Here is a 57,671-nt window from a genome sequence, read left to right as displayed (position 1 = left end):
GAAGAGATGATTTCTAAAACAAAAGCAAATTTAAAAGATTTGACAATAAGATTTTTAACAAATATAAAATATAATAAGAGAGGATAAGGTTATGTACATAAGATTTAATGAAACGGCCCTTATGGTGCTAACGACAGCGAAAGAAGAAGCTAATGATTTTGGTGTTAAGGCCGTAGGAACTGAGCATTTACTATTAGCTATGTTGAGTATGAACAATACATTGTCATGTAAAACACTTAATAAATATGGTGTCTATTATGACGATTTCAGAAAAAGCGTAGTAGACTTTTATGAAGCGGAATTAGAAGGTACTGATTTTTATCGTAATGTTCTAATGAAGATTGATTATACTAATGGTGCTGTTAGAACAATAGAAAAAAGTCAACAATTTGCAGATGATACATCTAGTTTTGTAGTTACAAGCGAACACTTACTATTATCTTTACTAAATGAGAAAACAGGAACTGCTGTTCGTTTACTAACTGACAAGCTAGGAGTTAATGTTGATGCGTTAATTACGGAATTATTTGAATTATTAAAACAAAGCCAAGGATTACTGTCTAAATTATTTGATGGATTTAAAAAATTAGAAGCACCAGAAGATAGTTCAGCAAAAACTAAAACTTTAAATTCATTAGCTAAAGATTTAACTAAGGATGCATTTAATAACAAATTAGATCCGGTTTTAGCTCGTGATAAAGAAATCACTCGAATGATAGAGATTTTAAATAGACGTACTAAGAATAACCCGGTATTAATTGGAGAACCTGGGGTAGGGAAAACAGCTATCGTTGAAGGTTTAGCTGAAAGAATAGTATCTCAAAATGTTCCTAGTAATTTACTAGGTAAGAGAGTTATGGTTCTAGATATGGGAACTTTACTTGCAGGTACTAAATATCGTGGTGAATTCGAAGAAAGATTAAAAAATATTATTACTGAAATAGAAGATGCAGGAGATATTATTTTATTCATCGATGAGATTCATACGATTATTGGTGCTGGAGGAACTGAAGGTAGTGCCGATGCATCAAACATCCTTAAGCCAGCTTTATCACGTGGTTTAATTCAATGTATAGGGGCGACAACTACTGAAGAATATAGAAAGTATTTTGAAAAAGATGCAGCTTTAGAACGTAGATTCCAACCGATTAAAGTTGAAGAACCTAGTACAGAAGATTCAATTAAAATTCTTGAAGGATTACGTCATAAGTATGAAGAACATCATAATGTGGAAATTTTAGATGAAGCTTTAGATGCAGCGGTTAAGTTAAGTACAACTTATATTACTGATAGATGTTTACCAGATAAAGCAATTGACCTTATTGATGAAGCTTGTTCTAAGGTTAAATTAAGATTTTATAAATCTCCAGAAAAATTAAAAGAATATGAAGATGAATTAAGTCGTTTAAATAAAGAAAAAGATAGAGCTGTAATTAATCAAGAATTTGAAATAGCAGCTAAAAAACGTGATGAGGTTAATCAAGTAATTAGTAAAATTGAACAATTTAAAATTTCTTGGCAAGATAGTTTATCAAAAGATAAAATTAAAATTAGTGCTGATCATGTAGCTGAAGTTCTTGCTGCTTGGACAGGAGTACCTGTTACTAAATTAACAGAAACTGAAAGTGAAAGACTTTTAAAATTAGAAGAAATTTTACACAAACGAGTTATTGGACAAGATGAAGCTGTAGTAAGTTTAGCTAAAGCAGTTAGAAGAGCAAGAAGTGGATTCAAAGCACCTAATAGACCGATAGGAAGTTTTATTTTCTTAGGACCTACAGGAGTAGGGAAAACAGAACTTGCGAAAAGTTTATCTGAAGCATTATTTAGTTCAGAAGATAATATGATACGTATTGACATGAGTGAGTATATGGAACCACATTCAATTAGTAGACTTGTAGGGGCTCCTCCAGGTTATGTAGGTTATGAAGAAGCGGGACAATTATCTGAACAAGTTCGTCAAAAACCATATTCTGTAGTACTATTTGATGAAATTGAAAAAGCTCATCCATCGATCTTTAATATTCTATTACAAGTATTGGATGATGGGCGCCTAACAGATGCATCAGGGCGCGTGGTAGATTTCAAAAATACCATCATCATCATGACTTCAAATGTTGGAGTAAGTGAATTAAGTGATCAGAAATTCGTAGGATTTGGTGGAAGTGAATCAATTAAAAATGATTACAAAAATGTTCAGAATACTATGATGGAAGCATTGAAAAAACAATATCGTCCAGAATTCTTAAATAGAATAGATGATATTATTGTCTTCAAAACTCTTGAAAAAGAAGAATTAGAAAAAATTTCTGAGTTATTAATTGATGGATTATCTAAGAGATTAGCAGATAGAGATATTACTATTAAACTTACGAAAAAAGCCATGGCTAAAATCGTTGAAGACGGTAGTATAAAAGAATACGGAGCTCGTCCATTAAAACGTAGTATTCAAAAAAATATTGAAGACTTATTAAGTGAAGAACTATTAAGAAATCCTGAATTAACTGGAACTATTAATATTGATTATAAAAATGATAATTTTGTTGTAAAGAAAACTAAGAGGTAATTATGGCAAAGGTAAATGTTAAATACGAATGTAATGCCTGTGGTTACCAAAGTTTAAAATATATGGGAAGATGTCCTAATTGTAAAAAATGGGCATCTATGGAAGAAGTAGTTGAAGCAAAAAAGGCTACTAAACATACAGAATTTGAAGTTAAAACAAATGACACAGAACGTGTAGAAGCTGGAAAACTAAAATCAGTTTCTACACAGGATGTACCTCGAACACTTACTGATAGTGGTGAATTAAATAGGGTTTTAGGTGGAGGAGTTGTAGGAGGATCACTAGTACTTTTAGGAGGAGATCCAGGTATTGGTAAGTCTACGTTACTTCTTCAAATATCAGCTTACTTAGCTAAAGAACACGATGTTCTTTATGTAACAGGAGAGGAGTCTGTTAGACAGGTTAAGATTAGAGCAGATAGATTAAAAAATAATACGGATGAATTGTTTGTTTATGCTCAAACTGATTTAAATTTAATTTATCAAGTTGTAAAAAAAATAAAACCTCAGTTTTTAGTTATCGATTCAATTCAAACAATTTATAACCCTAATCTAGAAAATTCTCCGGGAAGTATTACACAAGTAAGAGAATGTACACAACAACTTATGAAGATTGCGAAGAGTTTAAACATAGCTATTTTTATAGTAGGACACGTTACTAAGGAAGGAACTATTGCGGGGCCTCGTATGCTTGAGCATATGGTTGATACAGTGCTATATTTTGAAGGAGAAGGGCAACATAGCTACAGAATACTTAGAGCTGTGAAAAATCGTTTTGGATCTACTAATGAGATTGGTATTTTTGAGATGAAACATAGTGGACTAGAAGATTTAGCTAATCCTTCACAGATGTTCCTTGAAGAACGAAGTAAAAATCTTGCTGGAGCAACTATTATTAGTACTATGGAAGGTAGTAGACCACTTCTAGTAGAAATTCAATCATTAACAACGCCAACTGCCTTTAATAACCCAAGAAGAATTTCAACAGGGTTAGAGTATAATAAATTGATTTTATTAATGGCTGTATTGGAAAAAAAGGCTGGTTATTTACTACAGCAACAAGATGTTTATGTGAAAGTATCAGGTGGAGTTAAGATTGATGATCCAGCGGTGGATTTAGGTGTAGTTATGGCTGTTGCATCAAGTTTTAAAGATATCGCTGTAAATATGAATGATTGCTTCATTGGTGAGGTAGGATTAACTGGAGAAGTTAGAAGAGTAAGTAGAATTGAACAAAGAATCAATGAGGCTAAAAAACATGGATTTAAACGTGTAATTGTCCCAATTGGAAATATGAAAAATTCTGATTTCCCAGATGGAATTGAAATAATACCGGTAAAAGATATTAGAGAATGTTTAGATATAGCTTTTAGCAATGTGTTTTAAATAATTTATTATAGGTGAATAGAGATTTAGTATATTTAATTCTCTATTCATCTAATTAGTATAAAAAAACTTAAATTATTTTGAAATTAATTATGTTAATTTTAAGTAGAATGTAGTAGAATAAATAGAAGAGATGTTTTATATGACTCTTTATACCATGATATAAAATTATTAAAGTATACTTAATAATTTTGTTTTACAATTAAATATTAAAAGGAGTGATTTTTATGTTGAAAAAAGTTTTAATTATTATTTCCTTTTTCTTAGGAATAACAGTAGGAACACTTTCAACTAGCGCATTGATATACTATAATATATTCACATCAATGAGCGAGACGATGTTAAGAATTATTGTTACCATTGGAACTACAGTAGTTTTTGTATTAATGTCTTTATTATTTTCAGATAGATTTGTAGCAATGTTAAAAAGAATCGAAGATCGTCTTACTAGAACACCAATACAAAAAATTGTTTTCACGACAATAGGATTAATTCTTGGATTACTGTTAGCTAGTTTACTTTCATCAGGGGTAGATGTTATAGCTGGTGCGGGAATAATGGGTAGAATTATTTCGGCTGTGATTTATATTGTTTTTGGATACTTAGGATTGGTACTAGGATATAGACGTGAAGGTGAATTTTTAAATATACTTACAGCGTTTAAATTTGGATCTAAACCAAAAGAAAAAGAAACTAAAGTGAAAACTAAGAAAGTGATAGCTAAGGTTGTTGACACAAGTGCCTTAATTGATTCACGTATTCAAGATGTTGCTAAAACTGGATTCTTAGAAGGAAAAATTATTGTTCCTGAGTTTGTATTAAAAGAATTGCAGTTAATCTCAGATTCGGAAGATCCATTAAAACGAGCTAAAGGAAGACTCGGATTAGATTGTGTTGAACATCTCCAAAAAATGAAAGAGATTGATCTTGAAATAGATAATAAATACAATTATAATGAGCATAAAGGTGTGGATAATTTATTAATAGATTATGCATTGAAATATAAATGTGCAATTATAACAACTGATTACAATCTTAATAAACTTGCTACTTTACAATCTATTAAGGTTCTAAATGTTAATGATTTAAGTAATGCTGTAAAACCTATGTTAACTACAGGTGAAAAATTAGAAGTTCAGGTTCTAAGAGAAGGTAAGGAAAATAATCAAGGTGTAGCATATACTGAAGACGGTACAATGATTGTTGTAGAAAATGGTAAACGTGCTGTAGGTAAAACTGTCGAAGTTGAGGTGCAAAGTGTACTACAAACATCTTCAGGAAGAATAATATTCACAAGAATTGTTTAATAAATTTGCTTTTTTTGAAAAAATGTGTTAATATAAATTGTATTGTATTAACGAATGATTATTTTAGGAGGAGAGTATGCACACTTTTTTAATGACAATAGCAATAGTGAGCAGTATTCTGTTAATTATAGTAGTATTACTACAAGAAAGTAAATCTGGAGGTTTATCTGGATTAACTGGTGGAGCAGAAGAACTGTTTGGAAAACAAAAAGTAAGAGGTGCTGAATTAGTTTTACAAAGAATTACAGTAGTGCTAGGACTAATATTTTTTATATCACTAGTGTGTCTTACTTGGTTAAAATTATAGACTAAACAATGATAAACCTAAAATGTAATTTCATTTTAGGTTTATTTTTATAATAATTATGTGTTATATAATCTAAAATTAAGGAGGATTATATGTTAGAGAAAATAGAAAAAATATTTAAAGAAGAAAAAGTTTTGAGTATAGAAGATTTAAAAGAAAAATTAAATATTGACTCTGCAAAAGAATTTGTTGAATTAGTAAAAAATGTAGGTAAACTTGAACGAAAATTAGCGATAACTCAATTACCGAATGAAAAGTTTTTTTATGTTAAAGAGGCCTTAGAAGTTGAAGGAATAATTAGATTACATCAAAAAGGTTTTGCCTTTGTTTATTCTGAAGATTTAGGAATAGAAATCTATATACCTAAAGGATTCACACAAAGTGCTATGACTGGAGATGTAGTACTAGTAAAAGTTGATAGTGTATATAAGGATAATCGTAATCTTGAAGGAATAGTTCAAAAAGTATTAGAAAGAAATACTAAATATACAGTTGGGACACTAACTAATGCTAAGTTTTTCTCATTTGTTAAAAGTGATGATAAAAATATTGTAAAATATATTAAGATAACAAATGCTAAAAACTTTAATTTAGTTGATGGAACTAAAGTATTGGTAGAAATTACTGATTATTCTAAGGTTAGCTTTGAAGATCATAAAGGAATTATCATTAAGTCAATAGGACATAAAGATGATCCTGGAGTGGATATTCTTTCAGTAATATACAAACATAGTATTCCGAATGAATTTCCTAAAGATGTAGTTGAACAGACTGAAGAAATTAGTGAAGAGATTAAAATTGAAGATAAATATAGAGATTGTACAAATGAAATGGTAGTTACAATCGATGGAGATGATGCGAAAGACCTAGATGATGCCGTTTCTGTTGTTAAAACTAAAAAAGGATATAGATTGAAAGTCTTTATTGCTGATGTTAGTAGGTATGTTACTGAAGATAGCCCATTAGATAAAGAAGCTGCAAATAGAGGATGCAGTGTTTATTTAGCGGATAGAGTTGTACCTATGTTACCAAGAAAATTATCTAATAATATTTGTTCGTTAAATCCACATGTATTGAGGTATACTATTTGTTGTGATATTGATTTTAATTCCAAAGGTTATCCTGAGAGTTATGATATCTATCCAGCGGTAATAAAATCTAAAGGTCGATTAACTTATAAAAAGGTTAATGAAGTCTATGCAGAAAATAAAGAAGTTATAGAAGAATACAAAGAATATGTGCCGATGTTAAATATAGCGCTAGAATTATCAAAAAAAATTCGTGAAAATAGAGAAACTAGAGGTGCAATTGATTTTGATAAACCGGAATCAAAAGTTGTTGTAGATGAGAATGGTGAAGTACTAGATATAGTTCTGAGAGAAAGAGGTATATCAGAACGCCTTATTGAAGATTTCATGTTAAGTGCAAATGAAGTTGTTGGAGAGCATTTCTTTTGGATGCAAGTACCATTCATTTATCGTATTCATGAAGAGCCAAAAGTTGAAAAACTTAGACAATTTTTTGATATTGCGGCTAGTCTAGGATATAGAACAAAAGGGAAAATTGACGAAATTGAACCTTATATTCTTGCTAATATGCTTAGAAAATTCAAGGGTGAAGTTGTAGAACAGATGCTTTCTACAATTTTATTAAGAACTATGAATCAGGCAAGATATTCTACAAATAATATAGGGCACTTTGCATTAGCGACAAAATATTATACTCACTTTACATCGCCTATAAGACGTTATCCAGACTTATTAGTACACAGAATGATAAGAACTTATCTATTTAATGGAGATGTATCAGATGAAACGATTGACAATTTCCTTACTAGACTTCCAGAATTAGCAGAAAGTTCTTCAGAATATGAAAAACGAGCTGTTGATTGTGAGCGTGAAGTTGATAGAATGAAAAAGTGTGAGTATATGCTGAAATATCAAGAACAAACGTTCAGAGGAATTATTTCTAGTGTTACTAATTTTGGAGTATTTATAACGTTAGAGAGAAGTAATATTGAAGGTTTAGTTCATATTAAAGCAATGAACGATGATTATTATACGTATGATCAAAAGAATATGATATTAATCGGAAGAAGAAAGAAAAAAGTATATCGACTTGGCGATGAGGTTATTGTTAAAGTCGCAAATGTTGATTTAGAAAATCAGGAGATAGATTTTAAAATATTAAAACATAAATCAATAATAAGTAATAAGTAGAGGAAGATATTATGAATAAAGAAATTAAAGTAATAGCTCAGAATAAAAAAGCAAATCATGATTATTTCATAGAAGAAACATATGAAGCAGGTTTAGTTTTAACTGGTACAGAAATAAAATCAATCCGTCGTGGAAGAATTAATTTAAAGGATTCTTATTGCCAAACAAGATTAGGTGAAATGTTTGTATATAATATGCATATTTCACATTTTGAAGAGGGAAATAGATTTAATCATGAACCATTAAGAGTAAGAAAATTATTACTAAAGAAAAAACAGATAGCTTCATTAACTAATATTCAAAATGAAATAGGAATGAGTATTGTACCGTTGAAACTTTATATAAAAAATGGCTATGCTAAGCTATTAATAGGGGTTGCTAAAGGTAAAAAGAATTATGATAAGCGTCATGTACTGAAGCAAAAAGAAGCCAATAAAGAAATTAATAGAGTATTAAAAGACAAACAAAAATATTAAAAAACTACGTATTATTTTATAAAAAATATAGAGAAACATATTGTGATAAAGTTTATTACAATATGTTTTTTTATTATATGAAGTATAAAATAAAAGAAAAATATTACTTTATGATCTGGATTCAAATAATTAATAATTGGTCAGAATCGAACTGTTATAAAAAAACTACGTAATATTTTTCAAAAAAATACATATTATTTTCTTTGGTATTAGTGGATTTTTTAAGAATGTTGTAAAAATAACTAAAAAAACGCTTTACATTTAAATGAAAGCGTGCTACAATATTTAATGTAAACAAGAAAATCGTTGACAAATTACCATCAAATACAAAATAGTTATTATATCTAAATAGCAAAAATTGAAACAGTAAAAAAACTGTTATATATCTGATTAATGAAGATAGAGAGAGATAGTCTTTAGAATAAACAGTTAAGAATTTTTACAATAATTGATTTTTAGTTAACATATTATTTGGTAGTTAAAAACAATAGATTTTCACAAACCAAACAAAATATATTTATACAAAGGAGAAGTGTATTTATGGAAAAATTCACTCAATTATTACAGCCGGTGGCTGATAATTTATATGTTTCTGCACTTGTTGCATTAATCCCGATTGTGTTTTACTTAGTAACACTAGCTGGATTCAAAGTTAAAGGGTGGTTAACAGGACTTTTAACTTTATTAGTAGCAATTGTAATTGCATGCCTATTCTTTAAAATGCCATTCCAATTCGCAGCGTTCTCAACAATTCACGGTATGGTATACGGAGTTATGCCTATAGGTTGGATTATCTTAACATCAGTGTTCTTATATAAAATGACAGTTAAAACTGGTCACTTCGATATTATCAGAGATAGTATTACTTCATTAACTGATGACCGTCGTATTCAAGCATTGATTATTGCCTTCTCATTCGGAGCTTTCTTAGAAGGAGCAGCAGGATTTGGAGCACCAGTAGCAATCACAGCTTCATTATTAGTTGGTTTAGGATTCAAACCACTTTATGCAGCAGGTGTTTGTATGATCGCTAACACTGCACCGGTTGCATTCGGAGCAGTTGGAGCACCGGTAACAGCTATGGATGGACTAGCAACTTATGCAAATGGATCACCAATCGCAGCAGCTGAAATTGCAGCAATGATTGGACGTCAATTACCATTAGTATCTATCTTTATTCCATTCTACTTAGTATTAATCATGGCTGGATTTAAGAAAACATTAGAAGTTTGGCCAGCATTATTAGTATCTGGTGGATCATTCGCAATCGCACAATTTGTAAGTTCTAACTTCATGGGAGAACAATTACCTGATATTCTTTCATCATTAGTATCATTAGTTTCAATCGTTGTTTTACTTCAATTCTGGAAACCAAAAACAACATGGAGATTTGCTGATGAAAAAGAAGTTGAAGGAAAAGACAATGTTAAAGCAAAACACAGCTTAAATGAGATTTTAGTAGCATGGTCACCATTCGTAGTATTAACAGTGTTTATCTTCTTATGGACTATGAAATCTTCTAAAGCATTCTTCAAAACACTTGCTTTAAACCCGAAAGTACCATTTATTCACAACAATATTATCAGCTCAGTATCTGGTAAAGAAATCGCTGCAGTATTCAAATTAGATATACTAGGATCTATTGGTACAGCAATCTTAGTAGCAGCATTAGTTTCTAAATTTATCATTAAAATTAGTTGGAAAGACGCATTTGAAACTTTCATTCAAACATTTAATGAAGTTAAAATTGCATTATTAACAATCGCATTCGTAGTAGGATTTGCATACATCATGAATGCATCAGGTATGTCAAATACTTTAGGATATGCATTAGCAGCAACTGGAGCAGCGTTTAAATTCTTCTCTCCAGCACTTGGATGGATTGGGGTATTCATCACTGGTTCTGATACATCAGCTAACTTATTATTTGCTAAACTACAACAAGTTACAGCGAGCCAAGTTGGAATGGATCCACTATTAGCAGTAGCAGCTAACGCATCTGGAGGGGTTGTAGGTAAAATGATTTCTCCACAATCTATCGCAGTTGCAGCAGCAGCGGTTGGATTAGTTGGTAAAGAACCTGATTTACTTAAATTTACAGTTAAACACAGTTTCATCCTATTAATCATTGTGTGTGCTATTATCGCACTTCAATCAACAGGAGTACTTGGATGGATGATTCCAGTACACCCATAATAAAAGAAATTTTAAAGGGAGATCGAGTTATACTCGGTCTTCTTTTTGTTTGTATATAAAATTATAGAAAAAAATTCTAAAATAAATCACTTTCATTAGTATATTTGTTTACAATGGAGGAAAATAGTGGTATTATTGATAAGTTAGATTAAATAAATTATATTTAATGATTTATTATGTTTTATAAAGTAAGAACAAGGAGAAAAAAATGTCAGTACAATTAAGAGATGATGTTAGAAATATTGCGATTATCGCTCACGTTGACCATGGTAAAACAACATTGGTTGATGAATTATTAAAACAATCAGGAATTTTCCGCTCTAATGAGCATGTTGAAGAGAGAGCGATGGACTCTAACGATTTAGAGAGAGAACGTGGTATTACAATCTTAGCGAAAAATACAGCTATTGATTATAAAGGTAAGAGAATTAACATTCTAGACACACCAGGACACGCAGACTTTGGTGGAGAAGTAGAGCGTATTATGAAAATGGTAGATGGTGTTCTTTTAGTAGTTGATGCTTATGAAGGAACAATGCCTCAAACACGTTTCGTTCTTAAAAAAGCTTTAGAACAAAACTTAAAACCAATCGTTGTAGTAAACAAAATTGATAAACCTTCAGCTCGTCCAGAAGAAGTTGTGGATGAAGTAATTGACTTATTTATTGAATTAGGTGCAAATGATGAACAACTAGAATTCCCAGTAGTCTATGCATCAGCTATCAATGGAACAGCTTCTTTAGAAAGTGATCCTAATGCTCAAGAAGAAAACATGCAATGTTTATATGAAACGGTAATCGATTATGTTCCAGCACCAAAAGACAATAGAGACGAACCTCTACAATTCCAAGTAGCATTATTAGACTATAATGACTATGTTGGTCGTATTGGTATTGGACGTGTATTCCGTGGAAGTATGAAAGTAGGGGAATCAGTATCTCTTATGAAGCTTGACGGAACAGTTAAAAACTTCCGTGTAACTAAAATTTTCGGTTACTTTGGATTAAAACGTGAAGAAATTCAAGAAGCACACGCAGGTGATATCGTTGCAGTAAGTGGTATGGATGATATCAACGTTGGGGAAACAGTTTGTCTAACTGATCACCAAGAAGCATTACCAGTACTTCACATTGATGAACCAACATTACAAATGACTTTCTTAGTTAACAACTCACCATTTGCTGGAAAAGAAGGGAAATTTGTTACAGCTCGTAAATTAGAAGATAGATTAATGCAACAATTAGAAACAGACGTTTCATTACGTGTAGAACCTAATACAAGTGATTCATGGGTAGTTAGTGGACGTGGAGAACTTCACTTATCAATTCTTATAGAAAACTTACGTCGGGAAGGTTACGAACTTCAAGTATCTAAACCGGAAGTAATTATTCGTAATATCGATGGTGTTGATTGCGAACCAGTTGAACGTGTTCAAGTTGATGTGCCAGATGAAAGTGTTGGGGCTGTTATTGAATCTCTTGGACAACGTAAAGGTGACATGGTAGACATGCAAGCTGATGGAAATGGACAAACTCGTCTTATCTTTAACGTTCCTGCTCGTGGACTTATTGGATACTCTACAGAGTTCATGTCTATGACTAAAGGATATGGTATTATTAACCACACATTCGATTCTTACCAACCAATGCAAAAAGGACGTGTTGGTGGACGTCGTAATGGTGTACTAGTAGCTTTAGAAAATGGTCAAGCTACAGCATACTCAATCTCAAGTTTAGAAGATCGTGGTACAGTATTTATTGAACCAGGTACTGATGTGTATGGTGGTATGATTGTTGGAGAAAACAGCCGTGAAAATGACTTAACAGTTAACATCACAAAAGCTAAAGCTCAAACAAACGTACGTTCTTCAACTAAGGACCAAACAGTAACACTTAAAAAAGCTCGTATCATGACTTTAGAAGAAAGTCTTGAGTACTTAAGTGATGATGAATACTTAGAGGTAACTCCAGAGTCAATTCGTCTACGTAAAAAAGAATTAGATAAAGCAGCTCGTGAAAAAGCAGCTCGTAAAGCTAAATATTCAGAAGAATAAAATTAAAGAAACTTTCGAAGTAGGAAACTATTTCGAAAGTTTTTTTATAAAGAAAAATTATTGTATATTTATAGGAACAATGTATTAATTTATAGGAATATAAATTAATTATTTTAATACAATCTTTATGTTTCGAAATATAATAATTTTTCTGTATTTAATTTTAATGTAGATTAACTTTACACATGATGATATAATATGTATTAGAGGTAACTCTAAAAAAATATTATAAAAACTAAGGGGGCATAATTATGTCAAAAAAATATGATGTTGTTATAAAATCTACAGGAATGGGTAGTGGAGAACAAGAATTAAGTGATAACCTAATGAAAGGGTTTATTCATACTCTTGCTCAAAAAGAGAACTTACCAGAGCATATTATATTTTATGGAGAAGGAGTAAAATATACTGCAAAAGGTTCTGAAGCATTAGAAGATTTAAAAGAACTAGAATCAAGAGGGGTAAAAATACTTTCTTGTGGGATTTGCGTAGACTATTATGATTTAACTGATTATTTAAAAGTAGGTGGACTTACAACTATGTCAGAAGTAATTGATATTTTGTCGAATAGTGGATTAGTTGTTGAACCATAGTATTATTTTAAGGGAGTGACTCAAAAATCGCGATTTCTTAAGAAACAAGATTTTGTCGAGGCATTCCCTTTTTAACGGAGGTATTAGTATGGATGGAAATTTGTTTAAACCTTTTACTACATCATTAATAGGTAGTTTGCCGAGGTCAAAGGAACTGTTGATGTTGAAAGAAAGTAGTATGAAAAGTGAAAAATATAATAATGTGTATTTTGAAAAATACCTTGAAGAAACAAATAAAGTAATTTCTTTTCAGAAAGATTGTGGAATTGAGGTAATTGTTAGCGGTGAATTAAATCGAGATAACTATATGAGTTACATAGGTGAAATCGTTGACGGTATAAAATTATTAACTCTTGAAGAGTTAAAAGAATTAACGGGAAATAATGAAAATTTTCGTAAAAGTTTAGAAGAAATGGATGCTTCAGATAATAGTATGAATAGTCCAATTTGTTTTAAAAAAATAAATACGGAAGTTAGGTTAAATAAAAAAGAGATAGAAGTACTAAAGGATAGTTCAGTAGAACATTTCAAATGTACATTACCAAGTCCATATTTATTAACTAGATCAATGTGGTTAAAAGAAATTACAGGAAATTATTACGAGAGTAGAAATGAACTAGGAGAAGATGTAGTAAAACTTTTACGTCATGAAATTAGAGAATTAGTAAAAGAAGGAGTAAAAATTATCCAGATAGATGAACCGATATTATCGGAAGTCGTCTTTACTAATTCTAAATCAGATAATTCCTTTTACTGAGGTGCTTTATCGGAAAAAGTCAAGGTTGACAAAGAGTTAAAGTTTGCAAAGAATTTATTAATTGAGGTTTTAAATGAAATAAATTCTCACGAAGGTGTCATGAGCGTTATGCATGTGTGTAGAGGGAACTGGACGAAAGATGAAAGTGTATTGCTTGAAGGGACATATGATAAACTTGGGAAATTTTTCGATTCTCTTAAAGTAGATATGCTGGCATTAGAATTTTCTACACCTCGAGCAGGAGAAGTTGAAAAACTATTTTACAATAATTTTCTAGATACAAAAATTATTTTAGGTTTTGGATGTATAAATCCAAGAAGTGACAGAGTTGAAACTGTTGAGGAAATAGTGAGAAATGTAGAAAAAGTTCTAGAATTCTTACCACCTGAAAATGTTTGGCTAAATCCTGACTGTGGATTTGCAACATTTTCAAAGAGACCTCTAAATCCTTATCCAATAATTCAGAAAAAGCTAGAGAACATGGTAGAAGCTTCAAAAATATTAAGAGAAAAATATTGCAAATAAAAATAAAAGGAGTGATTTGGAAACATGGATTCGTAGAAATCTTATGTTTTCGAGTCACTCCTATTTTTGGCACGATATTAGTTTTTAATTTCTAAGTTACCGTCTTTTAAAGAGATATTATCTCCTTCTTTGACTTTTTCATATTGTTCTTTTGTAACAGATACGTATTTTGTTTCCCCATCTTTTGTCTTAATTTCTAGCATATAGACAGGAACTTTTGAATCTTTAACATTATCGACTAATTCTTTTTGCTGATCACTAGCATGGATATGATTATGCGAAGTTGCTGAATTAAATAATGTGTACCAAAGTAACATATTAGTTATGTTGCTTCCTGAGAAGAAACCGCTATTTCTATAGTTATTATTTATGTAGTCAGTATACTGTTTTTTGTAACCTTGATTATTGTAACTATTATAATCCTTATTATATGAACCACCTGACTTTTTAGTGAAGTTTTTAGTAGTGCTTGTAGTTGGTTTGCTACTAGCTGCTGAACTAGTAGGTTTAGAACTTTGTTTGCTACTAGATGGTTTAGAAGAACTAGGTTTAGAACTAGATCTTGAAGCGCTTGGTCTAGCTGATGATCCTTTTGCCTCTATAAGATTAATGCTTGATGCGCTTATTGTAGAAAATATTAATGTAGATGTAAGAAATAAACTTGTTATTTTTTTAAGTGTATTCTTTTTCATAGTACTATCCTTTCACGAGAATTAATTATTTTCAGTACTGCGTTTTGTGACGACAGTCCCTTCGATATTTTCTTGAGAATTTGTTTCGCTTTTTACAGTATTTTCAATATTAGTTTTGTCATCTACTTTATTATCATCGGTAGAGTTGTCGTTAAAGTAATAATATAAACCAAACCCTACAATTGTGATAGTTAATAAAGTAAGAAATATTTTTAAAAATCTAGTCATATTAGAACCCTCCTAATACGAATCCTTTCATATCTAATGCACGTTTTAATCTATCATATTCTGATGCAGGTACTTCAATTTCTTCTCCATTTACTTGAGAAATAGTCGCATACTCATCATTTAGTCCCTTCCAAATATCAACGATATTGTTTAAGTTGATTAATCCACGATTTCCATCTATTAAAGTAATTTCAAACCAATTCATAAAATTACCTCCTTTATTTATTCTGACTAGATTATAACATAATTTCTAAGAAAAAAATAGTATAGCAGATAGTGGATGCCTATTTTAGTAGAATTTGGATTATGATAAAATGATACTTATAAGTAAAATTAATGTATATTTTTAGAAAATTTGATATAATAAAATTAACAATAATTTATAGTGAGGATAGGACGATGAAAATATCTGTGATAGGTTCCGGGAGCTGGGGGACTGCCTTATCTCAAGCAGTTGTAGATAATGGACATGAATTACGCTTATATTCAAGAAGTGAAAAAACAAGGGATGAAATAAATAATAATCATACAAATAGTAGGTATTTAAAAAATGCTGTTTTACCAAAAGAAGTCGTTGCTACTAGTAGTTTAAAAGAAGCAGTTGAGTTTGCAGATGTAATTGTTATTGCAGTTCCTACAAAAGTGATGAGAGAAGTAGCAAAGGATATTAATAAATATCTGGAACGTCCTAAGTTTATCATTCATGTTTCTAAAGGTTTAGAGATGGAAACTAATAAGAGAATGTCAGAAGTTATATCTGATGAAATCGATAGTGATAAACTAAAGGGTGTAGGTGTATTAAGTGGTCCTTCTCATGCAGAAGAATTAATATTAAGAAATCCTACAGTAGTTGCTATTGCATCTAAAAATGATGAATTAAATAAGTTAGCACAAGAAATTTTCCATAATAAATATTTTAGAATTTACGTTAATAAAGATTTAATTGGTGTTGAAGTTGGTGGTGCACTAAAGAATATAATTGCCCTTGGATGTGGAATAATTGATGGAATGTCTTATGGTGATAATGCCAAAGCAGCATTATTAACACGTGGATTAATTGAGATAACAAGATTAGGGAAAAAGCTAGGTGCTGATGAAATGACATTTTTAGGTCTTGGTGGCATAGGTGACTTAGTAGTAACATGTACATCTAAACACTCAAGAAACTATAATTGCGGTTATTTAATCGGGCAAGGTTTCTCATTAGAAGACGCTATTGAAAAATTAGATATGGTAGCTGAAGGTGTGAGAACTACAAAAGTATGTTATTTCTTGTCTAAACAATTCGATGTGTATATGCCAATAACAGAGAATATATACAAAGTATTATATGAAGGACTAAATATTAAAGACTGTGTTAATAATCTTATGAATAAAATGGCAGCAGAAGAATTAAATAAATTTGAATAAATAAGTTTACGTATTTGCAGAAAAATAAAATAATTTGAAAATTACTAATTAAAATATAGAAAAAATACTAAAAAATGCTAAAATTATATAATAAAACCTTGATTATTAGCGATTTATATGGTAATATTTAATAAGTGAAACGGTAGAACCGTTACTCAATAATGGAGGTAAAGAATTAATGAATAAATCAGAATTAATTTCAAAAGTTGCTGAGAAATCAGGACTACAAAAAAAACAAGCAACTGCTGCTATCGAAGCATTCGTAGAAACAGTTGAAGAAACTTTAGCTAAAGGTGAAAAAATCCAAATTATCGGATTTGGTAACTTTGAAGTTAGAGAAAGAGCTGCTCGTAAAGGGCGTAACCCTCAAACTAACGAAGTTATCGAAATCGCTGCAAGCAAAGTTCCTGCTTTCAAAGCTGGTAAAGCTCTTAAAGACGCAGTTAAATAATAACAATTTAATTCAAAAAAGAGGAGTTACTACTTAGTAGCTCTTTTTTTTATAAAAATGGAGGATAGTTTTGAAAAATAAAGAACAATCACAAGAACTTATAAAAACATTATTAGAAAATATTGGTGAAGATACATCAAGACCAGGATTACTAGATACACCAAAAAGATGTGTGAAAATGTATGAAGAGTTATTATCTAAAACGAATGTAGATCCAAAAGAAGAGATAAATACATTTTTTGAATCAGATAATGATGAACCTATTTTAGTAAAAGATATTCAGTTTTATTCATTATGTGAGCATCATATGTTACCTTTTTATGGTGTGTGTCACATCGCATATGTCCCAAATAATAAAAAGATTACAGGACTTAGTAAGCTAGCGCGTTTAGTTGAGAGTGCTAGTCGTAGACTACAAATTCAAGAAGATATGACGCTTATGTTAGTAAACGCAATTGAAGAACAATTGCAACCAAAAGGTGTGTATGTAATTATTGAAGCGGAGCATATGTGTATGGCCATGCGTGGAATCAAGAAAATTGGATCAAAAACAGTAACTAGTAAAAAAACTGGTATTTTCTTAGAAAATACGGAATTAGTAAAAGACATTCAATATAAAATCAAGTTATAGTATTAACAGGAGTAGATTATGAAAGAAAGTAGTTATATTATTATTAGAGCTGAAGTAGATAATGTAAAAGTTATTACTAAGAAGACCAATAATGAAGAAGCTTTAGAAATATTAAATAAGGGAGAAGTTATAATTCTAAATATTTTTGATAATATCGTAAACTTTAAAGTACAAGGAAGAGCGAGAATAGTATCAAATTTAGATCAAGTAATTTCAGAATAAATAATAAACCTACACAGGCAAAAAGGAGCTTGTGTAGGTTTTTTTGTAAAAATATAGTGAAATTGTTGTAAAGAGAAGTAATGTTATATATAATAGATTATGATAATGTTGAAAATATATTTTAGAAAGGAGAACTATGGTACTTGAAAATAAGCTTTGTATAACAGAAAGTTCAGTTTTAGCACGTAAAGAAGAACGCCTTAGTAAGAAAAAGGCGATTAAATTATTTACAGATGAGTTACTAAAAAACAAAGAAGTAGGTAAGTTCTCTACCTTAGCCTTTATACATCAATATTTATTTGAAGAAATTTATGATTTTGCAGGAAAAGTAAGAAATGTTAATATAGCAAAAGGGAATTTTCGTTTTGCACCGGTTATGTTTTTAGAGTCGTCTTTAAAGCATATTGATCAAATGCCACAAGGAACTTTTGAAGAGATAGTAGAAAAATATGTTGAAATGAATATCGCACATCCATTTCGTGAAAGTAATGGCCGAGTTACACGTTTATGGTTAGATCATATACTAAAAAATCAAATTCAAAAAGTAATTGATTGGGATAAAATAAATAAAGAGGATTATTTATTAGCAATGCAGCGAAGTCCAATTAGAGATATAGAAATTAAACATATATTAAGAGAGGCTCTTATAAGTGAAATTGACGATAGGGAGATTTATATGAAGGGGCTTTATGCAAGTTATTATTATGAAGGTTACATAGTTTATAATTCTAAAGATTTATTTTAAAACCAGAATAAAAAGTTCGCAGAAATTTTTCTGCGAACTTTTTTCATTATACTAGAATAGTAATTTATCTGCTCCACCTAGTTTGTAGTCTAGAGCTGCCATAGCAAGTACGTTAATGAAGTGCCATGGACGGTCAAATTCTGGTTGGAAGAATATATCAGCAAGTGCTAATTGTTCTAATGTCCAGTCTGATGCGATAGCTATTGATAAAGCTGCGATAGCACTAGAAACGTCATGTTTAGACATGAATTGAGCTCCTAGAACTCTGTGAGTATCTTCATCGTAGTAGATTTTCATATGAACTAGATTGTTTTCTTTTCTCATGAAATCAGGGTAGATTCTTTCTTCTACATATTTAGAAGCTACTTTACCACCGTATAAGCAAATACCGTTTTGAGATAATCCAGTACTTACAAATTTGTAATCAAAGAATGATAATGCAGAAGTACCGTTTACTGCAGGCATTTTAGTTTTTGTACCCATAGCGTTTAATGCAGCAACTACACCTTGACGACGAGCTAAAGTAGCAAGAGCTATTGGTAATTCTCCACGAGTTGGAGCATATGGAAGTAAAGTAGAGTCTCCTCCAGCGTATACATCTTGTGCAGATGTTTCTAAGTATTCGTTAGTAACAACAAAACCACGTTCTGTCATTTCTAATTCTCCATTTAACCATGAAGCATCTGGACGAACACCAACAGAAACGATTACTGTATCTGCTTCGTATTCACCTTGATCAGTTACTACAGATGTAACTTTTCCGTTTTCACCTTTGAATGAAAGAACTTTTTCTCCACCACGAACTTTAAGGTTGTGTTTAGCACCTTCTTCAGTAAGGATGTCTGTTAATTCTTGGTCTAAATATGTATTTAAGATTCTTGGTGCGAAGTCAACGATTGTTACATCGATACCGTGTTTTGCATAAGATTCTGCAACTTCAAGACCTATATATCCACCACCAACTACAACAGCTTTTTTACTGTTTTGCATACAATCGTATACAGCTTGAGTGTCTTCTGGCCCACGGAAAGTGTGGATATTTTCTAACTCAATTCCTTCGAATGGAGGTTTAACGGCAACCCCACCAGGACTTAATAATAATTTATCGTAAGATTGTTTTTCTTCACCAGCCGGTGTTTTAACAACAACATATTTTTCTTTTGAGTTTAATCCTACAACATCGCTATTGCAGTGGATGTTAATACCTTGTGAACGGTAAGACTCCTCTGTTGCAAAGTGTAGTTCAGATAACGCTTTAGATGTCCCATCTAAATAAGATTGGCTACCTCAGCCCATAAATGATGCCCCAGCGCCTCTTTCGTATAAGTGAATTTCAGCGTTAGGTTCGTTTTTTAAAATAGTTTGAACAGCTTCATAACCGAAGTGAGATGTTCCAACAACTACATATTTCATATATTTTCCTCCTGATTAATATTTTTTAATATTTGAATTTTTCTCGTATAATTACTATCATATTATTATACAAACAGCATTATAACATATATTGCTAAAATATAAAAATAATATGTTTGAAAAAATGATAAGAAGAGCGTTGTTATCGTTTTATTAGGTGAGAAAATATGTTCCTTATTATAAACAATTTTGTGAAATATTTATTTTTTAAAATTAGGAAAAAGATAGTTGTAGGCAATTACATAAGTATAAAATTATATGATTTGACTTTTTTTGACTTTTGTTTTATTATATATTTCAGTGTATAATATAAAGTAAGAATAAAAATAAAAAGAGGTTATTAATATGATTAAACCATTATTTGACAATGTATTATTAAAAAAAGTAGAAGAAAAAGCAACAACTAGTGGAATAGTATTAGCTTCTAAAGAAGAAACTTCTAATATCGCAGTAATAGTTGCTTTAGGAGAAAGTTGCTTATTATCAAAAGATAATGATGGCGAATTAACTGCTGGAAGCAAAGTAGTTTTTTCAGATAACTATAAAAAGGTAAGTTTCAAAAACGAAGAATACATTTTAGTTAATGAAGAAGAAGTTCTTGCGGTTATTGAAGAATAGGAGGAAACATGGTAAAAGAATTAAAATTTTCAGAAGACGCTCGTCAATCAATGAAGGTTGGTGTAGATAAACTAGCAAATGCTGTAAAAATAACATTAGGACCTAAAGGAAGAAATGTAGTATTAGATAGAAAATTTGGATCTCCGTTAATTACTAATGATGGAGTATCTATTGCCAAGGAAATAGAATTAGAAGATCCATATGAAAATATGGGAGCAAAATTAGTGGCTGAAGTTGCTAACAAAACAAATGAAATTGCTGGTGATGGTACAACTACTGCGACAATACTTGCTCAAGCAATGATAACTGAAGGTTTAAAAAATGTTACTAGTGGAGCTAATCCAATTGGAATCAGAAAAGGAATGGAAAGAGCTGTAAAAGTAGCAGTTGAACGTCTTCGTGAAATCAGTGTAACTGTGGATTCTAAAGATAAAATTGCTCAAGTAGGTGCAATCTCTGCTGCTGACGAAGAAATAGGAAAATTCATCTCAGAAGCTATGGATAAAGTGGGGAATGACGGAGTTATTACTATTGAAGAATCTCAAGGACTTGAAACTACGTTAGAAGTAGTAGAGGGGATGCAATTTGACAGAGGATATTTATCTCCTTATATGGTTAGTGATACTGAGAAAATGATTGCTGATTTAGATAATCCTTATGTCCTTGTAACGGATAAGAAAATTAATGCGGTTCAAGAAATTTTACCAGTATTAGAAGAGGTTGTCGCTGCAGCGAAGCCATTATTAATTATTGCAGATGATGTTGAACAGGAAGCTGTTGCTACACTTGTTGTAAACAAACTTCGTGGTACATTTAATGTTGTAGCTGTAAAAGCTCCAGGATTTGGTGAAAGAAGAAAAGCAATTTTAGAAGATATTGTTATTTTAACAGGTGGAACATTAATTACTGACGATTTAGGTCTTGAGCTAAAAGACGCTAATATTACAATGCTAGGTAAAGCAGCTAAGGTTAATGTTACTAAAGACAATACTGTCATTGTTGGTGGTAAAGGTGATAAAGAAAAAATTGAAAGTAGAACTCAGCAAATAAAAGCACTATATGCAGAATCAAGTTCTGAATTTGATCGTGAGAAACTACAAGAAAGACTAGCGAAGCTTTCAGGTGGTGTTGCAGTTATTAAAGTTGGTGCAGCGACAGAAACTGAATTAAAAGAAAGAAAACTTCGAATTGAAGATGCGTTAAATTCAACACGTGCCGCAGTAGAAGAAGGTATAGTTCCTGGTGGTGGAACAGCACTTGTTCAAGTTATTTCTGAAGTTGAAAAACTAGAAGCAATTGGTGATGAACAAACAGGTATTAATATAATTAAAAAAGCTCTTGAAGCTCCAGTTCGTCAAATCGCTGAAAATGCGGGATTAGAAAGTAGTGTTATCGTAGCTAAACTTAAGGAAGTTGAAGTAGGGTATGGATTTAATGCTGCTACTGAAGAATGGGTTGATATGATTAAAGCAGGTATAGTTGATCCGACAAAAGTAACTCGTTCTGCATTACAAAATGCAGCGAGTGTATCAAGTTTATTCTTATCAACAGAAGCAGTTGTTGCAGATGTATCAAAAGATGAACCTATGCAACCTCAAATGCCAATGATGTAAAATTTATAGATTAAACAGATAATTTGAATATTTTTCAATGATATTATAAAATAAAAACATAAGCAATAAAGGAGACAGAAACAATGAGAGAAATCACAGATAAAGAATTTTTTGAACTATCAAAAACTGATAGCGTAAAAGTATTTGACTTTTGGGCACCATGGTGTGGTCCATGTAAAATGTTAGCACCAGTATTAGAAGAAGTTTCTAATGAATTAACTAACATTGAATTCTACAAAGTTAATGTTGATGAAAATCAAGAGGCAGCTGGTGAATATGGAATTATGTCAATTCCAACTCTACTAATTATGAAAAATGGTGAAGTATTAGAAGAAAAAACTGGATACCAACCCAAAGAAGCATTAGTAGAATTATTATCTAAATACTAATATACAAAGAGGCTACAGAAAATATTTTCTGTAGCTATTTTTTTCTCAAGTATACTAAACAACAAGGAATAACTCAATTACGAATTATCCCTTGTTTCTTTTAAATTAATAATTTTTTAAATATTGATCAATTTCCCAGTCTGTAACTTGAGTTCTAAATGAATCCCATTCGATTGATTTTGCTTCAATAAAGTTATAGAAGATATGGTCACCAAGAGCTTCTTTCATAATAGAAGATGAAGATAGTTCTTTAAGAGCTGTGTATAATGTTGATGGTAACTCATCAATACCATTAGCAATTCTTTCCTCAGGAGTCATAACGTAAATATTACTTCTAACTTCAGCTGCAGGAACAAGTTTATTTTCTATTCCGTCTAAACCGGCTGCCAAAATAGTAGACATAGCTAAATATGGGTTAGCTGCTGGATCAACTGATCTAACTTCAACACGTGTAGATTTACCACGAGCTGCTGGGATACGGACTAATGGAGAGCGGTTAGATGTTGACCATGCAACATAACAAGGTGCTTCGTATCCTGGAACTAAACGTTTGTATGAATTTACAGTTGGATTACAAACAGCAGTAAAACTACGAGCGTTTTTTAAAATTCCTGCAATAAAGTGCGAAGCCACTTCGCTTAATCCATTCTCACTATTTTCGTCGTAAAAGCTGTTTTCACCGTTGCTAAACATAGAAACATTGCAGTGCATACCTGAACCGTTAATACCGAAGATAGGTTTTGGCATGAATGTAGCATGAAGTCCATGTTTACGGGCGATAGTTTTTACGATTAATTTGAAAGTTTGAATGTTATCACAAGCTGAAATTACATCATCATATTTAAAGTCGATTTCATGCTGTCCAGGTGCAACTTCGTGGTGACTCGCTTCAATATCAAAACCAAGACGCTCTAACTCAAGCACGATATCACGACGAACATTTTCTCCTAAATCAACTGGAGCAAGGTCAAAATATCCACCATTATCATTTAATTCTAAACTAGGTTCACCATTTTCTTTAAGTCTGAATAAGAAAAATTCTGGTTCTGGTCCAAGGTTTAAAGTATCAAAACCAAGTTTTTTCATTCTTTCAAGAGTTCGTTTTAAATTACCACGAGGATCTCCGGCAAATGGTTTTCCGTCAACTGTGTATACATCACAGATGAAACGCGCAACTTTTCCGTACTCACTATCCCATGAAAACACTAAGAATGTATTTAAGTCAGGATATAAGTACATATCACTTTCTTCAATACGAACGAAACCTTCAATTGATGAACCGTCAAACATCATTTTGTTATCTAATACTTTTTCGATTTGACTTACTGGTACTTCTACGTTTTTTATAGTTCCAGTAATATCAGTAAATTGTAATCGAATGTATTTAACATTTTCATCTTCAATTCTTTTAATAATTTCTTCTCTAGTAATAGTTTTAGCCATGTCGTCTCCTTATTATTTGAAAATATATATTGTAAAAAAATCTAACATTAAAATTTATTGTTTTTCTTGCTATAAAATCTTGATAAATCACCACGTCCAATTGAGCGTTCCCTAGGTAATCCGCTTGGTCCAGCAAATATATCATTATGGATAATTTGCCTAATTTGTGTTGTTTCAGCAGAGACATTTTTCTCATTTATAATTTCATCGATTGCTTTTAGGCTGAAGCCCTTTGTAAGTAGATCTTTAATAGTTAATAATTTATCGATGTCATTGAATGAAAAAAGTCTAGTGTTCCCTTCAGTACGTTTTGGAGTGAAGAGTTTTTTTTCTTCATAGTATCGTATTTGTCTTGCGGTAAGCTGGGTGATTTTTGTTACTACACTTATAGAAAAAACTGGAAGATTTTTTTGTAATTCTTTAAACCCCATAATAGTACCTCTCTAATCAGATTTTGTGAAATAAATATTTTATATCTATTAGTATAATAACAAAAAAAATATATAAAATAAAGTGTATGTTATAAAATCTAACATAAATACAAATATGTAAATCAAAATCACAATTTTATTGAGTTTTTTTAATTATCTATGCAAAGTGTGTTTAAAATTTTTATAAATCATGATAAAATAAGGTTATATAAAAAAGAAAGGATGATAGTATGGCGATATTTTTATCTGTTATAGTTTTTATTATTACATTTGTACTATTATTAGTTTCATACATAATGTTAGTAGCAAATAAGAAAATAAAAAAGAGACGTATGGATAAAGTATTGACATTGGTAGCGACATATAGTTTGGTTAGTGCTTTAGTATTTTGCTATCAATATTTATACTTATAATAAACAATAAAATTAAATAATTAAGTTTGGATGTGAAAATTTTGAAAAAAGATTCCTTGTTTAAAGGAACTGCGATACTTAGTATAAGTTTAATCTTGACAAAAGTTTTGGGAGCAGTGTATCTAATTCCCTTCTATCAAATTATTGGCGGAGAAGAACAGATGGCCTTGTTCAATTATGGGTATAGTTATTATGTAACTATATTAGAAGTTTCTTCAGCTGGAGCGCCTTTAGCAATTGCAAAATTAGTAGCTAAATATAATGCTTTGGGTGCTTATAGTATTAGTAATAGAATTTTTAAATTAGGTTCTTGGATGCTCTTAGTAATGGGAATAGTTGGTTTTTGTATTTTATTTTTTGGTTCTGGATATATTTCAGAACAAATATTAATAAGTAATCAACAAAAATTCACACCTCAAGAAGGAACATTAGTTCTTAAGAGTTTAAGTTTTGGTATTCCATTAGTTCTTGTTTCAGCAGGAATTAGAGGTCTATTTCAAGGTCATGAAATAATGTTACCTTCAGCATTAAGCCAATTTATAGAGCAAGTAGCTCGTATAGCGTTTATGTTAGGAGCAACATATTTTATTATGAAAATTTTAGGGTATGGAGTAGTTGAAGGGAATGTTAGTGCAACTTTTGCAGCGGCAGTAGGTGCGGTTTTTTCAGTCTTAACATTGCTCTTTTTTTATAAAAAGTATAAGAACAACTTAGATTTAAATATAGAAAAAGATGAGGTATTTATAGAGATTTCCACAAGTAAATTGCTGAAAGAATTCTTTTCTGTTTCAATTCCTTTTATATTTATTGTAGGTTTGTTTCCTATTTTAAATATAATTGATCAGCATAATTTTATACATGGAATGACTGAAATTGGAAAGGCAGATATAGTTGACGGAAGGTTTTCGGCATTACAACTCGTTAATAAGGTTGTAATGATAGCTGTAGCGATTGCTCCGGCATTTTCAGGTGCATTTTTACCTTCTATTACAAGATTATTTGCTCAAGGTGATAAAAAAAGTGTCAGTATTCAAATAAATAAAGTTATATTAGCACTTATGATGATAGTTCTCCCAGCACTAGTTGGTATGTATGTTCTTGCTGATCCATTGTATTCTACATTTTACAGTAGAAGTTTAGTTAATGCGGATTTATTAAGATTCTACTTACCATTAGCAATTTTATATTCTTTTTACAGTTTGACAAGTATTATTATGCAAGCGATAAATAGGCAATTGTTAAATCTTATCGCTATAGGTGTTGGATTGGTTGCTAAATACTTAACTATTACACCGTTTGTAGTGAGGTTTGAAACGAATGGAGTAATTTTATCATCAATAACAACTTATTTAATAATGATAAGTATTAATTTAATAATAATTAACGGTGAAGTGAAACTTAGAATTCCTGAGTTTGTGTCTAGATTGTCGATACTATTAAGTAGTTGTTTTATTATGTTTATTGCAGTCGCAGCAGTGTATGAATCGATAGTATCTAATTTCATTATCGAATCGAAACTTTCTAGTATGCTATTAATTGTTATATGTGCTGTTATAGGAGCTGCGGTCTACTTCTTTAGTATAACTAGAATGAAATTTGATAAGTATTTATTTGGTAGAACAATTACCCTGGCATCATTAAGAAATTTAAGGAGAAGAGGATTGTGAGACTAGATAAATTTATTAGTACAACGACAACATTAAGTAGAGCAGAAGCGAAAAAAATTATTAAAAAGGGAATATTAATTAATGATATCCTAGTAAAATCCCCCGATTATAAGGTTGATGAAAAAAGTGATCAGGTTATAGTGAATGGTAAAAGGTTGATTTATCAAAAATATAGTTATATAATGATGAATAAACCTAAAAATGTTGTATCAGCTACAGAAGATGCGATTGAAAAAACAGTAGTTGACATTTTAGAAGAAAAAGATCGCATAAATAAAGTATTTCCTGTTGGTAGACTAGATAAGGATACTGAAGGATTAATGTTATTGACAAATGACGGTGAGCTTACTCATAAATTGATTTCTCCAAAAAAAGATGTAGAAAAAAAATACTATGTTGAGGTATTTGGAGAGTTAAAAGAAGAGCATATAAAATTGATTAAAGATGGACTTATTATTGATGGAGGTTATAAGTGTAAAAGTGCACGCTTGGAGATAATTGAATCTTCTAAAGAAAGAAGTCGCGCATATATTTTTATAACTGAAGGGAAGTTTCATCAAGTAAAAAGAATGATGAAAGCTCTAGGAACTACAGTAACATACTTAAAGAGATTGTCTATAGGATCATTAAAATTAGATGAAAATTTAAAATTAGGTGAATATAGATATTTAACAGAAAAGGAACTAAAAAATTTAAATAAATAATGGAGGGATATATTATGAATATCAATTTTAAACAAGAGGTTCAAAATCATAAGGAGGATCTATTAAAAGATTTATTCGATTTATTAAGTGTTCGTTCAATTTTAGGAACTGATGTAACTGAGGAAACTCCTTTTGGTAGTGGTCCAAGAGAAGCATTAGATTTAATTCTATCATTTGGAGAACGTGATGGTTATAAAACTAAATTAGTAGAAAACAAAGCTGGTCATATTGAAGTTGGTGAAGGTGAAGAGTTATTTGGTATCCTTGGTCACGTCGATGTAGTGCCAGTAGTTGAAGCTGATTGGATTAGTCACCCGTTTAAACCAGAAGTTAGAGATGGGAAAATTTATGCTCGTGGATCTTTAGATGATAAAGGACCTACAATGGCTGCTTACTACGCTGTAAAACTTTTAGATAAACTGGGTGTAAAATGGAATAAACGTGTTCGTTTAATTATCGGTAGTGATGAAGAAACAGGATTTAGATGTGTTAAATCGTACTTTGAGCATGAAGAACAACCTGCAATAGGATTTACACCAGATGCTATGTTCCCTCTAGTATATGCTGAAAAAGCTCGTGTTACTTTTGATCATAAATTAATCTTTATTGATGAAGAAGGAGCTTATAACTATAAACTTGTTAATTTCAATGGAGGTCAAGTTCTTAATATGGTTATTGCGAGTTCAGAAGCTGAATTAGTTGGTGAAGCTGCTGATATTAAAGAAAAATTTGAAAAATTCTTAGCTAAAGAAAAACTTGAAGGAGAAGTAACTGTAGGAGATACAATAAAACTAACTCTAAAAGGTAAAGCGGCACACGGTTCAACACCACAATTTGGTATAAATGGAGCTACAAAATTAGCAGAATTTTTAAGTACATTAGGATTAGATGTTAATGGTAAAAACTTTGTTGATTATATAGTAGAAAAACTTGCCAACGATCCATTTGGTGAAAAATTAGGTATTAATTATTCTGATGATGAAATGGGAGCAGCAACATATAATTATGGTATTCTAAAATATGATTTAGCAGAAAAAATTGCTGTAGTATCAACTGACTGCCGTCATCCTATGAGGTTTAACTTAGTAGAAAAATTAAATGAAGTAAAAGTAGATAATATTAATATCGAAGTTACTAGTACAAAAGAAGCACACTATGTGCCAAAAGATGATGAGTTAGTTACTACTCTTATGGATGTATATAGAAAGTATACTGGAGATACTAAAAATGATGCGTTCGTTCTTGGTGGAGGAACATATGCTAGATGCTTGAAAAAAGGTGTAGCATTTGGACTTCTTTTCCCAGGTAAACAAGATACTATGCACCAAGCCAATGAATTCTTAGAAATTGAAGATTTATTATTAGCAACTGCGATTTATGCAGAAGGAATTTACAAGCTTTGCTGTGTGTAAAAATTTTATAAAAATATTTATTTAATATAATATTGTTAAAACTAAAATTAACATAAAAAACTAAATCTCAAAGATATTCTTATTGTTTTTTGTTATTAAAATTAGAATATCTTTGAAATTTTTAATTTTAATAAGAAAATAGCATCTTGAAAAAAATAGGTAAAGAATGTAAAATATAAAGTGCATTATAATTTTTAAAAATGAAAAAGAGATTGAAGAAAGGAGCAGTAGAAAAAATGTCTAAAGAATATTATCAAATGGGCTGGACTTTAGATGATACATATCAAGAAGACTATTTTTGTTCGCGAGATAATCAACGTTACTTTATTAAAAAAAATACTACTCCTATGATAGCAACTCTTTCAGCAGAGGGAATTGTTCCTAGATTAAGATGGACGAAGCGAATAAGTAATGGAGATGTATTGATTGCTCAAGATTTTGAGAATGGTAGAACATTAAATACAGAAGACATGACTGATAAGCGAATTCCCGAAATATTAAAAAAAGTTCATAGATCTACAAAATTAAAAAGAATTATGAAAGCGCAAGGGTATAATGAAGAAACAGCGGCTAGTTCTTTATATAATTTGAAATCTATAATTACAGATGAACTTCGTAAAAACAGTAATATTATTAACGCGCTTAATTATTTAGAAAATTCTATACCTGGAGATGATGTGGAGTATACACCTTGTCACACAGATTTACATAAAGATAACTGGTTATTGTCTGATCAAGGTAAGCTATTTTTAGTAGATTGGGAACATTCTATACTTTGTGATCCAGCAATTGATATTTCATTTGTTCTATACAGATATATTCCGCAAGGTGATTGGAATGAATGGTTAGAAATATATGGACAAGAACCTACATTAAAATATAGAAATAGATTAAAATGGTATATAACGTTACAGTCTGTTATTATGATAGTTTGGTATCATGAGAAAAAACAATTGTCTGAAATGAACTCATGGTTAATCTTTTTAGATAGTATATTTAACGATTTTATTTAAAGCATTAAATAGGAAAAACCTAATTAGTGCTTTTATTTTTTTTATAAACGGTGTAAAATATAAAGAGTAACATAATATGTGTTAAAATGAGTCAAAAATATAATATTAATACAGTATCTGTACTATTGAGGGATATTAGCGAATTAATATATTAAGATGGAAATCAATTTAATTTGATGATTTTACTGTTATGTTAATAGAAACTTATGGAGTAACAGCATGACTATAAAAGATTATAAATTATACCTGATAGATTTAGACGGTACTATATATAATGGAGAAAAAAAAATCAGGTATGCCAAAGAGTTTGTTGAATATTTAAATGAAAAGAATATAGACTATTTATTTTTAACAAATAATTCGACGAAAGAACCAAAAGATGTCGCTGAGCATCTTAAAAAATTTGATATAAACACATCTGAAGAACATGTATTTACTTCGAGTGATGCTACTAAAATTTATCTTGAATCTAAAGGATATAAAAATTTATATGTAATAGGAGAAGCTGGGGTAAAGAATACACTTAGTTCATTTAGCCAAAAGGATACTGAAGAAAATGTTGAAGCAGTTGTAGTAGGTCTAGATAGAAAACTTACATACGAAAAATTAGCTATTGCTACTAAAGCTATTTTAAATGGAGCAGAACTTATTGGTACTAATCCAGATACATTATTACCTACTGCACATGGTTTCGTTCCGAGTAATGGAGGACAAGTCAAATACTTGGAATATTCAACTTCTACGTCTGCTACAATTATTGGTAAGCCTAGTAATATTATTATGGAATCTGCTATTAAATTATTCAATTATAGAAAAGATGAAATAGTAATGGTAGGTGATAATTACGATACAGATATTATGTCTGGTATAAATAGTGGAATAGATACAATTCATGTTCAAACAGGTGTGACAAGCTTCGAAGAATTGAAAGAAAAAGAGAAAAAACCAACGTATTCAATAGAAAACTTATATCAATTGATTAAATAGTGAGGAGAATAAAAATGATTATAAAAACTGAAGAACAATTACAGAAAATGAAAGAAATAGGTTTCATCTGTGCAACAATCAGAGATGAAATGGTAAAAAAAGCAGTACCAGGAGTTTCAACAAAAGAACTTGATAATATTGCTAAAGAATTATTTGAAAAATATGGTGCAAAATCAGCTCCAATAACTGAGTATGATTTCCCAGGATACACATGTATTTCATTAAATTATCAAGCAGCACATGGTATTCCATCAAGTACTAAAATTTTAAAAGATGGAGATCTTCTTAATATCGATGTATCAGGATGTAAAGATGGTTACTATGCAGATACTGGTATTTCTTTTGTAGTAGGTAAAGTAGATGACCCGATGAAAGAAAAGGTCTGTGAAGTTGCTAAAGAAGCATTTTACGAAGGTATTAAACATGCTGTTGCTGGAAGAAAAATTAATCAAATTGGGAAAAATGTCCACAAAAAAATTAAAGAACATAAGTTAGAAGTAATTGAAAATTTAACAGGTCATGGTATTGGAACTTCATTACACCAAGAGCCACAACATGTTTTCAACTATTTTGATCCATGGGATAACATTATCCTAAAAGATGGTATGTGTTTAGCTGTAGAACCATTTGTATCTACAAAAGCAAAAACTGTAGGAAATTCAGATAGAGATGAATGGGAATTAGTCGCAAATGACGGTTCATATATCGCTCAATATGAACATACGATTGTTGTTCGAGATAATCAAGAACCGTTAATTTTAACAAAAATAGACTAATTTTCATTGAAAAAAGTTGACAATTTAATAAAAATGATTTAAGATACTACTTATTAAAAAGTTATGGAGAGAAGAAAATGGCAGAAAATTTAGTAATAGTCGAATCTCCTTCAAAGGCAAAAACTATTGAAAAATATCTAGGGAAAAAATACAGAGTAATATCTTCAAAAGGTCATGTAAGAGACCTACCTAAAAGTAGAATGGGGGTAGAAGTACTAGATAATGGGAATGTGGATGTTGATTATATTTCTATAAGAGGAAAAGGTGATGTAATCAAGTCTCTGAAAAAAGAGGCAAAAGGGAAAAAAGTTTTCCTAGCATCCGACCCTGATAGAGAAGGAGAGGCAATAGCATGGCATATTGCTCACATATTAGGATTAGATAATGATTCTGATAATAGAATAGTATTTAATGAAATAACAAAAGATGCAGTAAAGGATGCAATTAAACATCCAAGAAAAATTAACACGGATTTAGTTCAATCACAACAGGCGCGAAGAATATTAGACCGTCTTGTAGGTTATAATATTTCTCCAGTTCTATGGAAAAAAGTTAAACCGAAATTATCAGCTGGGCGAGTGCAAAATGCTGCATTAAAATTAATTGTAGATAGAGAAGAAGAAATACAAAAATTTATACCACAAGAATATTGGTCAATACCTATAGACTTTATTAAGAATAGAAAAGTTTTAACAGCTAATTTTTATTCATATAAAGGTGAAAAAATCAAGCTTGAAAGTAAAAAAGATGTAGAAAAAATAAGAAAAGCTATAGTAGGTGATACATTTAAAGTAATAGATGTAGCGAAAACTAAGAAAAATAGAAATGCACCTAATGTTTATATTACTTCTACTATGCAACAAGATGCTTCAAGAAAAATTAATTTTAAAACTCGTAAAACAATGAGCGTGGCTCAAGAGCTATACGAAGGAATTAATCTTAAAAAATTAGGTGGTGTTACCGGGTTAATTACATACATGAGAACAGATTCTACAAGGGTTTCAGATGAAGCGGTAAGAATGGCAAGTGATTATATTCTTAATAATTTTGGTAAAGAGTATTTAGCAACATCAATAAAATCTAGAAAGTCTAGTAAAAATGTTCAAGACGCCCATGAGGGTATTAGACCAACAAATGTTAATTTCACACCAGATTCAATTAAGGAATATCTATCAAATGATCAATACAAGCTATATAAATTGATTTGGGAAAGGTTTCTTGCGAGCAGAATGAGTGCAGCAGTTTATGAAACGAGTACTACTACTTTTGAAAATAATGAAGTTGTATATCGCGGGGCACATTCTAATCTTTTATTTAATGGGTTTTTAGCAGTGTTAAAAGAAAAAGAAAAAGTAAAACTTGCTCCAGAGTTTGAAGTTGGTGAAGATGCAAAAATTAAAGATATAAAAGAAGAACAACACTTCACGCAACCACCTGCACGATATTCAGAAGCAAAATTAATTGCTGAATTAGAAGAACTAGGTGTAGGTCGACCATCTACTTATGCGACAATAGTAGACACACTTCAAAAAAGATATTATGCTAAGTTGCAAAATAAAGTATTTACTCCAACAGAATTAGGAACATTAGTAAGCAAAATTACTGAACAGTATTTCCCTGATATTATTAATACAAAATTTACTGCAAATCTTGAAAGTCAGCTAGATGATATTGCAGAAGGTAAAGTTGGATGGGAAAAAACAATTTATAATTTCTACAGTTGTTTTAGAAAAGATGTTGAAAAAGCTGAATCAGAAATGGAAAAAGTTGAAATGAAACAAGAATTCACTGGTGAATCTTGTCCAGAATGTTCGTCTCCACTTGTATTCAAGTTAGGTAAATTTGGTAAATTTATAGCATGTTCTAATTTCCCTAACTGTAGATATACGAATACAATCCAGAAAAAAGTAGGAGTAAAATGTCCGAAATGTAAAGAGCATGATATATTAGAAAAGAAATCTAAAAAAGGAAAGCTTTTTTATGGTTGTGAAGGATTCCCGACTTGTGATTTCGTTTCATGGGATAAACCAATAAGCAGAAATTGCCCGAAATGTGATAATATTTTATTTGAGGGAAAAAAAGGTGTTCATTGTGATCACTGTGATTATAAAGAAGAAATAAAAAAATAGAATTTTCTAAAAAAAGATTTGATAAGTATTTTCAATTATCAAATCTTTTTTTATTTTGTTAATATTATAAATGACTAATATATACTTAATTCAACAAGAAAGTGTTTACAATATTGATAAATTTATGATGAAAACGCAAAATTCAAAACACTATAAATCTAAATTATCAGAAAATTTAAAACATTTTTTAAACAAAAAAGAAGATATTTTTTAAAAATATATTGACAAAAGTCTTGAAATATATTATTGTATATAACATATTAAAAATTAATTGAAAAAATTTGGAGGAGATGACATGTTGAAATTTTTAAAGAAAAATCCATATGTTTCAATCGGACTTATGTTATTTGCACTGTTCTTTGGTGCTGGTAATTTAATTTTCCCAGCATTTTTAGGACAAAACGCTGGAACAAACTTATCTACAGCGATGGTTGGATTTATTATTATGGGAGTGGGATTACCACTTCTAGGAGTTATTGTAATGGGGTATTCAGGAGCTGAAGATCTGTTAGATTTATCTAGTAGAGCAGGAAAAGGATTCGGTATAGCATTTACGACTTTATTATACTTAACAATTGGACCTTTCTTTGCAATCCCAAGAACAGGTACAACTACTTATGAATTAGGATTATCAAGCTTCGTAGCACCAGAAAATACAATGATTGCTCAAGCAATTTTTTTAGCGTTCTTTATGGGGTTAACATTATGGTTAGCAATAAGCCCTAATAAATTAGTAGATAGAATTGGTACAGTAATTACACCAGTTTTACTACTTTCAATGGTTGTTTTAATTATCGCATCTTTAGTTAAACCTATGGGTTCTGCTCAAGAAGCTACTAAAGCGTATGCTACTACTTCATTAGCATTTACAAATGGTTTAATGGAAGGATACAACACAATGGATGCACTAGCATCATTAGTATTCGGTATAATCGTAATTAACTCTGTTAAACTTTATGGAGCTAAAACTAAACAAGAAGTATTTAATAATACTGCAAAATCAGCTATTATAGCGGCAGTATTACTAGCACTAGTATATGTATTCATTTCAAATATTGGAGCTACATCTGTTTCAGTTTTAGGATTACAAAAAACTGGAGCTGGGGTATTGACTGGAGCGACAACTTATTACTTTGGTAATGTTGGTAAGTTATTACTATTTGTTATTGTATTCTTAGCTTGTTTAACAACAAGTGTTGGATTAGTAACAGCATGTTCTTCATTCTTTGTGAGATTATATGATAAAATTAGTTATAAAACTTATGCAATTGCATTAACATTATTCTCGTTTGCAGTAGGTAACTATGGTTTAGCTGCAATTATCCAAGGAGCTGTACCAGTGCTTGTATTATTATATCCATTAACAATGGTATTAATTCTACTAGGATTCTTAAATAACTTCTTTGGTGGTAAGAGGGTTGTTTATGTAGCTACTGTATTATTTACAGGGGTATTCAGTTTATATGCAACAATAACTTCAACTTTCAAACTTGCAGTACCAGCTGTGGATAATTTATTATCAAAAGTTATGTTTTTACCAGTACCTGTAGATTTTGCATGGTTAAACTTTGCATTAGTAGGATTTGTGTTAGGTATTGTTTTAACTTTCTTCGTAAAAGAAAATAAATAATTTAGTAAAGGATGATAGGAGATTAATCTTCTATCATCTTTTAATTTTTTGACTATTGTTTTTGACAATACGATAAAGCAATGGTATTATAATAAGATGTAGTCTTATTGTAATAAGAAGAAAAGCAGAAATAAAAACAAGGTGATATCATTTTGTTATTTTTATATAGGAGAAGTAATGGTTTTAGAATTTAGAGAATATACAAAGAAAATAAAAAAAGATACTATATTAGAACTTGATTTTAAGGTCGAAACAGGTGAAATTTTAACAATTATTAATAATAAAAAGGAAAATTTAGAACTGATAAAAGATTCTTTCAGAAAAAGAATAAAGTTTAAAGGTGAAATACTTTTTGACAATGAAGACGTAAGTAAACAACAACTTTTATTTACTAAAGATTTTGGATTTTATAATGACTTAACATTGCTAAAAAATCTAAAGGTAGCACTGGAGTTATTTAATATAAAAGTATCAGTTGATAATTTAACTGAAGATTTAGAGTTTTTAAATCTTAAACCGGGTTCTAAGTATAGAGACTTATTACCAAACGAAATTAACAAGTTTCATATATTATTTTCAATATTAGTTGATCAAAATCTACTAATAATTGATAACACTAATAAAGATTTAACTATAGAAGATATGGAAGTTATAAGTGATTTTATTTTGGATAAATCAAATAATGCTAATGTTATTATTTTAGATACAATGTTGAACAGATATAATAGTATCGCAGATAAGGTTCTAGTTATTACAGATGGTATTAAGTCTTATTATGGGAATCTTGAAGACTTACTAATATTAAAACAATTAACTGCTATAAATATTTCTAGCAACGAAAATCTAGAAACTGTTTTATCTGGATATCAATATACGATTTACCATGAAAATGAAATAGTAGTAAGAGAAGAAGTACTTGAAGAAGTTGTCTATATCCTGTTAAAAAACAATATAGAAGTTTATCAAATTCGTAATTTAGGTGAGAAAATTAAATTGTATGAGGGTGAGGCTGATTTATAATGTTATTTAGGGTTGAATTTGGTAAGTTATTTAGAAGAAAATTTAATTATCTATTTGGGTTAATTTTAATTCTAATAAATGTAGGTATGGTTTTTAAATTAGACTTTTTATCATTATTTTATGATATGTCTTTAGTAAATATTATTTTCAATATTGTTTTGAAAATAAATTTAATACTGATATTGTTTATTATGGGCTTGAATTATATATATTCATATAGAGAAGACTATATTTCAAAGGTGAATGTTTTTCTTGAAATACATAAAAAGAAAAGTATACGTGATTTTTCTGCTATCTTAGCTAATTTAATTTATTTTTTAATTTACTATGTCATAATAGTAACTAGTTTATTAGCTACTTTATTTATTCGTAAGAATAGCTTATTTACAGAGTTAAAATCGATAATGATGAATGTAAATACTGCAGGTGCGTATGCAACGATGTTAATAGTACTGCTATTATTTGCAAACATTATATTCTTACTATCATTAACTTTATTCAATAATACTAATTTAGCTATTTCAGTTTCACTTTTATTTTTCCTTGGTGGAGAAGTGATTGCTAATATGATTAAAGCAAGAGTTAATTTTGTAAGTGAAAGAATAGATAATAGTGTATTAACAATTTTTACTAAATCATTCAATAATTTGAATCAACATATAACATTCAATCTTGCTACTTTTTTACCTGTAGTATTAAATATTGTCGGTTTAGTAATAGTTATTTATATAGTTAGATTTATAAAAAAAATATTCGGATAGAAGGAGATTTTAATGGATACACAGATTTTAATTCAGTATGTGATAGTGTTACTAAGTTTAATACTATTAGAAGGATTATTGTCAGCGGATAATGCTATTGTTTTAGCTGTTATGGTTAGACACCTTCCTCCTAAAGAGCAAAAACATGCATTAATGTATGGACTTGCTGGAGCATTGATATTTAGAATTATTGTGATTTTCTTAATTACAATATTAGCGCAATATTGGGAGATTCAGGTACTAGGTGGATTATACCTGCTATATATGGCCGGTGTGCATATAAAGGAATTTTTTGAAAAACAAAAACATAAAGATTCACCTGAGGAAATAAAAGTACCTAAAAAGCAAAGCGGTTTTTGGGCTACTGTTATTAAAGTAGAATTTACAGATATAGCTTTTGCTATCGATTCAATTTTAGCAGCGGTAGCAATTGCAATTACATTACCACATATCTCAGAGACATCAATTGGAGGTATTAACCTTGGACAATTCTCGGTTATGGTAATTGGTGGGTTTGTAGGTGTTATAATAATGCGTTATGCTGCTAATATTTTTATCAAAGTATTGGAGACTAAACCTGGTTTAGAAATAGCTGCTTTCTTAATCGTAGGGTGGGTAGGTACTAAACTATTTGTTATAGCAGCTGCTCATGAGAGATTAGGATTAATACCACATGATTTTCCACATTCAACACTTTGGACAGTAATTTTCTGGGTTGTTTTACTTGGATTATTAGTCTGGGGAATATTAGTATCAAAAAGATTTGAAAAAAAATAATAAAAAAGAAGAAAGAGATGATAAAACAATCATCTCTTTCTTCACATTAGGCTAACTTATTATTTCCATATACACATATATAGATATGTGGTATAATTTTTAAATATATATAATTTAATTTAGGAGGATAAAAATGGCATTTGATGGTTTTTTTGTAAGAAAGATGGTAAGAGAACTTGAAGAAAGTATAGTGAATGGTCGAATAAATAAAGTAAATAATTTATCGACAGATGAATTTATATTTTCTATAAGAAAAGGAAAAAACTTGAAGTTGTTTGTTTCTGCTAATCCAAGTTCATCTAGAATACAATTAACAAATAATAGTTATGAAAATCCTTCAACACCTTCAAATTTTTGTTCAGTGCTAAGGAAGTATTTAACTGGTGGGATAATCCTAGAGATTAATCAATTAAATAATGATCGTATAATTATTTTTAAAATAAAAAATTTTGATGATTTAGGTTATGAAAAGTACTATTATTTAATTACAGAATTGATGGGGAAACATTCTAATATAATCCTCGCTAATGAAGAGAATATTATTTTAGAATCATTAAAAAATAGTTATAGCTTGGAGTATAAACGTTCAACTATCTCGAATATGGCTTATACCTTACCTCCAACTATAGAAAAAATTAATCCATTTGAATTTGATAAATATAGTAGTTTAAATTTTGAATATGAAGATAAAAAATTTTTAATGAAAAATTTTTACGGGGTATCTATTTTACTAAATGATTATTTTAAGAAGACATCAAGTACTGAGTTGAAGGATTCATTCGTAAGTTTTTGTAGAGACTTTGATAGTTATTATAAACCAGTCTTAATAGAAGAAAACGAGAAAAAAGACTTTTATTTCTTTAAAGTAAAAGAGTTTAGTAAAGAATTTGAATCTTTATCACAATTACTTGATTATTATTATATGGATATTGCCAAAGAAGCAATCAATAAAAATACTGATAGAAACTTATTTAATTTTATTAAAGCTAAACTTAATCGATTAAATAAAAAAATAGAAATATTAACATCTGAATTGAATCAGGCTTATAGTAGAGATGATTATAAATTAAAAGGACAGCTATTGATTTCTAATATTTATTTATTTAAAAAAGAAATCCCTGAGGTTGTTACATTGCAGAATTTCTATAGTGAAGATTTATCTGATATTGAGATAGAATTAGATCCAAACTTAACTATTGAGAAAAATTCAGAGAAATACTTTAATTTATATAAAAAGAATAAGAGAACAATTGAGAATTTGATTGAACAAATTGATATAGCAAAAAAAGATATTGAATATTTTGAAACAATAAAATTTCAACTTGAAAATGCAGACAAAACTGATATTGCAGAGATTAAAGAGGAATTAATTGCAAATGAAATCCTAAAGGAAAAAGTGAAAATTAATAAGAAAAAGAATAAGAGAAATTATTTTATTGTTAATCACAATGGAACTGCAATTTATGTTGGAAAAAATAATCTTCAAAATGATGCCATAACAAATAAATTAGCAAGACGTGATTATCTATGGTTCCATGCTAAAGATATTCCAGGAAGTCATGTTGTAATCTTCGATAATAATCCTGGAGAAGATACTATAGAAGTTGCGTCAATGTTAGCAGCATACTATTCGAAGTTTAAAAACGAAGAATATGTAAATGTTGATAGAACATTAATAAAAAATGTGAAAAAAATACCAGGAGCAAAACCTGGATTAGTGACTTATACTGGACAGAAAACAGTTAAGCAAAAGATAGATAAAGTTTTTATCGGAAAACTTCTGACAAATGATAACAATTAAATAAAAAAGGAAGGTGAATATATGAATGATAAATTGGATGTGAAAACAGGTATAAAGGATACATTACCAACTGTATTTGGATACATAGGAATAGGTTTAGCATTTGGTATTATAGCTAGCTCTGTGGGGCTTAATCCCTTCATTGTAGGCGCGATGTCATTATTTATATATGCGGGAGGAGCTCAATTTATTACAGTGAGTATGCTGTCGAGTGGGGCTCCTATACTTTCAATCGTACTAGCAACATTCCTTATTAATTCAAGAATGATATTAATGAGTATGGCAATAGCCCCGTTTTTTAAACGTTATAGTGTGTTTAAGAATATAGTAATTGGTACTTTTTTAACCGATGAAAGTTTTGCTTTAGGAATGAACAAGCAAAACTATACAAATGGAAATCTATCTTTTGAATGGTTCAATGCTGCAAACTTAATATCTTATTTTACATGGGTAGCTTCTTCAGTTGCAGGAGCGTTGTTAGGAGGAATAGTTAAAAATCCTAAATCGCTTGGTTTAGATTTTGCTTTAGTAGCAATGTTTATAGGATTATTACACTTGCAAGTTCTGTCAGATTTTACTATAAAGAAAAAAATCCAGTTTATTATAATTGTCGTTGTATTATTTTTAGTATATTTTGGAATGATTTTTATTTCTAGTAATGCATTGATTATAGTAGTTACTTTAATAGGATGTTCGATAGGAGTGGTATTAAAAAATGTTATCAACTAATTATATTCTCTTAACAATATTGGGATGTACAATTGTAACCTTGTTATCAAGAGTACTACCCCTTGTGTTACTGAAAAAGCTTAATTTACCAAAAGCGGTAATAGAGTATCTTAGTTTTGTACCAATTGTAATAATGTCAGCATTATGGTTTAATAGTTTATTTATACAAAAAATTGGGGAATTTCCTCAAATTAATTATGAAAATCTACTAGCCTCTCTACCTACAGTAGTAAGTGCAATTATTTCAAAGAGTTTACTAGTTATTGTTGTAGTTGGAATATTATCCTTAGCGATAATAAGACATGTATTTTAGTAATTAATAAAATAGATTTTTTTATTGATAAAAAATAAGAATTTTGAAAAAATAATGCTGAATTAATTTACAACTTAAATATACATGTTTATAGTTTAAATTTTTTTTGATTTATGGTATCATAAAAAGATAATAAAACATAACAGAAGGATACGAAAAATGGAGAAAGGATTACTAATAGTTCTTTCAGGACCTTCAGGAGTAGGTAAAGGTACTGTTAGAAAAAGAATTTTTGAAAGTAATGATGTTGACTTCGAATATTCAATTTCAATGACATCAAGAGGTATGAGGCCTGGTGAAGTAGACGGGGTTGATTATTTCTTCAAAACAAAAGAAGAATTCGAAAATTTAATTCAGCAAGGTGAATTATTAGAATATGCGCAATATGTTGACAATTACTATGGAACTCCCGTTAAATACGTTAGGGAGACGATGGATAAAGGTAAAGATATATTTTTAGAAATTGAAGTACAAGGTGCTGGTCAAGTAAAAAGCAAAATTCCCGATGCTCTATTTATATTTTTAGCACCACCAAGTATTGCTGACCTAAAAGATAGATTGAAAGGTCGTGGAACTGAAAGTGATGAAGTAATTGAATCGCGTATAGCAAAAGCTAAAAAAGAAATTAATATGATGCACTTATACGATTATGTAGTTGAGAATGACGAAGTGGATAAAGCTGTAGAAAGAATCAAAGCGATTATACTTAGTGAGCATTTAAAACGTGAACGTATTGAGATGAAGTATAGAAGAGCATTATTAGAATTAGAAGAAATGTAGGAGAAAGAAATGTTATATCCAAAATTAGACGTATTAAAATCAAAAGTAAATTCAAAATATATGCTAGTATCATTAGCAAGTAAAAGAGCAAGAGAATTATTTGCTGATCCAGAAACTGCAAAATTAGAAAAATATACTTCACATAAAGAAGTAGGAAAAGCATTAGAAGAAATTGCTGAAGGCAAAATTTCCGTATTAGAAAAATAGTTTAAATTATTGTTTACAAAATAGTATTTTTAGTGTAAAGTAATATAAGTGTTTTTCTTTGAGTGATCGCGGCAGTAATGCTGAGGAAAGTCCATACTCACACAGGCTGAGATGCTTGTAGTGTTCAACGCTAAACGAAAAAATAAGTTTAGGCACCATAAGGTGACGGCAGAAAATATAACCTAAGTAGTTTTCTATATGGTTGTATATCTTGAAAGTGCCACAGTGACGGAGTTCTTGTAGAAATACAAGAAGTGGAACGCGGTAAACCCCTTGAGTGAGCAATTCAAATTTTGGTAGAAGCACTTATTCCGCAGAAATGAATGTAGGAATAGGAAATATGTATATATTTAGACAGATGATCACAGCTATTTTTACGAGAGTAGACTAGTCTCGATTGAGTAAGATAGATACAGAATATGGCTTATGATAAGAAAAACAACTAGTTCTAGGGGCTCTTTGGAGCCTCTTTTTTAAGGAGGAAGAAATGAATTTTAATTTAGTAGCAACAACCCCGATGGGAATTGAAGCAATAGTAGCTAAAGAAGTACAAGAGTTAGGTTATGAAACAAAAGTAGAAAATGGGAGAGTATATTATTCTGGAGATAAAAGAGCGATAGTTCGTTCGAATTTATGGTTAAGATGTGCTGACAGGGTGAAAATTGTTGTTGCACAATTTCCTGCATACACTTTTGAAGAGCTTTTTGAAAAAACAAAAGAGATAGAGTGGGATAAATATCTTCCAGTAGATGCTAAGTTTCCTGTAGATGGGCGTAGCCATAAATCTACACTATTTAGTGTTTCTGACTGTCAATCAATTGTAAAAAAAGCAATCGTAGAAAAAATGAAAAAGAGTTATGGAGTTACTGGTTGGTTAACAGAAACTGGAGCAAGATATAGATTAGAGATAATTATGTTGAATGATGTTGCAACCATTTTATTAGATACTTCTGGAGATGGCCTTCATAAGCGTGGATATCGTGCTAAACAAGGAACTGCACCATTAAAAGAAACACTAGCAGCAGCAATGGTCAAACTAACTAACTGGAAAGGTGAAACACCTTTATATGACTTATTCTGTGGATCTGGAACATTATTGATAGAAGCGGCAATGGCGGCTCAAAACATGGCTCCTGGTATCAATAGAAACTTTGACTTTGAAAAATGGCCATGGATGCCAAAAAGTCTTGTAGATGAAGAAAGAAATAAGGCAGAAGATCTTATTGATTATGAAAAAGAACTAGAGTTATATGGTTCTGATATCGATCCTAAGATGATAGCAACAGCTGAAAATAATGCAGAAGAAATAGGGCTTGCAGGAGTTATTAAGTTTAAACAGATGTCAGTTTTTGATTTTGTAGCGAAGAAGGAAACTGGTTGTGTAATTGCGAATCCACCATATGGCGAACGTTTAGGTGAGAAAAAAGAAGTAGAAGCTATGTATAAATTTTTAGGAGCGGAACTTAAAAATAAGAAACATTGGTCACTTTATTTATTAACATCTCATAAAATGTTTGAACATTTATACGGAAAAAAGGCAACGAAAAGAAGAAAGTTATTTAACGGTTCCATTGAATGTACCTATTATCAATACTGGGGAGAAAAATTAAAATAATATTTGACAATTATAAAAATATATCATAAAATAAGGATGTAAGTAGAGTTATATTATAAAGAAAAGAGGTTGAGTTTATGCATTTAACAAAAAGTACTGAACAAGCAATCTGTATAATGGTAATGTTATACCTTCAAGATAGGCATGTTTTCTTAAATTCTAAGGAAATAAGCCAGCGTTTAAATATTTCTCCAACATATCTGAAAAAAATTATGAGAAAATTGGTTGTCAATGATCTAGTAAAAGCTAATACTGGTATTGGCGGGGGATATAAGTATAAATCAAATAAAAAAGTTACTTTATATGACGTATATGTAGCGCTAAACGATGAAGTAGAAATATTTGCTTTAAAAACAGATTATGTATCTAAAATTTTTGAGGGTGCTCTAGCTGTTGACAAACGTTACAGTAAATACTTGAAGAAAGTTAACACTGTAAATAAAGCAATCAAATCTTCATTAGAAGAAATTACAATCGAAAACTTAGTCGAGGATATTCTTGAAGAGAATTCTAAGATAAGATTAGATTGGAATAATTGGGAAGACGAGTTTGAAAGGGTGAATGTCTTCTTTAAGGGGTAGAAAAGGATAGAAAAATACGGTTATGGATAATCATAACCGTATTTTTTTATAAAGCACTAGAGAAAGCTTCGATAAATTTATCGATATTTTCAAAATCTTCGTCTGTATCAGCTTCTATTTCTATTTTAAGGTTTTCTGTAGGGTTAGTTGCACCTGTTTTTGCAATTTGCTCATCGAATTGATCAACACAAACACAGTACTCATCATAAATAGTGTCACCAGTACCAATAACTCCGTAAATTTTCCCTTCGTAATTTTTATCAGCAAGAGCTTCAAAAAATTCTTCCATTTCTTCTGGAAGTTCACCTTCACCATACGTGTAACTAGCCACGATAAAAGCATCTGCATCATCAAGGAAATCAAAATCTTCCATATCCTCAATAAATAGTTTTTCTATTTCTAAACCTTTTTCTTCTTCGAATTTTTCTATCATTAAATCAGATAACATTTCAGTATTACCTGTCAAACTTGCGTAAACTAATTTAATATTCAAAAAAACCCCTCCGTTCTATTCGTATATAAATAACTAATCATTATTATAACGTATTAAAAAAGTTTAGTAAATAAATAAATTCTAAAAAAAGATTTTTTTGAGCAAATTTATTGAAAATGATTGAAAATTGTAGTTTAATCTATATATCTTTTACATTATGGAGGTACAATATGGAAAAAGATCTTAATCTTTTCCACTCTATCTGTAGATGGAGTAAAATTTAAGATAAAAATTTTACAAAATACTAAAGAAGATGAGTAAGATACTCATTTGGAGGATAGATAATGGGAAACAAATTTACATTTTTTGAGAAATTCATAATGATTTCTACAAAGGAAACTTTATTATTTTTAGTAGTGCTTTTTGCGCTATTTTACTTAATGTACTATTTGGCGAAAAAAAGAGTTAGTTCATCAAAACGAACATTAATATCTACTGTTCTAGGGTTAGCTTTAGGAATTCTAATTCAAGCATATTCAGGTTTTAGTGATGAACCGATGAAGATTAAGTATGTTGCTGAAATAACAACGTGGTATTCATTATTTGGTAATGGATTTATTGACTTAATTAAAATGTTAATCGTTCCGTTAGTATTAGTTTCAATTATTAATGTAATTGTAAATATTAATGCTAATACTGATGTTAAAAAATTAACAAGATTAACACTGATTGTAACGTTAGGAATGGTTGCAATAAGTTCGATTGTTGGATTTGTAATTTCTGCAATATTCAAACTAGGAAGTAGTTCTATTGTTTTAGGTAGTGGAGATAGCAAAATAAAAGAAGTAAAAAATGTTGTTACAATTATCCGTGAATTAATTCCTTCTAACCCTATAAAAGCAATGGTAGACTTCAATGTAATTGGAGTTGTAATCTTTGCAATGTTTATAGGATTAGCTGCAAGATATATTCAAAATAAAGATGAACATAAAGTAAAAACTTTTATTGACTATATTGCTAGCTTACATGCAATTATTTCTCGAATGACAGTTTTAGTAATTAGACTATTACCATACGCTGTAATTCCATTATTAGCTAATACAATTGCACAAAGAGGATTAAAATCAATTAAAGATGTATTATTATTTATCGGTTTATTATATGTAGCGGTAGTAATCCAATTTATAATTCAAGGATTATTCTTATTATTACACGGTGTCTCACCAGTTACATATTTCAAAAAAGCAAGTAAACCATTAGTTTTAGCATTTACTTCGCGTTCAAGTGCGGGTACTTTACCTTTAACTATTAATACTTTAACTAAAGATATGGGAGTAAACCAATCAACAGCAAACTTCGTTGCTTCGTTCTCATCTACAGCAGGAATGCAAGGATGTGCGGGGATCTATCCAACAATGTTAGTTGTATTTTTAGCTAATGCAAATGGAATAACTATTGATGCAACATTATTCATAATGACTGTCATTGTTGTAACATTAGGTTCTGTAGGTATTGCAGGTGTTCCTGGTACAGCAATAACAGCTGCTTCAGTTTCAGTTAACGGAGTAGGTTTTGGAGCATTATTCAATCAAATTAACCCGATTTTAGCAGTAGACCCGATTTTAGATATGGGACGTACTTGCTTAAATGTTAGTGGTGGTATGACGAACTCTATAATGGTTGATAAACACTTAGGTTTATTTAACAAAGAAAAATTTTATGAGTTTGATAAAATTTCAGAATAAAAATACTAGTCGCAGTACGATATGTACTGCGATTTTTTGGTTTGGATATAAAATTTACAGATTATTATTTATGGATGAAAAAGGACTATTAATTAATGTAAACTTATAGTCCTTATAAAAGTATATTATTAGTTTTTTTGTTTGCAATGTGATAATATTATAAAGGTAAAAATTTAGTAATATATCAAAATTTTGGTCAAAGCATTATTTTGCAATTACGTTAAAATATATGGAGGTACTATGACTGAATTTTTAAAAGAATATGATGTTATTGTAATTGGAGGAGGACATGCTGGGATTGAGGCAGCACACGCCGCTAGCAGAAAAGGTGTCAAAACTTTAATGATTACAATTAATTTAGATACTATTGGTTTTATGCCATGCAATCCGAGTGTGGGAGGACCTGCAAAGGGGATTGTTGTCCGTGAAGTAGACGCACTTGGTGGTCTTATGGGTAGAGTAGCAGATAAAACAAACATTCAAAGTAAAATGTTAAATACTGCTAAAGGCCCAGCGGTACGTGCATTAAGAATGCAATCCGATAAAGTAGAATATCAACTTGAGATGAAACGAGTGTTGGAGGATACTCCAAACTTAGATATCGAACAAGCAATGGTCCGTGAGCTTATTATCGAAGATAATAAAGTAGTTGGTTTAAAAACAATGTTAGGAACAGCGTACAAAGCTAAAGTAATTATTATTACTACCGGTACGTATTTACGTGGGGAAATAGTAATAGGAGATATTAAATATTCTTCTGGTCCAAATCACCAAATGCCTTCTATTGATTTAGCAAAACAATTAGAAGAATTAGGATTTGATTTAGTTAGATTTAAAACTGGAACACCACCTAGAGTTAATGCAGATAGTGTGGATTTTTCTAAAACAGCAATTCAACCTGGAGACGGAGAGGATCATGCATTTAGTTATGAAACTACAGAATTTGTTAAAGATCAAGTACCATGTTGGTTAACTTATACAAATTCATCTACGCATGAAATTATTGACAAAAACTTAGGACGTTCAGCTATGTATTCTGGTGTAATTAAAGGAACTGGTCCGAGATACTGTCCAAGTATTGAAGACAAATATGTTCGTTTTAACGATAAAGAAAGACACCAACTTTTCTTGGAACCAGAAGGAAGAAATACTAAAGAAATATATGTACAAGGTCTGTCTACTTCGTTACCAGATGATGTTCAACGTGACATGGTACGTAGTATTGCTGGGCTTGAAAACGCAGTAATTATGCGTAATGGTTATGCAATTGAGTATGATGCTGTAAATCCAACAACTTTATGGCCAACTTTAGAAACGAAATTAATTGATGGATTATTTACCGCCGGACAAATTAATGGTACTAGTGGTTATGAGGAAGCTGCAGGTCAAGGAATCATGGCAGGAATAAATGCCGCTTGTAAAGTGCTTGGTGAGGAACCTATGATTCTAGGTCGTGATGAAGCTTATATAGGAGTGCTTATTGATGACTTAGTAACAAAGGGAACAAATGAGCCATATAGACTTCTAACTTCAAGAGCAGAACATAGATTATTATTACGCCATGATAATGCAGATATGCGTTTAACAGAAAAAGCTTATAACTATGGTTTAGTAACTGAAGAAAGATACAATAAATTCCGTGAAAAACGTAGTATGGTTGCTGATGAAATCGAAAGACTTAAAACTTTCAGAATTACACCAACAGCAGCAACTTTAGAAAAACTAGTGGAATTAAATAGTGCAGAAATTAGAGATGGAATTTTAGCAATCGATATGTTAAGACGCCCAGAATTAAGTCATGAGAATGTTCTATATTTAGCTAATGATGAAACAAAACTACCTAAAGATGTAGTAGAGCAAGTAGAAATAGAAGTTAAATATGAAGGTTATATTAAAAAATCTCTTCAACAAGTAGAGAAACTTAAGAAAATGAATGAAATGAAAATTCCAGCTGATTTGAGTTATGATGAAGTCCCAAGTTTAGCTTTAGAAGCAAGAGAAAAACTTAAAAAAGTATTACCACTAACTATAGGGCAAGCTTCACGTATTTCAGGAGTTAATCCAGCGGATATTTCTATATTATTAGTATATTTAGAACAACGACGAGGTATGAGTAATGAATAAAGAACAATTCTATAGTGCTGTAAAAGAGAAGGTAGGTATAGAATTAACGGAACTTCAAAAAGAGCAGTATAGCAAATACTATGATTTAGTAGTAGAATGGAATCAAAAAATTAATCTTACAGCTATTACTGAGGAAGAAGAATTTTATACGAAACATTTCTTCGATTCAATTTCTTTAGCGTTTTTTAAAGACTATTCAAATATAGAAAGTATATGTGATGTGGGCAGCGGTGCAGGATTTCCTTCAATACCATTGAAGATTTTGTATCCTAATTTAAAAGTTACAATAGTTGATTCGCTGAATAAGAGAATAAAGTTCTTAAATTTAGTTAAAGATGAACTAGGACTTGTTGATTGTAATTTTGTTCATGCAAGAGCAGAAGAATTTGGTCAGAACAAAGAATATCGAGAAAGTTTTGAAATAGTGACGGCAAGAGCTGTAGCTAGACTTAACGTGTTGGTAGAACTTTGTTTACCTCTAGTAAAAAAAGATGGATATTTCTTAAGTTTAAAATCTCAAAAAGCTGAGGAAGAAACTAAAGAAGCTGTTAATGCAATAAAACTTTTAGGTGGAAAATTAGAAAAAGATTTAGAATTTGATATTGAGGGTGAAGAACGTCACATATTAGAAATACGTAAAGCTAAAGAAACACCTAATAAATACCCTAGAAAAGCAGGGACACCGAATAAAAAACCATTATTATAATGTTATTTTATAAAAAATAGCATTTTAAAAGTAGATGAAAATCATTTTATACATAATGATACTCATCTACTTTTTTAATTTATATACGCTTTACATAACAAAATAAAGAAAAAATAGAGAAATTTTCAAAAAATTCTTTACTTTTGTTTGATTTTATATTATTATATTTATTATATTCATTAAAAACAAACAAAGGAGGATGTATATGACGAGATCAGTAAGGGATTTTCTTAATATAATTTTAAACGGTACAGCTTTAGGAGTTGTTGCAGGATTAATTTCAAATGCAGTTTTAAGTACATTGTTTAAATACTTAGGAACATTATTTGCACCTGGATTATTCACTACATTAACTCAAGCGATGTATTTATTACAATTTTCAATTCCAGTTTTAGTAGGAGTTATTGTAGGACAAAGTTTAAAATTCAAACCATTAGAGTCAGCGGTATTAGGAGCGACAGTCTTAGCAGCAAGTGGATCTTTAACATTTAATGCACAAACAAAAGCATGGACTGGGGTTCCAATGGGGGATTTATTTAACGTCATTTTAATTACAATTATCGGAGCTTTAGCGATTAACCTTGTTAAAGATAAATTTGGAGCTGTTACAATTATTTTCTTACCAATCACTGGTGGATTAGTGGCAGCATTAGGATTAGTAACATTACCATATACTAAAAGTTTAACTAAACTTTTAGCATCAATCATTTTTGAATTTACAACATTACAACCAGTGTTAATGTGTATATTAATAACAATGACATTTTCATTCTTAATTGTTACACCAGTTTCTACAGTAGCGATGGGATTAATATTATTTTCTAATGAAAACTATGTGGGAGCGGGAGCCGCAACTCTAGGATTAGTTTCTGCGGCAGCAGTTTTAGCTATTGGTACATATAGAGCGAAAAGTAAAGGTGCTAGTGCGGCTATTATCTTAGGTGCAATCAAGCTTATGATGCCAAACTGTGCACGTAAACCACAGTTATTGTTAACAATTTTAACAACAGCGGCAATTACAGGACTTTCAGGATATTTTCTAAAAATTCTTGGAACACATGAGAGTGCAGGATTTGGAATTATTGGTTTAATCGGACCATCTAAATCTTATGCAATGAATAACGGTAACTTGTTACCAGTAGTACTAGCATTCTTTATAATTCCATTTACAGTTGCATTTTTAGCAGACAGATTTTATTCTGATGTATTGAAATTATATACAAAAGATGCATATAAACCAGAAAACCTATAATAGATTAAGCGATATTCGATATATTTCGAATATCGTTTTTTTGTGTAAATAAGATGTATAGCTAGCGTTGACAAAGCGTTAATATAGTTATAAAATTAGTGTAGAATGAAAAATGCTAAGGAGAACAATTATGAAAATATTATTTGCAGGTGCTGGGGCATTGGGTTCCAGATTAGGGTACATGTTATTTAAAAATAATGAGGATGTAACTTTTATTGATTCTTGGGAAGAACATGTTGAAAATATTAAAAATAAAGGATTAAAAGTTATCATAGATGATAAAGATTTAGGAAATTATTATATTCCAACATATAGACCTGATCAAGTAAATGGTAAGTTTGATGTAGTTTTTGTTGCGACAAAATCTATGCAATTAAGACCAATGTTAGAGCAAGTAAAACATCTGTTCCATGAAGATACTAAGATTATTTGTATTTTAAATGGTCTTGGGCATGTTCAGACATTAAAAGACTATATAAAAGAAGAAAATATCCTTATTGGAGTTACAGTATGGACTAGTGGTCTAGGGGGACCTGGAGTATTGAATGCTCATGGAACAGGAAAAATTGAATTAAAACAAGTAAAAGAAGTTAATTTAGAGAAAACCTTAGAATTGGTATCTAGATTAAATAATTCTGGGCTAAATATTAAATATTCGAATGATACGTTCCAATCAATTTGGCATAAAGCTGGATTAAATTGTGTGCTAAACACATATTGTACATTAATTGATTGTAATATTAATCAATATGGAAGTTTTGATAAAAATTTAGAATTAACTAGAGCAGTTTTAAATGAAGTAACTGCAGTAGGGAAAGCGGAAGGTATTGATGTAAAACAAGATGTTATAGAGAAAAATATTAAAAACTTGTTCCCTCTTGAAACTGCAGGTGCGCATTATCCATCATTGTATCAAGATATGAAAAATGGTCGTTTAACAGAAATAGATTATTTGAATGGAGAAGTATCTAGATTAGGTAAAATACACAATATACCGACACCAGTTTGTGATATTATCACATTAATGATTCATTCTAAAGAATTTATAAACGGAAATAAATAATAGAGATATAAAAGTGATGCTAAAAGGCTCTAACTAAAGAATTATCAATGTTTTACTTGTATTTTTTTGTTAAAAAAGGTATAATAGTTCTTATGTTCATTTGACTATTTTTATATAGGAGGAAAAAATATGTCTTTAGAAATTAATAATGAATTTGGTCATGTTTCTATAAGTGATGATGTTATCGCATCAGTAGCCGGTGGAGCAGCAGTGAGCTGTTACGGAATCATAGGGATGGCTAGTAAAAATCAAGTTAAAGATGGAATTACAGAAATTTTACGTAAAGAAAATTACGCAAAAGGAATAGTAGTAAAAAAAGATGAAGAAAAACTTGTGATTGATTTATATATTATTGTTATGTATGGAACTAAAATTTCAGAAATAGCAAATAATGTTCAGTCTTCAGTTAAATATCAAATAGAAAAAACTCTAGGTGTTAAAGTAAATGAAATCAACATTTACATTCAAGACATCAAGGTAAATAAATAGGAGGAAAGATAGTGGAGAAAATTAACGGACTCGTTTTAGCTGAGATGATCGACTTAGGATCTAAGAACTTAGCTAAAAATGCAGAAAAAATAAACTCATTAAATGTTTTTCCTGTACCAGATGGTGATACAGGGACAAATATGAACCTTTCAATGTCATCGGGTGCAAAAGAAACAGCTACTAATGTTGTGGAAAACATCGGTGAATTAGGAAAATCTTTTTCTAAAGGATTATTAATGGGAGCGCGTGGAAACTCAGGTGTTATCCTTTCTCAACTATTTAGAGGAATGTCTCAATATATAGCTGATAAAAAAGAAATCGATGCAAAAGATTTTGCTGCAGCTATCCAAAATGGAGTTAGTATTGCTTATAAAGCAATTATTAAGCCAGTAGAAGGAACTATTTTAACAGTAGCACGTGAAGCTGCTGAAGCTGGACTTAAAGCAGCGAAAAATACTGATTCTGTAGTTGAAGTAATGGAAGCTATTTATGCTGAATCTCAAGCTTCACTAAAAAGAACTCCAGATTTATTACCAATTCTAAAAGAAGTTGGTGTAGTTGATTCAGGAGGTCAAGGACTTGTTTGTGTATATCAAGGTTTCGTTGCAGCACTTAAAGGTGAAAAAATTGAAGGATTAGAATCTGTAGAAACAAATGTTGTTGATATGCAATTTGAAGATGATCATGATATGGACTTCATGAGCCCAGAAGATATAGTATATGGATTCTGTACTGAGTTTACTGTTCGTCTTGATAAAGAGAAAAAAGAATTTTATGAAGATAAATTCCGTGCGGACATGAGTAAATTTGGAGATTCATTACTAGTTATCTCAGATAGTGAGTATGTAAAAATTCACGTTCATACTGAAACTCCAGGAGAAGTATTCAATTACGGTCAACAATACGGTGAACTTATTAAAATTAAATCTGACAACATGAGAGAACAACACCGCGAAGTTCTTAGAAAACAAGAAGCTAAACAAGCAATTGCTCCAAAAGAACTTAAGGAACAAGCCATGATTTCTATCTCTATGGGAGCTGGATTAAGTAAAGTGTTAACTTCTATGGGAGTTGATTATATCGTAGAAGGTGGACAAACTATGAATCCATCTACTGAAGATATTATGAAAGCAATTAAAGAAGTTAACGCTAAAAACATCTTTATTTTCCCTAATAATAAAAATATTCAACTTGCAGCAAAACAAGCTGCTGAGTTAGCAGAAGAAAATGTTTTTGTCATAGAAAGTAAAACAGCACCTCAAGGATTAGCTGCAGTAATGGTATTTAATCCTCAAGCTGCTCCTGAAGAAAACTTTGCAAATATGCAAGAAGTATTATCAACAGTAAGTACTCTAGAAGTAACACACGCTGTTCGTGATACTAACATCGAAGGTGTTGAAATTAAAAAAGATGAATTCATGGGAATTAGAGATGGTAAAATAGTAGTTTCTAATTTATCACTAAATACAGTCTTAGAAGAATTATTAGAAAAATCAATCGATGAGGATACGGAAATTGTTACACTTTACCTGGGTGAAGAAAGTACAGAAGAGTATACTGATTTCTTAGAGCAATTAATCGAAGAAAAATATCCTGATGTAGAAGTAGAACTTATAGAATCAGGTCAACCAGTATATCCATATATTATCGGAGTTGAATAATAATTAAATGTTAAATTAAAAAAGTAGCATTAGTCTAAAACAGATTAATGCTACTTTAAAGTTAATAGAGTAAAATATTTATATATTAATCATAATACGTTAGAACAATATAGATTATGATTGAAAGGAGAAAAAATGGTTGATATAATTATTGCATTATTATTAGCTGTAGGTGCGTATTTAGGATACAAACGCGGACTAATCATGCAAATTTTTTATTTAGGAACTATCATAATAGGATATGTTTTATCGATGCTGTTTAGTTCAAGATTAGCATATTTATTTACTAGTATGATTCCGATACCGACAGACGTAACAGAAGGACTAGAAGGAATATACAAAGGATTAAATATCCCAACAGCTTATTATCGTGTAGTTTCATTTATTGTATTATTTATTGTTATTCGGTTAATAATACAAATATTAGCACAAACATTAGGAGTGGTTAGAAAATTACCGTTAATAAAAATTACGGATAGATATTTAGGAGCCATATTAGGTTTTCTAGAAATTTATCTAATAGTATTTGTAGTATTGTATTTAGTTACAGTACTGCCGACGCCAGATTGGAAAATTGCAATATTTAAAGACTCGGTATTACCTGACTACATAATACAAAATACACCAATTTTATCAAAACAGTTTATAAGTTTATTCTTTAATAAATAATATTAGATTCGGAGGTCCTAAGGTCTCCGAATTTTTCTATTAAGTTAGTAAGAATATGATTTTAATTGAAAGAAATTGTTTAATACTTCTATTTAGTGTATAATAGTTGATGTTATTAAAATAGATATCGTATTTAAGAGAAAATAAGGAGTGAGATTAGTTTGAATAAAATTACTCAAAAGAAACTTAATTTAGATTTGGTTTTGAAAGATGTAGAAAAATATTGTTTTTCAGAACTATCATATGAAAAAATAAAGAATTTAGAATATATAAAAGATTATGAGAAGTTAGTGGAAGTACATAAGGAGAATGAAGAGGGATATGATCTTCTTAGAAAGTATCCGAATGAATTTAAACTAAAGATATTTGATTATAATGCAAGTGTTAAAAAAGCTAAAATTGATAGTGTACTTTCAGAAAAGGAACTTTTCTATATATTAAGAAATATTATAACTTATGATAGATTTTCAAAAAGATTTGAAAATATTAAATTACAAGAACACTCTAATTATCCTAGTTTGACAAAGTATTCAGTTAAATTAGATGATTTTAGCGATTTAGAAAGATACTTAGATAGAATTATTGATGAAGATGGGTATATAAGACCTGATGCATCACTAGAACTAAAGAATATTAAAGTAAATATTTCTAAGTTAAAAAATAAGAGTGATCAAATATTAAAAAATATTCTCCGTTCAAATGTTAAAAAATTAACTGAAGCAATTGTAACAAAACGAAATGATCGTGATGTTATTTTAGTAAAACCCGAATATAAAAATGATTTTGGTGGAATTATTCATGATGAGAGTGCATCAGGTAATACTTTTTATATTGAACCAAAAGAAAATGTAGAAATTAATAATGAAATAGGTATACTAAAACGTAAAGAAAAAGAAGAAATTCTTAGAATTTTGAAAGAAGCTTCTGAAGTGATTAAAGGGAAAGCAGATGAACTTATAAATTCTCTTTGGAACTTTTCTCAAATAGAGTTTATATTTTCAAAAATGAACTTCTGTGCAAGGAATGGATTTAATAAACAAAATATAGTAAACTCACAAGAAATAAATTTAAAAAAAGCTTATAATCCTTTAATCGATAAAGATATGGTAGTAAAAAATGATATATCGCTTGATAATAAGGGGAATTCATTGATTATTACAGGGCCTAATACTGGTGGTAAGACTGTAATTTTAAAAACAGTTGGATTATGTGTGTACTTATCACATTTAGGATTTTATATTCCAGCATTAGAGGAATCAACAGTCGGATTTTTTGAAGATGTATTTGTAGATGTTGGTGATGAACAGTCTATTGAGAATAACTTATCTACTTTTTCTTCTCATATGACAAATATTATTAATATACTAAATAAAACAAATAATACGAGTCTAATACTTCTAGATGAGTTGTGCTCAGGAACAGATCCTAGTGAGGGGGCAGTACTTTCTATTGCATTACTAGAAAAATTCAAAAAAATAAATGCAACTATGTTATGTACAACGCACTATCCAGAAATCAAAAATTATTGTTTTGAGTCTGAGTACTATAAAAATTCATCAATGGAATTTGATTTTGAAAAATTAAAACCAACCTATAGATTTATTATAGGTTTACCAGGAAAGTCTAATGCTATTAATATATCAGCTAAATTAGGATTAGAACAATCAATTATAGATGAAGCAAGTTCGTTATTAGAAGTAAATACAAAAGAAAATAATCTATTTATCAATAAACTTTCTGAAAGTATTAGAGAATATGATTATAAATTAGAGTATATAAATAAAACAATAGATGAAATAGATGAGGTAAAACAAACTCTTGATACTAATCTACAGAAATATGAAGAGTATAAAGAAAGTTTATATAATGATTTAAGTATAGGACTTAATAGAGCAATTGAAGAAAAGAAAGAAGAAATGCTTGAAATTTATAAAGAGTTCAAAGATAGTTCATCGTTAAAACAGCATGAAGTAAATGAAATCTTACATACTATGGATAAAAGTAAAAATAATATTAAACTTCATAAAAAACTACAAAATCAACCTAAATTTGATAATACTGAGATAAAAGTCGGGGATGATGTACTAGTATTAAGTTATAATCAAAGAGCAACAGTTTTAGAAATTTCTGATAATACTCTACAGATAAAAATGGGAGCAATGAAACTGAATATTAAGAAAAAAGAAGTTAGAAAAATAGATAGTGAGCCTGAAGTAGCTACTAGATATGTTAGTACTAGCAATGTAAGTAGTAAAAAAGTGGGTATCGATATTAATGTAATAGGTTTAAATACAGAAGAAGCTATAAGAGAAATTGAAAATTATATGGATAAAGTAATACTTCAAGGGTACGATACGTTTACTATTATTCATGGACTAGGTTCAGGTATACTTCGTAAAAATATAGGAGAATATCTTAAAAATAATAGATATGTAGCTAGCTATAGAACTGGTGGTCAAAATGAGGGAGGAATGGGAGCTACTGTAGTAGAGATGAAATAAAAAAAAGAGTGACTCAAAAAAATGTGAATTTGAAATTCAATTTTGTTGAGTCACTCATTTATTTTTTATATATCCAGTATCTAAGAGTAGTTCTGTTTTCATCAATAACTTCATTTTCGAGAATGCCACCACATGATTCAATAGTACGTTTTGAAGCGATGTTCTTTTTATCACAGGTAATTAGAATTTTATCTAAACCAAGTGAAAATAAAAAATTTGCAGTATAAGATAACATGGATTTAGCATATCCTTTTCGTCTTTCAGATTTTCTTACGCTATAACCAATATGTCCGCCTAAATTCAATAAATAATCATTCAACTCATGTCTTGCATTAATTATTCCAACAATTTTCTCAGAATCGTCTATAGCAAAAAAAGTATGAGCAGTAACAAAACCAGGGGTTACTGTTTTTTTATATTTAGTATTCTCCGAGAATTGTACCCACTCGGTAATAGCTAAATCAGTTAAATTTGCAGCACCATGAATTATTTCATTGTTTACAACAAACTCATTTTTATAGTCTTGTATTTGTTGAAGTGATACCTCACTAGGTTCTTTAAAAGTAATCATAATAATATCTCCTTACAGTTAAGTGTAGTATTATATCTTTAATTAATATAATACTATGATAACCAATAAAACAGTAAAAGTAAATAAGTTAGTATTAAAGAAGAGAAAATTTGAAAATAGAAATGAAAATAAAATAAAATAAAAAAAGTATTGACATATGCAAATTATGATGATAGACTAGTAAAAGTCTTCTCCATTAGAAGACGAACAATCATATATTTCTATGGATTAAATGTTAAGAAATTATAAAAACTTCTTGACAAATATTTCAAGAAATGATAGAATAATAAAAGTCTTCTGATGGAGACGAAAAACATTTTTTAAAAAAAGTTTTAAAAAAGACTTGACAAAGAATTTTAAAAATGTTAAAATATAAAAGTTGTTAATCACAACAATTTGAACATTGAAAACTAAACGAATTAAGTCAACGTTAATTCCAAAAAAGGACAGTTTTAAAAAGAAACTATAAAAC

The 57,671-nt window shown here is 30.0% G+C and carries 55 protein-coding genes and 1 other RNA gene (1 of these 56 running past the window's edge); 48 read left to right on the top strand and 8 right to left on the bottom strand.

What is annotated here, in order from left to right:
• The 11 genes from JX287_RS08455 to JX287_RS09055 all read left to right on the top strand — a co-directional run.
• Positions 1-87, top strand: partial view of a CtsR family transcriptional regulator gene (locus JX287_RS08455; RefSeq protein WP_204644436.1) — the 3' portion only. The gene continues 432 nt to the left of window position 1, outside the view; 87 of the gene's 519 nt are visible here — the last part of the coding sequence; its start codon lies beyond the left edge, outside the window; it ends in the stop codon at positions 85-87.
• A gap of 4 nt (positions 88-91) precedes the next feature.
• Positions 92-2,566, top strand: a complete 2,475-nt coding sequence (locus JX287_RS08450) for an ATP-dependent Clp protease ATP-binding subunit (protein WP_204644435.1) — start codon at positions 92-94, stop codon at positions 2,564-2,566.
• Positions 2,567-2,568: 2 nt separating this feature from the next.
• Positions 2,569-3,951, top strand: a complete 1,383-nt coding sequence (gene radA, locus JX287_RS08445) for a DNA repair protein RadA (RefSeq protein ID WP_204644434.1) — start codon at positions 2,569-2,571, stop codon at positions 3,949-3,951.
• 227 nt (positions 3,952-4,178) lie between these two features.
• Complete coding sequence (locus JX287_RS08440) at positions 4,179-5,258, top strand: PIN/TRAM domain-containing protein (RefSeq protein WP_204644433.1); 1,080 nt, start codon at positions 4,179-4,181, stop codon at positions 5,256-5,258.
• A gap of 76 nt (positions 5,259-5,334) precedes the next feature.
• A complete protein-coding gene (secG, locus tag JX287_RS08435) occupies positions 5,335-5,565 on the top strand; it encodes a preprotein translocase subunit SecG (protein WP_204644432.1) in 231 nt (76 codons plus the stop codon).
• 92 nt (positions 5,566-5,657) lie between these two features.
• Positions 5,658-7,784 carry a ribonuclease R gene (gene rnr / locus JX287_RS08430; protein WP_204644431.1) on the top strand — a complete coding sequence of 709 codons (2,127 nt, stop codon included), beginning with the start codon at positions 5,658-5,660 and terminating at the stop codon, positions 7,782-7,784.
• Between the two features lie 11 nt (positions 7,785-7,795).
• On the top strand, positions 7,796-8,260 hold the full coding sequence (gene smpB / locus JX287_RS08425) for an SsrA-binding protein SmpB (RefSeq protein ID WP_048802681.1): 465 nt from the start codon (positions 7,796-7,798) through the stop codon (positions 8,258-8,260).
• A 540-nt stretch (positions 8,261-8,800) separates the two neighbouring features.
• The gene (locus JX287_RS08420; protein WP_204644430.1) at positions 8,801-10,456 is read left to right on the top strand and encodes an L-lactate permease; all 1,656 of its coding nucleotides are present in this window, start codon (positions 8,801-8,803) and stop codon (positions 10,454-10,456) included.
• 208 nt (positions 10,457-10,664) lie between these two features.
• Positions 10,665-12,509: a translational GTPase TypA gene (typA, locus tag JX287_RS08415; RefSeq protein ID WP_204644429.1), complete on the top strand. Its 1,845-nt coding sequence runs from the start codon at positions 10,665-10,667 to the stop codon at positions 12,507-12,509.
• A 251-nt stretch (positions 12,510-12,760) separates the two neighbouring features.
• Positions 12,761-13,102, top strand: coding sequence for a sulfurtransferase-like selenium metabolism protein YedF (gene yedF, locus JX287_RS08410; RefSeq protein WP_204644428.1), 342 nt, complete (start codon positions 12,761-12,763; stop codon positions 13,100-13,102).
• An 88-nt stretch (positions 13,103-13,190) separates the two neighbouring features.
• A complete protein-coding gene (locus JX287_RS09055; protein WP_275576649.1) occupies positions 13,191-14,384 on the top strand; it encodes a cobalamin-independent methionine synthase II family protein in 1,194 nt (397 codons plus the stop codon).
• A gap of 77 nt (positions 14,385-14,461) precedes the next feature.
• On the opposite strand, the gene JX287_RS08395 is transcribed toward JX287_RS09055, so the two are convergent.
• From JX287_RS08395 to JX287_RS08385, 3 genes are read right to left on the bottom strand one after another with little or no spacing between them, the layout of a single operon-like run.
• On the bottom strand, positions 14,462-15,076 hold the full coding sequence (locus JX287_RS08395) for a hypothetical protein (RefSeq protein ID WP_204644426.1): 615 nt from the start codon (positions 15,074-15,076) through the stop codon (positions 14,462-14,464).
• A 21-nt stretch (positions 15,077-15,097) separates the two neighbouring features.
• Positions 15,098-15,304, bottom strand: coding sequence for a hypothetical protein (locus tag JX287_RS08390; RefSeq protein ID WP_204644425.1), 207 nt, complete (start codon positions 15,302-15,304; stop codon positions 15,098-15,100).
• Position 15,305: 1 nt separating this feature from the next.
• A complete protein-coding gene (locus JX287_RS08385; protein WP_204644424.1) occupies positions 15,306-15,509 on the bottom strand; it encodes a hypothetical protein in 204 nt (67 codons plus the stop codon).
• 194 nt (positions 15,510-15,703) lie between these two features.
• Between JX287_RS08385 and JX287_RS08380 the strand changes: the two genes are divergently transcribed.
• The 5 genes from JX287_RS08380 to fic all read left to right on the top strand — a co-directional run bounded on the left by JX287_RS08380 (position 15,704) and on the right by fic (position 18,763).
• The gene (locus JX287_RS08380; RefSeq protein WP_204644423.1) at positions 15,704-16,714 is read left to right on the top strand and encodes an NAD(P)H-dependent glycerol-3-phosphate dehydrogenase; all 1,011 of its coding nucleotides are present in this window, start codon (positions 15,704-15,706) and stop codon (positions 16,712-16,714) included.
• 178 nt (positions 16,715-16,892) lie between these two features.
• Positions 16,893-17,165 carry an HU family DNA-binding protein gene (locus tag JX287_RS08375; protein WP_003144688.1) on the top strand — a complete coding sequence of 91 codons (273 nt, stop codon included), beginning with the start codon at positions 16,893-16,895 and terminating at the stop codon, positions 17,163-17,165.
• A gap of 70 nt (positions 17,166-17,235) precedes the next feature.
• A complete protein-coding gene (folE, locus tag JX287_RS08370; protein WP_204644422.1) occupies positions 17,236-17,796 on the top strand; it encodes a GTP cyclohydrolase I FolE in 561 nt (186 codons plus the stop codon).
• An 18-nt stretch (positions 17,797-17,814) separates the two neighbouring features.
• Positions 17,815-18,018, top strand: coding sequence for a trp RNA-binding attenuation protein MtrB (gene mtrB, locus JX287_RS08365; RefSeq protein ID WP_003146887.1), 204 nt, complete (start codon positions 17,815-17,817; stop codon positions 18,016-18,018).
• A 136-nt stretch (positions 18,019-18,154) separates the two neighbouring features.
• Positions 18,155-18,763, top strand: a complete 609-nt coding sequence (gene fic, locus JX287_RS08360) for a protein adenylyltransferase Fic (protein WP_204644421.1) — start codon at positions 18,155-18,157, stop codon at positions 18,761-18,763.
• A 51-nt stretch (positions 18,764-18,814) separates the two neighbouring features.
• Here fic and JX287_RS08355 read toward each other — a convergent pair whose 3' ends face one another.
• Positions 18,815-20,176: an NAD(P)/FAD-dependent oxidoreductase gene (locus tag JX287_RS08355; RefSeq protein ID WP_204644420.1), complete on the bottom strand. Its 1,362-nt coding sequence runs from the start codon at positions 20,174-20,176 to the stop codon at positions 18,815-18,817.
• A 345-nt stretch (positions 20,177-20,521) separates the two neighbouring features.
• Here JX287_RS08355 and JX287_RS08350 point away from each other — a divergent pair, with 345 nt between their 5' ends.
• From JX287_RS08350 to trxA, 3 genes are all read left to right on the top strand, one after another.
• The gene (locus tag JX287_RS08350) at positions 20,522-20,794 is read left to right on the top strand and encodes a co-chaperone GroES (RefSeq protein WP_204644419.1); all 273 of its coding nucleotides are present in this window, start codon (positions 20,522-20,524) and stop codon (positions 20,792-20,794) included.
• Positions 20,795-20,802: 8 nt separating this feature from the next.
• Positions 20,803-22,407 (top strand): chaperonin GroEL, encoded by a 1,605-nt coding sequence (gene groL, locus JX287_RS08345; RefSeq protein ID WP_204644418.1) that lies wholly within the window; start codon positions 20,803-20,805, stop codon positions 22,405-22,407.
• 83 nt (positions 22,408-22,490) lie between these two features.
• Complete coding sequence (trxA, locus tag JX287_RS08340; protein WP_048802943.1) at positions 22,491-22,796, top strand: thioredoxin; 306 nt, start codon at positions 22,491-22,493, stop codon at positions 22,794-22,796.
• Between the two features lie 105 nt (positions 22,797-22,901).
• Here the strand turns inward: trxA and glnA are convergent, their stop codons facing one another.
• Both glnA and JX287_RS08330 read right to left on the bottom strand, forming a co-directional pair.
• Positions 22,902-24,239 carry a type I glutamate--ammonia ligase gene (gene glnA, locus JX287_RS08335; RefSeq protein ID WP_204644417.1) on the bottom strand — a complete coding sequence of 446 codons (1,338 nt, stop codon included), beginning with the start codon at positions 24,237-24,239 and terminating at the stop codon, positions 22,902-22,904.
• 47 nt (positions 24,240-24,286) lie between these two features.
• The gene (locus JX287_RS08330; RefSeq protein ID WP_204644416.1) at positions 24,287-24,670 is read right to left on the bottom strand and encodes a MerR family transcriptional regulator; all 384 of its coding nucleotides are present in this window, start codon (positions 24,668-24,670) and stop codon (positions 24,287-24,289) included.
• A gap of 230 nt (positions 24,671-24,900) precedes the next feature.
• On the opposite strand from JX287_RS08330, the gene JX287_RS08325 reads away from it, so the two are divergent.
• From JX287_RS08325 to JX287_RS08230, 20 genes are all read left to right on the top strand, one after another.
• Entirely contained in the window at positions 24,901-25,083 is a 183-nt protein-coding gene (locus JX287_RS08325) for a hypothetical protein (RefSeq protein ID WP_204644415.1), read from the top strand.
• Between the two features lie 32 nt (positions 25,084-25,115).
• A complete protein-coding gene (locus JX287_RS08320) occupies positions 25,116-26,750 on the top strand; it encodes a putative polysaccharide biosynthesis protein (protein WP_239650378.1) in 1,635 nt (544 codons plus the stop codon).
• Positions 26,747-27,454 (top strand): pseudouridine synthase, encoded by a 708-nt coding sequence (locus tag JX287_RS08315; protein WP_204644413.1) that lies wholly within the window; start codon positions 26,747-26,749, stop codon positions 27,452-27,454. Before JX287_RS08320 ends, JX287_RS08315 begins: the two co-directional genes overlap by 4 nt.
• Before the next feature lie 14 nt (positions 27,455-27,468).
• Entirely contained in the window at positions 27,469-28,866 is a 1,398-nt protein-coding gene (gene pepV, locus JX287_RS08310; RefSeq protein WP_204644412.1) for a dipeptidase PepV, read from the top strand.
• A gap of 200 nt (positions 28,867-29,066) precedes the next feature.
• Positions 29,067-29,879, top strand: coding sequence for a phosphotransferase family protein (locus tag JX287_RS08305; RefSeq protein WP_239650377.1), 813 nt, complete (start codon positions 29,067-29,069; stop codon positions 29,877-29,879).
• A gap of 219 nt (positions 29,880-30,098) precedes the next feature.
• Entirely contained in the window at positions 30,099-30,866 is a 768-nt protein-coding gene (locus tag JX287_RS08300) for a TIGR01457 family HAD-type hydrolase (RefSeq protein WP_204644411.1), read from the top strand.
• A 14-nt stretch (positions 30,867-30,880) separates the two neighbouring features.
• On the top strand, positions 30,881-31,642 hold the full coding sequence (map, locus tag JX287_RS08295) for a type I methionyl aminopeptidase (RefSeq protein ID WP_048802418.1): 762 nt from the start codon (positions 30,881-30,883) through the stop codon (positions 31,640-31,642).
• A 77-nt stretch (positions 31,643-31,719) separates the two neighbouring features.
• Positions 31,720-33,771 (top strand): type I DNA topoisomerase, encoded by a 2,052-nt coding sequence (gene topA / locus JX287_RS08290; RefSeq protein WP_204644410.1) that lies wholly within the window; start codon positions 31,720-31,722, stop codon positions 33,769-33,771.
• 295 nt (positions 33,772-34,066) lie between these two features.
• On the top strand, positions 34,067-35,401 hold the full coding sequence (gene brnQ, locus JX287_RS08285; RefSeq protein ID WP_204644409.1) for a branched-chain amino acid transport system II carrier protein: 1,335 nt from the start codon (positions 34,067-34,069) through the stop codon (positions 35,399-35,401).
• 177 nt (positions 35,402-35,578) lie between these two features.
• Positions 35,579-36,421: an ABC transporter ATP-binding protein gene (locus JX287_RS08280; RefSeq protein WP_204644408.1), complete on the top strand. Its 843-nt coding sequence runs from the start codon at positions 35,579-35,581 to the stop codon at positions 36,419-36,421.
• Positions 36,421-37,182 (top strand): iron ABC transporter permease, encoded by a 762-nt coding sequence (locus tag JX287_RS08275; protein ID WP_204644407.1) that lies wholly within the window; start codon positions 36,421-36,423, stop codon positions 37,180-37,182. Before JX287_RS08280 ends, JX287_RS08275 begins: the two co-directional genes overlap by 1 nt.
• Positions 37,183-37,194: 12 nt before the next feature.
• Positions 37,195-37,959, top strand: coding sequence for a TerC family protein (locus JX287_RS08270; RefSeq protein ID WP_204644406.1), 765 nt, complete (start codon positions 37,195-37,197; stop codon positions 37,957-37,959).
• Between the two features lie 133 nt (positions 37,960-38,092).
• The gene (locus JX287_RS08265; RefSeq protein ID WP_204644405.1) at positions 38,093-39,760 is read left to right on the top strand and encodes an Rqc2 family fibronectin-binding protein; all 1,668 of its coding nucleotides are present in this window, start codon (positions 38,093-38,095) and stop codon (positions 39,758-39,760) included.
• 21 nt (positions 39,761-39,781) lie between these two features.
• The gene (locus tag JX287_RS08260) at positions 39,782-40,489 is read left to right on the top strand and encodes an AzlC family ABC transporter permease (RefSeq protein WP_204644404.1); all 708 of its coding nucleotides are present in this window, start codon (positions 39,782-39,784) and stop codon (positions 40,487-40,489) included.
• Positions 40,476-40,802: an AzlD domain-containing protein gene (locus JX287_RS08255; RefSeq protein WP_204644403.1), complete on the top strand. Its 327-nt coding sequence runs from the start codon at positions 40,476-40,478 to the stop codon at positions 40,800-40,802. The genes JX287_RS08260 and JX287_RS08255 overlap by 14 nt, the downstream gene beginning before the upstream one ends.
• Positions 40,803-40,961: 159 nt before the next feature.
• Entirely contained in the window at positions 40,962-41,582 is a 621-nt protein-coding gene (gmk, locus tag JX287_RS08250) for a guanylate kinase (protein WP_204644402.1), read from the top strand.
• Between the two features lie 9 nt (positions 41,583-41,591).
• Positions 41,592-41,789, top strand: a complete 198-nt coding sequence (gene rpoZ, locus JX287_RS08245; protein WP_102170233.1) for a DNA-directed RNA polymerase subunit omega — start codon at positions 41,592-41,594, stop codon at positions 41,787-41,789.
• Positions 41,790-41,843: 54 nt separating this feature from the next.
• An RNA gene (rnpB, locus tag JX287_RS08240) (RNase P RNA component class B) lies at positions 41,844-42,221 on the top strand.
• Between the two features lie 55 nt (positions 42,222-42,276).
• A complete protein-coding gene (locus tag JX287_RS08235) occupies positions 42,277-43,404 on the top strand; it encodes a THUMP domain-containing class I SAM-dependent RNA methyltransferase (protein WP_204644401.1) in 1,128 nt (375 codons plus the stop codon).
• Between the two features lie 77 nt (positions 43,405-43,481).
• The gene (locus JX287_RS08230; RefSeq protein WP_003144673.1) at positions 43,482-43,985 is read left to right on the top strand and encodes an RrF2 family transcriptional regulator; all 504 of its coding nucleotides are present in this window, start codon (positions 43,482-43,484) and stop codon (positions 43,983-43,985) included.
• Positions 43,986-44,031: 46 nt separating this feature from the next.
• Here JX287_RS08230 and JX287_RS08225 read toward each other — a convergent pair whose 3' ends face one another.
• Entirely contained in the window at positions 44,032-44,478 is a 447-nt protein-coding gene (locus tag JX287_RS08225; RefSeq protein WP_204644400.1) for a flavodoxin, read from the bottom strand.
• 284 nt (positions 44,479-44,762) lie between these two features.
• Between JX287_RS08225 and JX287_RS08220 the strand changes: the two genes are divergently transcribed.
• From JX287_RS08220 to JX287_RS08180, 9 genes are all read left to right on the top strand, one after another.
• Complete coding sequence (locus JX287_RS08220) at positions 44,763-46,163, top strand: cation:dicarboxylate symporter family transporter (protein WP_204644399.1); 1,401 nt, start codon at positions 44,763-44,765, stop codon at positions 46,161-46,163.
• 240 nt (positions 46,164-46,403) lie between these two features.
• The gene (mnmG, locus tag JX287_RS08215; protein WP_204644398.1) at positions 46,404-48,287 is read left to right on the top strand and encodes a tRNA uridine-5-carboxymethylaminomethyl(34) synthesis enzyme MnmG; all 1,884 of its coding nucleotides are present in this window, start codon (positions 46,404-46,406) and stop codon (positions 48,285-48,287) included.
• Positions 48,280-48,993 carry a 16S rRNA (guanine(527)-N(7))-methyltransferase RsmG gene (rsmG, locus tag JX287_RS08210; protein WP_204644397.1) on the top strand — a complete coding sequence of 238 codons (714 nt, stop codon included), beginning with the start codon at positions 48,280-48,282 and terminating at the stop codon, positions 48,991-48,993. Before mnmG ends, rsmG begins: the two co-directional genes overlap by 8 nt.
• A 205-nt stretch (positions 48,994-49,198) precedes the next feature.
• Entirely contained in the window at positions 49,199-50,245 is a 1,047-nt protein-coding gene (locus JX287_RS08205; RefSeq protein ID WP_204644396.1) for a PTS sugar transporter subunit IIC, read from the top strand.
• Positions 50,246-50,375: 130 nt separating this feature from the next.
• A complete protein-coding gene (locus tag JX287_RS08200; protein WP_204644395.1) occupies positions 50,376-51,308 on the top strand; it encodes a ketopantoate reductase family protein in 933 nt (310 codons plus the stop codon).
• A gap of 129 nt (positions 51,309-51,437) precedes the next feature.
• Positions 51,438-51,797, top strand: a complete 360-nt coding sequence (locus JX287_RS08195) for an Asp23/Gls24 family envelope stress response protein (RefSeq protein WP_204644394.1) — start codon at positions 51,438-51,440, stop codon at positions 51,795-51,797.
• Positions 51,798-51,808: 11 nt separating this feature from the next.
• Positions 51,809-53,458: a DAK2 domain-containing protein gene (locus tag JX287_RS08190; RefSeq protein WP_204644393.1), complete on the top strand. Its 1,650-nt coding sequence runs from the start codon at positions 51,809-51,811 to the stop codon at positions 53,456-53,458.
• Positions 53,459-53,593: 135 nt separating this feature from the next.
• On the top strand, positions 53,594-54,127 hold the full coding sequence (locus JX287_RS08185; protein ID WP_204644392.1) for a CvpA family protein: 534 nt from the start codon (positions 53,594-53,596) through the stop codon (positions 54,125-54,127).
• Between the two features lie 161 nt (positions 54,128-54,288).
• A complete protein-coding gene (locus tag JX287_RS08180) occupies positions 54,289-56,628 on the top strand; it encodes an endonuclease MutS2 (RefSeq protein ID WP_204644391.1) in 2,340 nt (779 codons plus the stop codon).
• Between the two features lie 58 nt (positions 56,629-56,686).
• On the opposite strand, the gene JX287_RS08175 is transcribed toward JX287_RS08180, so the two are convergent.
• On the bottom strand, positions 56,687-57,199 hold the full coding sequence (locus JX287_RS08175) for a GNAT family N-acetyltransferase (protein ID WP_204644390.1): 513 nt from the start codon (positions 57,197-57,199) through the stop codon (positions 56,687-56,689).
• Positions 57,200-57,671 lie beyond the last annotated feature (472 nt).

It is taken from the genome of Gemella haemolysans, assembly GCF_901873445.1.
Classification (GTDB): domain Bacteria; phylum Bacillota; class Bacilli; order Staphylococcales; family Gemellaceae; genus Gemella; species Gemella haemolysans_C.
Note: the sequence above shows the minus strand (reverse complement) of the source record. Positions and strands in the feature narration are given on the sequence as shown.

Coding starts and splice junctions, on each gene's coding strand:
- typA (WP_204644429.1), top strand. CDS start 10,665: ATGTCAGTACAATTAAGAGATGATGTTAGAAATATTGCGATTATCGCT.
- JX287_RS08440 (WP_204644433.1), top strand. CDS start 4,179: ATGTTGAAAAAAGTTTTAATTATTATTTCCTTTTTCTTAGGAATAACA.
- mnmG (WP_204644398.1), top strand. CDS start 46,404: ATGACTGAATTTTTAAAAGAATATGATGTTATTGTAATTGGAGGAGGA.
- yedF (WP_204644428.1), top strand. CDS start 12,761: ATGTCAAAAAAATATGATGTTGTTATAAAATCTACAGGAATGGGTAGT.
- JX287_RS08220 (WP_204644399.1), top strand. CDS start 44,763: ATGGGAAACAAATTTACATTTTTTGAGAAATTCATAATGATTTCTACA.
- JX287_RS08235 (WP_204644401.1), top strand. CDS start 42,277: ATGAATTTTAATTTAGTAGCAACAACCCCGATGGGAATTGAAGCAATA.
- mtrB (WP_003146887.1), top strand. CDS start 17,815: ATGAAAGAAAGTAGTTATATTATTATTAGAGCTGAAGTAGATAATGTA.
- JX287_RS08375 (WP_003144688.1), top strand. CDS start 16,893: ATGAATAAATCAGAATTAATTTCAAAAGTTGCTGAGAAATCAGGACTA.
- JX287_RS08265 (WP_204644405.1), top strand. CDS start 38,093: ATGGCATTTGATGGTTTTTTTGTAAGAAAGATGGTAAGAGAACTTGAA.
- JX287_RS08380 (WP_204644423.1), top strand. CDS start 15,704: ATGAAAATATCTGTGATAGGTTCCGGGAGCTGGGGGACTGCCTTATCT.
- radA (WP_204644434.1), top strand. CDS start 2,569: ATGGCAAAGGTAAATGTTAAATACGAATGTAATGCCTGTGGTTACCAA.
- JX287_RS08395 (WP_204644426.1), bottom strand. CDS start 15,076: ATGAAAAAGAATACACTTAAAAAAATAACAAGTTTATTTCTTACATCT.
- JX287_RS08255 (WP_204644403.1), top strand. CDS start 40,476: ATGTTATCAACTAATTATATTCTCTTAACAATATTGGGATGTACAATT.
- brnQ (WP_204644409.1), top strand. CDS start 34,067: ATGTTGAAATTTTTAAAGAAAAATCCATATGTTTCAATCGGACTTATG.
- rpoZ (WP_102170233.1), top strand. CDS start 41,592: ATGTTATATCCAAAATTAGACGTATTAAAATCAAAAGTAAATTCAAAA.
- trxA (WP_048802943.1), top strand. CDS start 22,491: ATGAGAGAAATCACAGATAAAGAATTTTTTGAACTATCAAAAACTGAT.
- JX287_RS08305 (WP_239650377.1), top strand. CDS start 29,067: ATGAAAAAGAGATTGAAGAAAGGAGCAGTAGAAAAAATGTCTAAAGAA.
- fic (WP_204644421.1), top strand. CDS start 18,155: ATGGTACTTGAAAATAAGCTTTGTATAACAGAAAGTTCAGTTTTAGCA.
- rnr (WP_204644431.1), top strand. CDS start 5,658: ATGTTAGAGAAAATAGAAAAAATATTTAAAGAAGAAAAAGTTTTGAGT.
- JX287_RS08280 (WP_204644408.1), top strand. CDS start 35,579: ATGGTTTTAGAATTTAGAGAATATACAAAGAAAATAAAAAAAGATACT.
- topA (WP_204644410.1), top strand. CDS start 31,720: ATGGCAGAAAATTTAGTAATAGTCGAATCTCCTTCAAAGGCAAAAACT.
- JX287_RS08330 (WP_204644416.1), bottom strand. CDS start 24,670: ATGGGGTTTAAAGAATTACAAAAAAATCTTCCAGTTTTTTCTATAAGT.
- JX287_RS08390 (WP_204644425.1), bottom strand. CDS start 15,304: ATGACTAGATTTTTAAAAATATTTCTTACTTTATTAACTATCACAATT.
- JX287_RS08205 (WP_204644396.1), top strand. CDS start 49,199: ATGACGAGATCAGTAAGGGATTTTCTTAATATAATTTTAAACGGTACA.
- JX287_RS08200 (WP_204644395.1), top strand. CDS start 50,376: ATGAAAATATTATTTGCAGGTGCTGGGGCATTGGGTTCCAGATTAGGG.
- groL (WP_204644418.1), top strand. CDS start 20,803: ATGGTAAAAGAATTAAAATTTTCAGAAGACGCTCGTCAATCAATGAAG.
- JX287_RS08300 (WP_204644411.1), top strand. CDS start 30,099: ATGACTATAAAAGATTATAAATTATACCTGATAGATTTAGACGGTACT.
- pepV (WP_204644412.1), top strand. CDS start 27,469: ATGAATATCAATTTTAAACAAGAGGTTCAAAATCATAAGGAGGATCTA.
- JX287_RS08385 (WP_204644424.1), bottom strand. CDS start 15,509: ATGAATTGGTTTGAAATTACTTTAATAGATGGAAATCGTGGATTAATC.
- JX287_RS08420 (WP_204644430.1), top strand. CDS start 8,801: ATGGAAAAATTCACTCAATTATTACAGCCGGTGGCTGATAATTTATAT.
- JX287_RS08260 (WP_204644404.1), top strand. CDS start 39,782: ATGAATGATAAATTGGATGTGAAAACAGGTATAAAGGATACATTACCA.
- JX287_RS08325 (WP_204644415.1), top strand. CDS start 24,901: ATGGCGATATTTTTATCTGTTATAGTTTTTATTATTACATTTGTACTA.
- JX287_RS08230 (WP_003144673.1), top strand. CDS start 43,482: ATGCATTTAACAAAAAGTACTGAACAAGCAATCTGTATAATGGTAATG.
- secG (WP_204644432.1), top strand. CDS start 5,335: ATGCACACTTTTTTAATGACAATAGCAATAGTGAGCAGTATTCTGTTA.
- JX287_RS08275 (WP_204644407.1), top strand. CDS start 36,421: ATGTTATTTAGGGTTGAATTTGGTAAGTTATTTAGAAGAAAATTTAAT.
- JX287_RS08185 (WP_204644392.1), top strand. CDS start 53,594: ATGGTTGATATAATTATTGCATTATTATTAGCTGTAGGTGCGTATTTA.
- rsmG (WP_204644397.1), top strand. CDS start 48,280: ATGAATAAAGAACAATTCTATAGTGCTGTAAAAGAGAAGGTAGGTATA.
- JX287_RS08195 (WP_204644394.1), top strand. CDS start 51,438: ATGTCTTTAGAAATTAATAATGAATTTGGTCATGTTTCTATAAGTGAT.
- gmk (WP_204644402.1), top strand. CDS start 40,962: ATGGAGAAAGGATTACTAATAGTTCTTTCAGGACCTTCAGGAGTAGGT.
- smpB (WP_048802681.1), top strand. CDS start 7,796: ATGAATAAAGAAATTAAAGTAATAGCTCAGAATAAAAAAGCAAATCAT.
- JX287_RS08350 (WP_204644419.1), top strand. CDS start 20,522: ATGATTAAACCATTATTTGACAATGTATTATTAAAAAAAGTAGAAGAA.
- map (WP_048802418.1), top strand. CDS start 30,881: ATGATTATAAAAACTGAAGAACAATTACAGAAAATGAAAGAAATAGGT.
- JX287_RS08270 (WP_204644406.1), top strand. CDS start 37,195: ATGGATACACAGATTTTAATTCAGTATGTGATAGTGTTACTAAGTTTA.
- JX287_RS08450 (WP_204644435.1), top strand. CDS start 92: ATGTACATAAGATTTAATGAAACGGCCCTTATGGTGCTAACGACAGCG.
- JX287_RS08175 (WP_204644390.1), bottom strand. CDS start 57,199: ATGATTACTTTTAAAGAACCTAGTGAGGTATCACTTCAACAAATACAA.
- glnA (WP_204644417.1), bottom strand. CDS start 24,239: ATGGCTAAAACTATTACTAGAGAAGAAATTATTAAAAGAATTGAAGAT.